Consider the following 57671-nt stretch of genomic DNA (forward strand, 5'->3'; position numbering starts at 1 on the left):
ACCTTAGCTGCACAAAAATACAATATAACAGAGATTGCAATTGCAGGCGGTGTTTCCGCTAATTCGGGTTTGCGAAAGAAAATAGTTGAGCTAGGAGATTTATACAAAAGGAGTACCTATATTCCGGATAAAGCATATTGTACAGACAATGCCGGTATGATAGCAGTTGCCGCCTACTATAAATTTTTAAAGCAACAGTTTTCTTCTCAAGCTATTGCGCCTGCCGCCAGATATTCTTTATAGAATAATACCTCTAATGAATTATAATTTTTGTTACTGAACGTGTTTCATTATTCACCACAAGTTTGCCTATATATAAGCCTTTCGATAAATCAGAAGAATTAAGTTCTACCATTCCTTTTGAGTCGTTTAAATAATATTGTTTAATCTTTTTTCCTGTCAAATCAATTATTTCAATACGGTATTGATTGTTGTGAGATACAATTGTTTGATAAGCCAGATAGCTAGAACTTGCTCCAAATACTTGTTTTAATTCGTTTGTGGGGCTAGTATTAGTAGTTATACTGTTGGATGTGTTTTCTTTTATTTCGAAATTATCTATACCTCCTTCTACTAAATGAAATGGGCTTTTATCCCAAATGCTAATTTTAAAATTCATGGTACTGGTAAGTGCAATGTGATTTTTTACCGGAAAAGAAAATAAATCCCACGTAGAATTATTTGGACTTGTATAATCAAAATAAGCAACTGTATCCGCAGTAATACCATTAGATACTACTAGTTCAAGACTATCGTTTGGTGATCCGGCTCCTCCATCGTTAAAAAACCATTTGTAAAATGATATTTCCGGATTGGAATACGATGTTAGGTCGAATGAAGGCGAGGTTAAGATAGTAACACCATTATCAACATCATCAAAACTAGGCGCTCCTCCGCCATTCCCAGTAATGTAAGCAAAATCTAGGCAGTCGTTACTCGATGCATCTGTTGCCGGATTTGCAGTTGTTGTGTTAAAAATGGTTCCGACAGGTTTTGCTCGTACCCATGTACCCGAAGTTGCTGTGCCGGATATTGTCCATCCTAAATCAACCGAAAAATCATCTGAATATCCAGGAGAAAGGCTAAAAGAGAGTGGAGTAGGGGTTAAAGAAATAATTGCGCCATTACATTCGGCTATGTATCCCCATTTTCCTACCACCAAGGTATAGGTCCCAATTTTTACTCCTGAAAAAGTTGCAGTTCCACTTGCATTGGAATTTGCAGTGTAGGTGTAAATAGTGTTTATAAGAGATGCAGAAGCACTGCTCAAAGGGTTTCCTGTGTTGTCATAAACAGTAACAGAAAAATTTGTTGTTGGTATTGGAGTGAGCGTTACATGCAAAACACTTACTATTCCATTTGATAAATTAACATTAGGAATTGTTTTGGAATAATAACCAACTTTAGAAACTAATACAGAAAATGAACCACTTTGTGGAGTCCCGGTAGCATACGTTCCGTTTAGCAAAGAGTTGTCGGATGCGCTTGTAGATAAAATATCAACTTTAGCATTAAAAATAGGGGCACCGTTCGATGAGTCAACTACTGTACCCTCTAGGTAGGATGCCCTTACATACGTGGGAGTTAACACGAAAAGCCCTTCATTTATATTGGTAACTAGAATGTTCCCAGAAGGTAAATAAGGATAAACTCCCCAAGCACCCTCAAACCCACTTCCTGAGCCGGAATAGGTGTCATAATTCCCTACCTGTACTAAATTTGTTGGCCTGTGGGCATCTACAATTGTAAAGCCATCTTTGTACCATGATGATACAGCATAATCATTATGAATATGAACATTGTGTACCACTGATCCAGACCCTGGATTCGACTGAATTCTATCAAGCTCTGTGATATTCGTTAGATTTGAAATATCGTAAGCCGCTAAATAGGAACCATTAACCTCATCTGTGGTATATATTACTTTTCTGTTGTCGCTTATCCAAGTGTTGTGTGTAAAATTTCCAGGAGTAGAAACACTTTGCAGTACTTGCGGACTTACTTTATTTGCAAAATTTATAACAGTAAACTTTCCTTGGTAAATTTCTCCGGCATATAGGGTGTCGTTATCCACATAGCCATCGTGTACATAATGGCTGTTGTATTTCCCTGCATATGTTGGATTCCATGGATTTGTTAAATCTGCAACAATTACACCTCCATTGGCTAAATTTGAATTACTGCCATATAAATAAGCAAATCCTTTGGTGGTATCAATGTGCAGTGCATGAATAGTTTTTAATAAGCCGGCAATTGCTCCATCTCCTTTCCAAAATTTAGACGGAAGTGTTGTGTCGGGCAAACCATTTAGATTAATAATTTGTAATCCGCTATCAGCCTCATTTGTAACATATGCAAATCCTTTATACGTTTTTACTTCACGCCACAAATTTGTAGGTCCGGATACCTGCTTTTTTAGTATAGGGTTTGTGGGAACAGTTACATCAACAATTGCTAGACCTTTTGAGGCACATACCAACGCGTATTCATTATTTAAGCTGTCAGCAAATCCGCCAATGTTGGCACACGTTTGCCCCGGAAAAGTTAGTTGAGATTTGAATTGAACATTTGTGTTTTGTGAAAATACAATTGTAGTACATATTGTAAGTGCTGAAAGAAGTTTTTTAATCATAATATGCTATAAAGTATGTTTTGAATAGTTGATTGGGAGGGTTATTAATATATAATTTACTAAAATTTTAGGATGTATCAAAAAAATTATACTTTTGTAGCGGAGAAATGGCAGAGTGGTCGATTGCGGCAGTCTTGAAAACTGTTGAACCGCAAGGTTCCGGGGGTTCGAATCCCTCTTTCTCCGCTAACAAAGGGATTTTTTCATGTACATGAAAAAATCCCTTTGTTGTTTATACTTCTTTTTTTGTTAAAACCTCTACTTCTAGTTGCACTGTTTAACCCGTTTTTACCTATATTTATAGGAATGTTGAAACAGGTTTTAAAGAATGTTTTTGCGATTTTTTTTGTGCTAAATTCCATTTTTTTATTTGCAACCAAAATGGATTCTGGCGTCAATTTTGTTTGTTATTTTGATACTGCGAACGCTACATCTTTATTCAATGTACCCAAGTTAGACGCATTGCCAGAAGAGTCTTTAGCGGATAGATTACAGCAGTATTTAAGGATTTTACATCCTCAAAGTAGCCTTAATTTGATGAGTAATGTCCGTAGCTTAACTTCAACACACTTATCGTATAATCAAACCATAAATGGAATCGAGATTTATAGAGCTCAAGTAAAAGTAAATATTTCAAGTTCTAATAAGATTACGTCATTATTTGATAATTCAATTAAAGAAATTCGTATTGCTCCAAACAAATTTCCGGTAAATTATACTTTTCCCGCTTCTTATCGAACTAATGGGGCTTCCAAACAAGTTTATTTTTATTCAGCAGAACGTATTTTAGAACCTTGTATGTTAATACACTGCAAAGGCTCTGGCGATGAAAATTGGGAGTTAATTATTGATTCCAATAATAAAATTTTATACCAACGAGATTTGAATGTATATTACAAACCATTGGCAGATTCTGTTGTTAAGGCAATGGTATATATGCCGGATCCGCTAACTTCCGGAAATGTTGTGTATGGAGGCTCTTATAAGGACAATAACGATGCCGATTCTCCACAACTTACCAATCAGCGAACGCAGGTTGATATAAAAGTTGATTATTCCGGAGGTTTGTTTTCGCTCGAAAATAATTATGTATCTATTCAAGATTTTAGTTCTCCGTTTTATGCTCCGGCCACTAGTTTTGGAATTCCAGATTTTGATTTTACACGCTCGCAAAGTGAATTCGAAGATGTAAATGTATATTACCATATTAACACATACCAAAACTATTTACAGCAATTGGGATTTTTTAATTTGGTTAATTATCCTATTGCAGTTGATCCACACGGGACTTTTAATGATAATTCTTTTTTTACACCTTCATCCGGCCCTCCTAGTCTAACCTTTGGAGTTGGCGGTGTAGATGATGCCGAAGATGCAGATGTAATTGTACATGAGTATGGTCATGCTGTTTCGTATAGTGCTGCACCCAATACTAATTTCGGTAATCAACGAATGGCACTGGATGAGGCAATAGGAGATTACATTGCTGCTTCTTATTCTAGAAGCATTAATGAATATAAATGGGAAGATGTATATACTTGGGATGGTCACAACGAATTTTGGAGTGGAAGAAAAACTACTTCCGAAAAACAGTATCCTAATGACTTAGATTATAATATTTATCATGATGCAGAAATTTGGTCGTCTACAATCATGCAAATTTGGGAGGATATTGGCAGGGAAACTACCGATAGAATATTGTTTGAATCGTTGTATAATTATTCTAGCGGAATGACTATGAAAGATGCTGCTATTCTTTTTGCTCAAGCAGATTCTCTTTTAAATGGAGGAGCTAATGCAGCCAGTATCTGTAAACGAATGTATGAACGAGGATTATTTGACATTTGTTATGTAGCACCTAACGATGGTAACTTTATTCATGTGCTAAATAGTATTGGTTTTTCTGACGGTACAGGACTACAAGTTTTGTTTGCAGATATAACCGATGCAAAAATTTCATTGTACAATACACTTGGAAAAAATCTTTATTCACATAATTTACAAGCCGTTGGTTCGTTTTCATTAGATGGGCGGAATTTTGCAAAAGGTATTTATTTGTTGGATATCGAAACGACATCGCAACGAAAAGTTTTTAAATTGATTAATCAGTAGGATAAGTAACATGTGTGTATATAAAAAAATAGTTGTACTAGTATTTTTATTTTTTATGCACTTGTCGGTACAGGCCAGTTACATTCTTATTCCGATGGATCAAGTGCAAAAAAATCATTTAAAAGCATACGGAATTGCATATTGGGCATTGACAAAAGAAACAGAAGTACAATGGCTGCTTAACTACCGCGGTGGAAGTTTTATGTTTAAAGACAACAAAGTTTTTCAGAGCGAGTGCATTATACGTGGTGTTTCGTTTGAAGTAATTGCCGATGCTCAATCTACTGCAATTCTTCAAGAAATATCTAATCCGGAAGTGAACATGGATGCAGTTAAACTGGAAAAGCCTCCCAAAGTGGCGGTGTATTCGCCCAAAACGAAACAGCCTTGGGATGATGCGGTAACACTGGCCCTTACATATTCCGAAATACCTTACGATGTAGTTTATGATGAAGAAATTATAGGAGATAAACTTTTATTGTACGATTGGTTGCATTTGCACCACGAAGATTTTACTGGTCAATATGGCAAATTTTATGGTGCATACAGAAATGCAGCTTGGTACCAAGAAGAAGTTCGGTATTTAGAAGCAAGTGCAAAGGCGTTAGGTTTTTCAAAAGTATCTCAGTTAAAATTGGGTGTGGCAAAAAAAATTAGAGATTTTACGGTAGGAGGGGGATTTTTGTTTGCCATGTGTTCTGCACCTGATTCGTATGATATCGCCTTAGCAGCTGAGGGTACAGATATTTGCGAATCTATGTTTGATGGAGATGGTTCAGATCCTTCCATGAATAAAAAATTAGATTTTACAAAAACATTTGCTTTTACAGATTTCTCTGTCATCCCAAATCCATACGATTATTCTAAATCAACCATTGATACACGAGTAATGCGATCGCAAAAAGGAGTAAATAAAACCAACGATTATTTTTCTTTATTTTCTTTCTCAGCTAAGTGGGACCCGGTTCCTACGATGCTTTGTCAAAATCACGAAACATTGATAAAAGCATTTTGGGGTCAAACGGTAGGCTTTGATAAAAAAACAATTAAATCGAATGTGTTGATTTTAGGGGAAAATAAAGCTGCCGGTGAAGCTCGCTATATACATGGCGAATTTGGCAAAGGCACGTACACGTTTTACAGTGGGCACGATCCCGAAGATTACGAGCATAGGGTGGAAGATCCTCCAACAGATTTGGCATTGCATCCTAATTCAGCCGGCTACAGGCTTATTTTAAATAATATATTATTTCCTGCTGCTAAAAAGAAAAAACAAAAAACGTAGTTTTTTTGTTGATTGGTTTGGGTTGAAAATAATTTTTAATCCAAAAATGCAGTCAACGGACTACTAGCATGTGCCGTAGTACTCCTGCTTCCAAGTCTAGCCTCAAATGCCATTCTTCCGGCTTCTACAGCTAATTTAAATGCAATACCCATTTCAACAGGATTGTTCGAAACGGCAATAGCCGTGTTTACTAGCACAGCATCGGCTCCCATTTCCATAGCTTGTGCTGCATGAGATGGAGCTCCAATACCCGCATCTACAATTACAGGTACATTGCTTTGCTCAATAATAATCTCTAAAAATTTTTTAGTTTCTAATCCTAAGTTGCTTCCTATAGGAGAGCCTAATGGCATTACCGCTGCAACACCAATATCTTCTAGCTTTTTACACAGCACCGGGTCGGCATGAATATATGGAAGAACTACAAACCCAAGCTTAACAAGCTCTTTGGCCGCATTAAACGTTTCAATTGGGTCGGGTAATAAATATTTAGGATCTGGATGTATTTCTAATTTTAGCCAGTTGGTTTGCAGGGCTTCTCTGGCAAGCTCTGCAGCCAGTATAGCTTCTTTTGCATTTCGTGCACCTGATGTATTCGGCAATAAATTAAATTGTGGATGATTTAGGTGTTTTAAAATATCATCGTCTGTATTTGTAACATCAACACGTTTTAAAGCTACCGTTACCAATTCAGAGCCAGAGGCTAAAAGACTTTCACTCATTAATTCGTTAGAACTAAATTTCCCTGTGCCCGTGAAGAGGCGTGAAGAGAATGTTTTATTGGCTATTATTAATTTATCCATGTTGGTTATAATTGTTGTAGGTGTATTGCAAATTTCGGTAAATATTATCTAAAAAGGGGGCGTTTTAGTAAAATATGGACATATTCGTTAAAAAATGTTAAGCTTTTGTTAATGCAAAGTAATTGAGCTTAATTTTGTCCGTTAAAAAACACATATACAACTAAAGTTTAATTACATTTGCTCTTTATTAAAAATACTTAACATGAACACAATCAGAATACTAACAGGTTTAAGCTTATTTGTTTCTACTTTATTTTCAATAGCTCAAAACAACGATCCTGTTTTGATGACCGTAGGAGATTCTAAAATTACTGTTTCGGAATTTTCTTCTATTTATCACAAAAACAGCGCCAAGGACGAGAAAGCTAGCTCACAAGAAGCTATTGAAAAGTACCTTGATTTGTTTGTAAACTTTAAGCTGAAGGTAAAAGAAGCCGAAGATTTAAAGATGGATACTGTAGTGGCTTTTAAAGAAGAGCTAAAAGGATATAGAAAACAATTGGCTCAACCTTATTTAACTGATAAAGATGTAAATGATAAAGTATTGAAAGAGGCTTATGAAAGATTGCAATCGGATGTTCGTGCTAGTCATATTCTTTTAAAGGTAGCTGATAATGCGCTTCCTAAAGATACATTGGCTGTTTACACAAAAATTATGAAGCTTAGAGAGCGAATCATAAAAGGTGAGGATTTTAATAAAGTAGCGAAAGAAGTTTCTGAAGATCCTTCTGCAAAAGATAATGGAGGCGATTTAGGATATTTTACAGCAATGCAAATGGTTTACCCTTTTGAAAGCGCTGCATATAATACAAAGGTTGGCGAAGTTTCCATGCCGGTTAAAACAAGATTTGGATATCATTTAATTAAAGTAGTTGATAAACGTAAAGCACAAGGCGAAATGTTGGCAGCTCACATAATGGTTAAAACCGGTGATAAAATGACCAAAGAAGATTCGCTGAAAGCAAAAACTAAAATAGACGAATTGTATGCAAAAATAAAAGCCGGAGAAGATTTTGCACAGTTGGCTCAAACATATTCCGATGATAAACCATCTGCCCAAAAAGGTGGAGAGTTGCCTTGGTTTGGTACAAACCGTATGCCACTTGAATTTGAACAGGCTGCATTCGCCTTAAAAAATAATAATGATGTGGCTGCTCCTATGCAAACAAAATATGGATGGCATATTATTAAGCGATTAGATAAAAAGGATTTAGGCACTTTTGAGAGTATGAAAAATGAGTTAAAGGGAAAGGTTTCAAAAGATTCACGCTCACAAATTGGTCGTACATCTCTTATTGCAAAAATTAAAAAAGACTACGGATTTAAAGACAACGTTAAGTTGAAAGAAGAGTTTTACAAAGTTGTAGATACCTCTTTTTTTGATGGTAAATGGACAGCAGATAAAGCTGCTAAACTAAATAAACCTATGTTTAGCTTTATGGATAAGCAATTCACGCAAACCGATTTTGCTAAGTTTTTGGAGTCGCGTCAAACAAAACGAGCTAAAATGGATATTAAACTTTTGGTTGATCAATCGTATGCTCAGTTTGTTGACGAGTCGGCTATTGCTTTTGAAGATGGAAGGTTGGAACAAAAATATCCGGAGTTTAAATCCTTAATGCAAGAGTACAGAGAAGGAATTTTATTGTTCGAGCTTACAGATAAAAAAGTTTGGTCGAAAGCTGTAAAAGATACTACTGGACTGAAAGAGTTTTATGAAAAGAATAAAGTGAACTATATGTGGGATGAAAGAGCAGATGCTTCTATTTACACATGTGCGGATGAGAAAGTGGCGAAAGCAGTTAGAAAACTACTTTCTAAAAATAAATCGCAGGCAGATATTACGGCAGAGATAAATAAAACATCTCAGTTAAACCTTCAGGTTGAGAATAAAATTTACACAAAAGGAGAAAATAAAATGATTGACGAAAATTGGACTCCTGGAATTTCTGCAGATAAAAAGATAGATGGAAATAAAATTTCGTTTGTGGTAGTAAATAAATTATTGAAGCCAGAGCCAAAGGCATTTAACGAAGCTAAAGGCATTATTACCGCAGATTACCAAAATTATTTAGAAAAAGAATGGATTGCTTCATTAAAGCAAAAGTATAAAGTAGATATCAATAAAGCCGTTTTATCTACCGTTAAATAAATTCATAAATCAACTCTAATGCATCAACAAGTTTTTAAAAGCCAACACGTAAAAGGCTTTCTAAACTTGTTGATGCTTTTTTTTGTTCTAGCCGCAGCTTCTTGTTCTTTAGAGAACTCTAGGAAATCGACTAATTCAGGCAAGGTTGTAGCAAAAGCGTACGATGATTTTTTGTACGAGTCGGAGGTTCTTCCTTTAGTTACGAGTGCTTCATCACGAAAAGATACAGTTGATTTTATAAACTCGTACGCTGATAGATGGGTAAAACAACAAATTTTACTCAGAAAAGCCGAACAAAATTTATCCGAAGAAGATAAAGATGTTTCTGCTCAATTAGAGGATTATAGGCAGTCGTTGGTTATTTACAAATATGAGAATCAATTGGTACATCAGAAATTGGATACCGTAATTTCTGCCGGTGAGATAGAGGAATACTACAATCAAAACTCACAAAACTTCGAACTTAAAAACAATATTATAAAAGTTGTGTATGTTAAGGTAAGTAAGAAGGCCCCTGATTTAACGAAACTTAAAAATTGGTATAAGTCGGATGTAGAAAAAGATATAAAGCAGCTAGAAGATTATTGTAGAAAGTATGCCGATAATTACTACTTGGATGACAACACGTGGCTTTTGTTTGCCGATATTTTAAAGGAAGTTCCCATTGAAACGTATAATCAAGAATTGTTCTTAAAAAATAACCGGTTTGTAGAGGTGCAAGACTCATTAAATTTGTATCTTTTAAATATTAAAGGATTTAAAATTAAAAACAGCATTTCTCCGTTGGCTTTCGAAAAAGAAAATATTAAGAATATTATAATAAACAGACGCAAGATAGAGTTAATAGAGAAAATGAAAGAAGACTTATACAAGTCTATTAATGTTAGTAAAGAAATTGAAGTAACTAAATATGAATAAAAAGTATAATGTTTTCTTGGCGCTGCTTTTTTTGCAGGTGTCTTTTTTAGTTGCTCAAAAACCAATTGTTGCCGATAAAGTAATAGCGGTTGTTGGCAATAAAATCATTACAAAATTTCAACTCGAAACGGAGTACCAGCAATATTTATCACAAAACGAGATTGTGGCAGGAGAAAATGCTAAATGCCAGATTTTGGAAGATTTGCTTTACAAAAAACTATTGGTTGTACAAGCAGAAAAAGATAGCGTTGAGGTTTCTGATGCGCAGGTAGATCAAGAATTAGATCGTAGAATGAGGTATTTTGTAGCTCAGTTTGGCTCCGAAGAAAAATTTATTAGCTTTTATGGCAAAACGATAGAGCAGTTTAAAGAAGAGTTGAGAGATAATGTGTATGATTTATTGTTGGCTAAGCAAGTACAAGAAGATATCACAAGAGGTGTTACGATAACTCCGTCTGATATTAAAACCTATTACGAAAAAATACCGGTAGATAGTTTGCCATTTATCAATGCCGAAGTAGAGATTGGTGAAATTGTTATAAAACCCAAAGTGTCTTCCGAGGCTAAGAAAATTGCCAGAGAAAAAATTGAAGAGCTTCGTCAGCGAGTATTGAAGGGCGAAAAATTTACCTCTTTAGCAATTTTATATTCCGAAGATCCCGGCTCTGCAAAGAATGGCGGAGAATACAAGGATATTCCTCGCGGACAGTTTGTGCCGGAATTTGATGCAATTGCGTTTAGAATTAAAGAGGGCGAAACATCCGAAGTGTTTGAAACAGCTTACGGCTATCATTTTATGCAGTTACTAAAAAGAAAAGGAGAATTTGTTGATTTGCGACATATCTTAATTACACCCGTAATAAGCAGCAGTGATATGATAAAAGCTAAGCATTTAGCCGATAGCGTGTATCAATTGCTTAAGTCGGATTCTGTTAGGTTTGAAGAGTTGGCAGGACGCTATTCCGATGAAGAGGAAAGCAAATCAAATAGCGGAATTATTCTTAATCCACAAACTGGTTCGCCTAAATTTGAAGTTGATCAATTGGGTGTTATAGACAACACCTTGTTTTTTGCTATAGATAAGCTAGAGCCCGGAAAAGCATCGGAGCCTACCTTAAGTGCAACAAGAGACGGTAAGCAAGCATATCGAATTTTGTATTTAAAAAGTCGTACCAATCCACATAAAGCAAATTTAAAAGAAGATTACCAGCGTATTCAAGGAGCTGCAAAAGCAGAAAAAGAAACTAAGATGGTAAACGATTGGATTAGAAAAAAGGTGCAAGGTGTGTTTGTAAGAATTGATGGAGATTACAAGGATTGCAAGTTTCAGCACGAATGGAAATCCCAGGTTTCGGTGTTTTCTAAATAAGAGAGGGTTTACAGCTAAATAAAATTTTGTTTACTACATAAGATATTTTAAAAATGAAATACCAGTCAGATGTTGAAGCCGCAGACGCTTTAGTTGTAAAATATAAAGAGTTACGATTAGAAATAGCCAAAGTAATTATTGGGCAAGATGATGTTGTAAAAGATGTTATCATTTCTATTTTTAGCAAAGGTCATTGTTTATTGGTAGGTGTTCCGGGCTTAGCAAAAACGTTATTGGTAAATACAGTAGCGCAAGTATTAGGCTTGAATTATAACCGAATTCAGTTTACTCCAGATTTAATGCCATCCGATATTATTGGTAGCGAAATTTTAGATGAAAATCGTCAACTTAAATTTATCAAAGGTCCGTTGTTTGCTAACATCATTTTGGCCGATGAGATAAATCGTACTCCGCCTAAAACACAATCGGCACTGTTGGAGGCCATGCAAGAAAGAACCGTTACCACAGGCGGAAATAAATACGAGTTAGGAAATCCATTTTTTGTGTTGGCAACTCAAAATCCTATTGAGCAAGAAGGTACGTATCCATTGCCGGAAGCACAATTGGACAGGTTTATGTTTAACGTTTGGTTGGATTACCCAACGTATAAAGATGAATTGCAAGTAGTAAAAAATACAACATCCGAATACAGTGTTCAATTGAAACAAATTTTATCAGCTGAGGAAATTATTTATTTCCAAAATTTGGTTAAGCGAGTTCCTGTGCCGGATAATGTGTTAGAATTTGCAGTAAAGCTTTCAACCTCAACACGACCTAATACGCCTAATGCAAAAGAAATTGTAAATAATTATTTGGCTTGGGGCGCTGGTCCTAGAGCATCGCAATATTTAGTATTAGGAGCTAAATGCCATGCACTGCTTACCGGTAAATATTCTCCGGATATTGAAGATGTAAAAGCCGTAGCTGTTCCCATTCTGCGTCACAGAATTGTGCGTAACTACAAAGCAGAAGCTGATGGTGTTTCTACTGATACCATTATAAAGGAGTTGATGAAATAGCTTCTAATCATTGATTAGTAGCTATATTTTTGGTATATTTAATCAACAACCTAGGTATGACACTAAGAAATATATACGAAGTAAAAAACAATCAATTAATAATAAACTTGCCTGATAGTTTTAGGAACAAGAAAAAATTATTAGTAACTGTAGACGATTCTGTAGATACAAAAACTCAAAAATTAGAATTACTGAAGAAAGCCGTAAATGATTCATTGTTTTTAGACGATATAAAATCAGTAAATGACGATTTTCAATCTATAGAAGATTGTGAGTGATGAAAAAATGGACTATTTATCAAGCGAACCTAGATCCTGTTATTGGTTCAGAGCAAGGAAAATCAAGACCTGTATTAATTATAAGCGAAGAAGAAATAAATAAACTTCTCAATATTGTTAATATAATTCCTATTACATCTAAAAAGGTTGGACGTCAAATATATCCCAATGAATCCTTTATTCCTTCCGACAAATTTGGTCTTCCAAATAATTCTATTGCATTATGCCATCAAATAAGAACAATTGATAAGAGGAGATTGAGCAAATTATATGGCGAAATTAACGACCCGCAATTACAAGATGAAATTATTGAAGCTCTATGTTTTCAATTAGGAATTAACCGAAACTAAATTTAATTATTTACAACTACTATGCAATTACAAAATTACGCATTAGGCAAGTGGACAACTAGTGCCGACAAAGGACAAACTTTATACAATGCGATAACCGGAGATGCTATAGCAACTGCATCAAGCAAGGGTCTTGATTTTGCTGCGATGCTAGATTATTCCAGAAAAGTTGGTGGAACAAAACTTCGCAAAATGACTTTTCAAGAGCGAGGTAGAATGTTGAAGGCGCTCGCGTTGCATTTGCTTGAAAAGAAAGATGCATTCTATAAATTATCTTGGGCAACAGGTGCTACAAAAATTGATAGTTGGGTGGATATTGAAGGAGGAATTGGAAATTTGTTTTCGTATGCTTCGTTGCGCAGACAGTTTCCAGATGAGCCTTATTTTGTGGATGGAGAGATAGCTCGACTTTCAAAAGGAAATACGTTTATCGGAAATCATATTTGTGTTCCTAAGCAAGGTACTGCAATACATATTAACGCATTTAACTTTCCTGTTTGGGGAATGCTAGAAAAGGTGGCTGTTAATTGGCTTGCGGGAGTTCCTGCAATTGTAAAGCCTGCAACCATTACTTCTTTTTTAACAGAAGCAGTTGCCAAAGAAATTATAGCAAGTGGTATATTGCCGGAAGGTGCATTGCAATTGATTTGTGGCAGTGCCAATGGAATTTTAGATCATGTTATCAATCAAGATGTGGTTACTTTTACGGGCTCGGCATCAACAGGAAAAATGCTGAAGGCGCATCCAAGGTTATTGGAAGAGGCAGTACCATTCAATATGGAAGCGGATTCTTTAAACTGCTGTATTCTTGGAATGGATGTAACTCCTGATAAACCGGAGTTTGATATTTTTATTAAAGAAGTTGTAAGAGAAATAACAACAAAAGCCGGCCAAAAGTGTACTGCAGTGCGCAGAATTATGGTTCCTGAAAATAAAGTAGAGGATGTGCGTAATGCAATTAGCAAACGTTTGGCTCAAACCATCATTGGCGACCCGAATGTGGAAGGAGTTAGGATGGGTTCTCTTGCGGGAGAAACACAACGTAAGGAAGTTTTAGAGAAAGTGGAATTGTTATCTAAAACACAAAAACTAATTATTGGTGATTTTGAAAATTATGAAGTAAAAGGTGCTGATAAAAACAAAGGAGCATTTATGCCTCCAATCATTTTCTTGAATGAAAATCCTTTTAAAAACACCGATTGCCACAATATAGAAGCATTTGGACCGGTAAGTACACTAATGCCTTACAAGAATACAGAAGAAGCTATTGAACTAGCTAAAATGGGCAAAGGCTCGTTGGTAAGCTCTATTGTAACGGCTGATGATAAAATTGCAAGAGAATACGTATTAGGTGCAGCATGTATGCATGGTAGAATATTGGTGTTGAATAATGATTGTGTAAAAGAAAGTACAGGGCACGGCTCTCCAATGCCAATGCTAGTGCATGGTGGGCCGGGTAGGGCAGGAGGAGGAGAGGAAATGGGGGGGAAGCGTGGTATTATGCACTACATGCAGCGAACCGCTATACAAGGTTCTCCTACAACATTAACGGCTGTTACCAACCAATACCAGTATGGTGGAAAATATATTCTAAAAGATGTACATCCTTTCCGCCAATACTTTGAAGATTTAGAAGTAGGCGAAACGCTTATTACTGCTACGCATACAGTAACCGAAGATGATGTAGTAAACTTTGCCAATTTAAGTGGTGATAAATTTTATGCGCATTTAGATCCTAATTCCTTAGATGGAACCATCTTTAAACGCACTGTTGCTCATGGCTATTTTATTTTATCGCGAGCAGCCGGTTTGTTTGTGGACCCTCCAAAAGGACCGGTATTATTGAATTACGGAATAGACGAATGCCGTTTTACAAAACCTATTTACCCGGGCATGACTATTGGTGTGCGCTTTACCTGTAAAGAAAAAGTAGAACAAGAGAAAAAGAATGAAGAAGATATTGCCAAAGGTATTGTAAAATGGGTGGTTGATGTGTACGATGCTAGCCCGCAGGAAGTGCGAGATAAATATGGCTTGGAAGGCGCCACTGGCGATACGGTTGCTATTGCTACTATTTTGACGATGGTGAAGAAGAGGATGGATTAGTTTGAGTTAGGGAATTCGTATTATCACCCACTGGAGTTCGTATCGTTAGGTATTAATTTTTATTAACATGAAATTTTTATTTCTTTTATTTCATATCCCATTATATTTTTTTTCGCAATCTAAAGGATATACAGGTGGTAGAATAATAATCAACCCTAAAGACAATTTTAAATATGAAATAATAGGTAAAGATACTATGTTAGTTGTTGATAAGCTTCCTGAGTTTAAAGGTGGGCAAGTTGGATTGATAAACTTTCTTAAAAGTAATGTTATATATCCGGAAGGCGCAATTAGAGATTCAATTAGCGGTATTGTAATACTCCGCTTCACAATTACAGCGAAAGGTGAGGTTTCGAAAATTAGCGTTTTGAAAAGTGTTAGAGATGATTTAGATTCAAGTGCGATTGAAACTGTTGCGAAAATGCCAAAATGGAATCCTGGTTATCAGGGCGATATTGCTGTGCCAGTAGTTTATAATCTTCCAATTAATTTTATTCGTAATCCTAAGTAGCCCCTTTCATCCTAATTTGCAACGAGGATGTTTGTATAGTGCGTTTATAAAGCAAAAAGCTTAAGTAGGCTCAAAGCTTGTAAAAAGAATACAATTCTCGTTTACATTTAGTAAATTTGTATATTAAATATAGAAGCTAGAATGACAACAGTACTTGTTAATATACCCGAAAAAGACAAACAATTTTTTTTATCTGTTTTGCAAAAATTTAAATTTAAATCTACCGTTCTAACAGATAGTCAAAAAGAGGAGATTGCAATGGCTCGATGGATTGAGGATGGATTAAACAGTAAAGATGTTTCTATTGAAAAATTAAACAAATACTTCCGAAAGAATGGAGTTGATTGTTAAGGGAAGTTTCTATAGAGATATCACCAATTAAACTAATAAAAATTTATTACAACAGGTTTACCAAGTTCTTGAGAATATCAGAGAGGCTAAATCTATATCTCAAATTTCCAATTTGATAAAATTAAAAGAGTACAAAATCTTCTATCGTATTCAGATTGAAAAAGATTATAGGATGGGTATAGTCATTAAAAAGAATACCGTTTATGTAATTCGTTTTGGGCATAGAAGTACTATTTATAAATATTTTCCATGATTATATAAGTCCCCTCCTCACCCCACCTCATCCTCGTTTGCAACGAGGATGTTTGTATAGTGTGTTTGTAACGCAAAAAGCTCAAGTAGGCTCAAAACTTTTAAAAAGAATACAACTCTAGTCTCAGTTTAGTTAATTTGGATTTCGGTCTTTTTACGAAATCATTTTATGCTTCAGGTTTGTATCCAATAAGTAAAAGCAAAAAGGCTTGTAAGTATCTACTTACAAGCCTTTTTGCTTTTGCAAATTTTATTTATTTTTTCTTTTTGTCCTTTGATTCTCCGGTTATCGTAAACTCTTTTTTAATTTTTCCTTTTTTAGACCAAACAACTTTTGCTTCCAACGCGCCTCCTGTTATAGTCCCTTCCCACTTTAACTCTTCGCCTTTTTCATTTGTTCCAAGCGCTTCAAAATCATAAATTTTAATCTCCTCTTCATTTTCATCTGTTCCGGTTGAGTCGGTAAGTACTTTATAGTCAATCGGGTCGAATTTTGTTTTTTCGTAAATAAAATCAGAATCTACAATTCCGTTTTTAAATCTAACTTTGTCTTCAACCGGCTTTGGTGCTTTGCCCTCTTTAATTTCAGAAGTTTGAGCAACAAAATTTTTTCCGTCTAAAGCAGGCTTCCCTTTTTTCTTTTGACCAAATACAGTTGTGATAACCAAAAAAGATAATGCGAATAAAAAGTGTTTTTTCATTGTAGGCGTGTATTGATTATTTAATAATTTAAGTACCTAATTAATGTACAAATTTTTTATGAAATGCTACTATTCTTTAGTAAGAAATACGAATAATTGCTACATTCCAATTTTTATTGGAAAATAAGTTTAAAATTAGCAATGACTATGAATTCGAGCATTCCATTGGCAGAAAGGTTGAGGCCGCTTTCTCTTAACGATTATGTTGGTCAAGAGCATTTGGTGGGCAATGGTAGTGTTTTGCGAAATGCATTAGAAAATAAAATAATTCCATCTATTCTCCTGTGGGGACCACCGGGTGTAGGAAAAACGACCTTAGCTTTTTTAATTGCAAAAGAACTAAAAAGACCATTTTATTCGCTAAGCGCTATTAACAGTGGGGTTAAAGATGTTAGAGATGTTATAGAAAAGGCCGGTAAAGAAAATTTTTTTGGGTCGAATAACCCAATTCTTTTTATTGATGAAATTCATCGATTTAGCAAGTCTCAGCAAGATGCGTTGCTAGGGGCAGTTGAAAAAGGTACGATAACACTAATTGGTGCTACCACAGAGAATCCCTCCTTTGAGGTAATATCTGCGCTTCTTTCTAGATGTCAAGTATATGTGTTAAAATCTCTTGAAAAAGAGAAGCTTGTATCTCTTTTACAGTCGGCATTGGTGAAGGACGAATACTTGAAATCAAAATCAATAGTCATTGAAGAGTATGAAACGTTGTTGCAGCTTAGTGGTGGCGATGCTCGAAAACTATTGAATACATTGGAGTTGGTGGTAAATTCAATAACAGAAAAAGAAATTGTAGTTACCAATGACAAGGTAATGCAAGTAGTGCAGCAGAATTTGGCGCGTTATGACAAAGCAGGAGAAATGCATTATGATATCATTTCAGCTTTTATAAAGTCAATTAGAGGCAGCGATCCCAATGGTGCAGTGTATTGGCTTGCTAGGATGGTAGAAGGGGGCGAGGATCCTAAATTTATAGCACGCAGACTTATTATTTTGGCATCGGAGGATATTGGGAATGCGAATCCCACTGCATTGGTTATGGCTACAAATTGCTTTCAAGCGGTAACTGTAATTGGCTGGCCTGAATCTCGAATTATACTATCTCAAACCGCTATTTATTTGGCTTGTTCTGCCAAAAGTAATAGCTCTTACGATGCAATTAATAAAGCCCAACAATTGGTTAGAAATACCGGTACACTAAGCGTTCCGCTGCATTTAAGGAATGCTCCAACTAAGTTAATGAAAGAGTTGAATTACGGTGCAGATTATAAATATGCTCACACCTTCAACAACAATTTTATCGAACAGCAATATTTACCTGATGAAATACAAAACGAAATACTTTACAATCCGTTAAATAATGCTAAGGAAGCGGAGTTTAGACAATTCTTAAAAACAAGGTGGAAGAATAAATATTAATTTCGTTCGAGGCGTAATGAATATTTGAAGTAAGCATATACTGATCCAACTATAATTCCGGCAACACCCTGCTCTGCACATTGCCAAGAAAAATCAAACAAAATGTTTCTTAGGTTTAGTTGTGTGCTAAAAGATACACCTACAACCATGGTAATTAAAAAAATTATAATGCCTAAAGCTATACCACATACAAATCCTCGTGTTATAATACCTTCAATATAATCGGTAGCGATTTTTGACATAAAAAGTAAATTCAACACAAATGCAATAATTATATACACGAGCAATGCAGAAAGGAAAAAAATATTTTTAGGATAAGTAATATGAGAAATGTCGTTTAATAAAACTCCATGCCACACATAAAACAACCCAAACATTGTAATACAAGATAGTATCCACGAAATAGGGAAACGTAATTTTAATATTTTATCCTTTTTGCTTAGCGGGGTAGAAGCTTCAAGCATTTTAGAAATTTTATCTGCAAATATACCTTATTTTAATTTGATAAAGGGGTAATATTTCCAATTTATACGTATTCTAACTATCGATGCAGCCCCAAGATGTGTAAGTTGGAAGATTAATGGAACTAATGAGTGCTCACGCTTCAAAAAATTAAAGTAAAATCTAATTATTTTATTTCGTAAAAAAAGTTAATTTTGGAGCTTAAATTAAGAAACAATGTCAGAAATTAAAGACGAACCAATATTAGATGTTCAAGAAACCTACAGTAAAGTAGAAAAGTATATAATAGACAACCAAAAAAGTTTGTCGATTATTATAGGTGCAGTAGTTGCATTGGTTGGTGGTTATATTGGCTATAAATATTGGTATGTAGCCGGTCAAGAAGAGGAAGCAAGAAAGGAAATGTATAAAGCCGAAGCTTATTTTGAAATGGATTCTTTAGACTTGGCCATAAACGGAAATGGTACTGATAAAGGTTTTCTTCAAATTGCGGATGAGTATGGTGTAGCTCCATCGGGAAATTTAGCTCATTATTATTTAGGTATTAGCTACCTTAAAAAGGGTGAATTTGAAAATGCAATTGAGCATTTAACAGAATTTAGTGCTGACGATCAAATTATAGCGCCAATGGCAATTGGTGCTACTGGTGATGCGCATATGGAGTTGGGTAAAACAGACGAAGCAATTGCGTACTATTTAAAAGCTGCAGAAAAGAGCAAAAATAATTTTACATCTCCAATGTTTTTGAAAAAAGCCGCTATTGCATACGAAGAAAAGGGTAGTTATGCAGATGCTGTAAAGATTTATGAGCGTATAAAAGCTGATTTCACTGATTCGAATGAAGGCAAGGAGATGGATAAATACATTGCTCGTGCTCAAGCTGCTATTAACTAGTAGTACATAAGAAAATTGGCGACCTCTCTTAAAAAGCAATCAAATGTTTTAGTTAAATTGCCTGGCAATGCCAAGTATAAAATTGGTATTGTTGTTGCCGATTGGAACAATGATATAACTGATTCCCTTTTACAATCGTGTTTAAATACTTTACAAGCAAGTGGAGTAAAGTTTAAAAATTGTATTGTAAAACGAGTGCCCGGTGCTGTTGAAATTACAAGTTGTGCAGCTTGGTTTGGAAAACAAAATAAGGTTGATGCCGTTATTGTTTTTGGCTGTGTAATAAAAGGCGATACTCCTCACTTTGATTATGTTTGCGACTCCGTAACATACGGTATTACTAAGTTGTGTATTCAATATCCTATCCCTTTTTTATTTGGAGTTTTAACAACCAACAATCACCAACAAGCAAAAGATAGAGCCGGAGGTAAGTTGGGTAATAAAGGTGAAGAGTGTGCTTTGGCTGCACTCCAAATGTTAGCTGTCAAGAAATCTTTTAGTAAGTAATTAATTCCTATTTGTTTATTAATGAGAGCAGATTACTTACCACTTCTCTTTTGTTTAAAGCGTTTGATACCAGCGAAGAAATCGCAATTCCGTGAATACCAGTTTTCATCAATACCTCTATGTCATCTGCAGTTATACCGCCAATAGCCAGTATTGGAATGGTTATATTATTTTCTTTGCATTTGGTTAGAATAGCCGAATAGCCCTCTAAACCAAGAATAGGGCTTAAATTTTTCTTGGTTTCTGTAAATCGAAAAGGACCTAATCCAATATAATCAACACCATTAGTTACGTGCTCAACAATATCTTCAAATGTATTTGCAGTACCACCTATAATTATATTGTTTCCTACTAACTTTCTTGCTTCTGCTACGGAAGTGTCTGTTTTTCCTAGATGCAAGCCATCGGCATCAATCTCCTTTGCAATAGAAACATAATCGTTAATGATTAATCTTGCATTGAATTGTTTGCATATTTCTTTCAACTCAGTTGCAATTGAAAGAATCTCTGAATACGATTTTTCTTTTACCCGTAATTGTATCCAATCTACACCTGCTAAGCATGCTTCCTGAGCCATTTGTGCATGACTTTTATTGGAACTCTCTTGTGTAATATAATGAAGTCTAGATATCATATTTTATGATATCCTAACAAAGTTTTGCTTGTATTTAGGTAATGCGTAATATACCCTTTTCCCATTAGGCAGGAGCGTTGCAAATTATACCCTTTACCCAATAAAGCTGTAGTAGCAGCCGAAAGAACGCAACCCGAGCCATGTTTAGGATATTCACTTATTTGCTTGGCTTTAAATGGATAATACTTCCCATCAGTAGTATATAAATAATCTTTTCCTTTATTATCCTCGTTATGTCCGCCTTTTAAGAAAACATTGCAATAGCGAGAAAGTTCTTTAGCCCCAACTTCCGCATTATCATTGCCTGTAAGTTGTTTTAGTTCATTCCAGTTGGGGGTAATTAAATAAACTTGTTTTAAAATGTTTTCCAAAATACCCCCTCTGTCTGAAGGTACAGACATCTCCCCCTTATTAAGGGGGAGAGTTAAAGAGGGGGTGAAAAACTCGAATCCTGCGCTAGCTTTAATAATTGGATCCCAAATAATTTTAATGGTAGGATTGAGCGATTTAAGAATTGCAATAATAGAGCTTAACATTTCTAACCCACTTACAATTCCAATTTTTGCATACTCAATTGGGTAAGACGAAAATAGGATTTTGATTTGTTTCTCAATAGTAGTTAAATCAACCCATTCAACAGATTCAAATGTGTTTTCGTTTTGAATCGTATTCCCTGTTATTACAGCCAAGCCATACGTTTTATGAGCTTCAAATGTTTTAATATCGGCTAAAACACCTGCTCCTCCCGAAGGGTCAAATCCTGCTATTGATAATAGGTATGGGCGTTTAGTGGGCATATTCTACCTCCCCCTTGCCCCCTCCAGAGGGGGATAAATAGATTCTTCTCCTTTTAGCCACATTAATTTGAGTGCTACGAACATTGTATTTGAGTTCGGTTAGTAAAGTTTTGTATTCTTTGTCAGTTTTTATTTTTGTAGACATAGCTTCAAAAGCTTAAATAGTTGAAATGTAGCCATTATGTTTTTTGCAACAATTCTATTCTATTTCCAAATGGATCAATAAATGAAAATCGAATTTGTCCGGGAACCTGAATTTCTTCTTTGATTTGTACGTTGTGTCTTTCCAAATGCTCCCTAGCACTTGCTATATCCGTAATTTCAAAAGCAGGATGACGTTTTGATTTATTTATTTCATTCTCTGTTCCAATATGCAATTGTATGCCAGCTATTTCGAACCACAAACCTCCGTTTTTAATCAATGCCTGTGGTTTAGGTATCTCTTTTAATCCGATAATGTTGGAGTAAAAAGCTCTTGCGTCATTTTCTCTTCCAATTGGAATACATATTTGAATATGATCTATGCGTTTAAAAACAATCATTTTTTTATTAACTAATATTCAAATTAACACATCCTCAAATCAACATTAACTATAAATCTCCGCACCTTTTTCAGTAAACTCTTTTGACTTTTCTTCCATTCCTTTTTCGAGAGCTGCTTTTTCTTCTACACCTAATTTATCAGCATAATCGCGTACATCTTGAGTTATTTTCATAGAGCAAAAATGAGGTCCACACATGGAGCAGAAATGAGCTATTTTGGCGCCTTCGGCCGGCAATGTTTCATCATGAAATTCACGTGCAGTATCCGGGTCTAATGATAAATTAAACTGATCGTTCCAACGGAATTCAAAACGCGCTTTGCTTAATGCGTTATCCCTGTATTGCGCTCCGGGGTGGCCTTTTGCTAAATCAGCTGCGTGCGCTGCCAATTTGTACGTTATAACACCATCTTTTACATCCTTCTTGTTTGGCAAGCCTAAATGCTCTTTTGGTGTAACGTAGCAAAGCATGGCAGTGCCATACCAACCAATCATAGCAGCACCAATAGCTGATGTGATATGATCGTAGCCAGGTGCGATATCTGTTGTCAAAGGACCCAATGTGTAGAAGGGAGCTTCCCCACATTCTGCCAATTGTTTGTCCATGTTTTCTTTAATCAAATGCATTGGCACATGTCCGGGACCTTCTATCATAGTTTGTACATCATGCTTCCAAGCTATTTTGGTTAATTCACCAAGAGTAGTCAACTCACCAAACTGAGCAGCATCGTTTGCATCCGCAATACTTCCGGGTCGCAAACCATCTCCCAAAGAGAAAGCAACATCATACGCTTTCATGATTTCACAAATTTCTTCAAAATGGGTGTACAAGAAATTTTCCTTATGATGTGCTAAACACCATTTAGCCATTATAGAACCACCTCTTGAAACAATACCAGTTACACGCTTTGCTGTTAAAGGAATATAGCGCAACAAAACTCCTGCATGAATAGTGAAATAATCAACACCTTGTTCTGCTTGCTCAATAAGCGTATCGCGGAAAATCTCCCAAGTTAAATCCTCTGCCATTCCATTTACTTTTTCCAGTGCTTGATAGATAGGCACTGTACCAATTGGAACAGGTGAATTACGTAAAATCCACTCGCGAGTTTCATGTATGTTTTTACCTGTAGATAAATCCATGATAGTATCAGCGCCCCAGCGACAAGCCCAAACAGCTTTTTCCACTTCTTCTTCAATGCTTGATGTTACAGCAGAATTACCAATATTCGCATTAATTTTTACTAGAAAATTTCTGCCAATAATCATTGGTTCTGCCTCAGGATGGTTTATATTACTTGGTATGATTGCTCTTCCTGCTGCAATTTCATCACGAACAAATTCCGGGGTAATGAATTTCTTTGGAGTATTGGCTCCAAAGCTTTCGCCCGCATGTTGATGTCCCAAATCGTTAATCTCCTGAATACGCTGATTCTCACGAATAGCAATGTATTCCATCTCAGGAGTAATTATTCCTTTTTTTGCATAATGCATTTGCGACACATTCATTCCTTTTTTTGCTCTTAAAGGGGTTTGTATGTATTGAAAACGCAATGCATCTAACTCTTTATTTTCCAATCTTTCCTTACCATAAGCTGAACTAATAGCCGACAACTTTTCCACATCATTTCTGTCTAATATCCATTTTTCGCGCAATCTGGCTAATCCTTTTTTTACATCAATTTTTACAGAAGGGTCGGTATAAGGTCCGCTTGTATCGTAAACAGTAACACTTGGATTTTTCGTTATTTTATTACTTCCATTAAACTTATGAATTGTATCACTTACTTCAATCTCGCGCATAGCGACTTCTATGGGATGAATTTTCCCTTTTACAAAAACCTTCTTTGAACCAGGGAATGGAGTAGTAGAGATTATAGTATCTACAGGAGTTTTATCTTTTTTCATAGTTTATTTTAATTCGTAATTTTTAATTCTCAATTTCAAATTTCTTCTATCCACCTTGTGTGGCAGTAATAACAAGTATCTTATCGTTGTTGTTCAATAGAGTGGTATCCCATTTAAGTTTAGGAATTACCTTACTATTTAAAGCAATTGCAATACCATTTTTGGCGAGTAAATTTTTCTCAGAAAGTAAATTACTCAATGGCTTATTTTCAGTGGTTTCAATTATTTCACCATTAAAAGTGATTTGCATTTTTCAATTTTAATTTTTTTAATAAAATGCTTTAGGTGAATGGAAAGGAAAGATTGTATTCCTAACTTTTTCCTACAACAGTACAAACTGTATCAGGTTCAAAGGGTTTAATCTCAGCCTTTTCGGCACCCCTAAAGTTTATGCTAATATACAAACAAATTTGTACTTACACCTTGTTTATTTATCCAGCCGTTTATCAATACTATAGTACCTCTTATGTATTTTTGGTATCAACTGAAGTTTTATTAGTGATATTTGAAGTAATGATTAGAAATCTACTTTCCATACTGATATTTTTTATTTCGTTTGCCTTAGTTGCGTCTAAAAAAGACAGCCTAGGGCTATCTATTTCTGCCGGTTTGAATTTTTCTACCATTAACACCGATAAAGATTTTGTTTCGAAACCACGTATAGGAAACAATATAAGGTTGGGCGTTTATCTAAAGCGAAATATTTTACTTTCTGCTGAATACACTCATTTTGCGAAACATGACATTTCTATTTTCGAAAAAAAAGTACAATCTCAATCGCTAGAGATTAACGCAAATTTTAGGTCTAATTTGGTGGGCTATTCTACCGCTTTTTATTTTATAACAGGAGTTGCCATGCAAAACAGAATTTTTAATAAGGTTACTTATGATGCTTTTAATTATGGTTTGTTAGAGTCAAGCAATGTGGTGCAGAGGGATAATTGGTATGGGATAAATTTAGGTTTTGGCTTGTCGCAAAAAATAAAATTTATTGATGTATTTGCTGATTTAAAATATCGTATAAGCAAGCGTATTTCATCTGTTCCGGTCAATATTATTGATATTGGCTATCAAATTGGATTACGATACAATTTTATGCTTGGTAAGCCTACTCGAAAAGTAAGAATGAAACTTCCAGGAGATAAATACCATTGGTTTTAACTTGTAATATTTAAAACTTTATTTAAGGCCTAAAGAGGTATATGGCCTTCACTCTATTTTGATTTTAATTAACAATAAAATAAATGGAAGAAGTAAGTATAAATTAAAGTAAATTTGAGTTAATTAATTTCGCAATGAATAATCCGTTTTCTACATTCCTACATATTACATTATTTTTGTTTGTGTTGTTGAGCTGCAACAACAATAAAGGTCGAAAAAATGTGTCCGAAAGTACCTTAAAAGAGCCACTTATTGATGCCAACAAAAAAATGGTAAAGCAAGAGTCGGACGAAATTGACCAATATGTTAAATTACAAGGATGGAAAATGCGCACCAGTGGCTCAGGGTTGCGTTATATGATTTACGACACTACCAACAAACCGTTTGCCCAAAATGGCCAAATGGCAAAGGTTAAGTATAAAATATCCTTGTTAGATGGCACTGTATGCTATTCGTCCGAAAAAAATGGTTTTAAAGAGTTTTTAATTGGTCAGGATCATGTTGAAAGTGGGTTACATGAAGGTATTAGATATATGAAGGAGGGCGAAAAGGCTTTGTTTGTTATGCCGTCTCATCTGGCGCATGGTTTGTCTGGCGATAACGATAAGGTGCCACCCCGATCAAGTTTAGTATTTGATATTGAGTTAATATCTCTTAGGTAATTTCTAGCTATTTATTCTTATTTTTGCTCTTTAATTTTTTAATTGAGCGCATTCAAAAAATATTCATCTAAATTCAATAAGCACATATCTAATTCGATGTGTGTTTGTTTTTTTTTATTGACTTTTATTTCCAGCTGCAAAAAAGAAGAAAAATACAAAGGATATAAAGAAACAAATAGTGGTTTGTATTATAAGCTATTATCCTTTGGTGATAGTACTAAAACTGCAAAAAATACAGATTTCCTCGCGCTGCGAATTGTGTATAAAAACGAACGAGATTCGGTTTTTTTAGACACCAAGAATCAAAATCCTTTGGGGTATTTGCTTGTGCCTGCAAGCAAAGTAAGCTTTAAGGGCAGTTTTGAGGAGTTTTATACAAGCATGAATGAAGGAGATAGCATAACTTTTAAAGTACATAGTGATTCGTTATTTATCAAGTTTTTGCAAACCGAATACCCTGTTTTTATTAAAGAATCTAGTATTTTAAATGTGGATGTAAAACTCCAAAAAATATTATCCAAAGAAGCATATGAAAATGAATTAAAGCTGTTGGCGCAACTAATAGATGATTTAGATATAGAAGAGCAACGCAAGCTGTTGATTTATTTAAGACAAAACAATATTTTTCAATCGCCTTTAGATAATGGGTTGTATTATATATCGGCAATTGAGGGGGACGGCCCTCTAGTTGAAAATGAAAAAACGATTGTAATGCGCTACAATGGTTATTTTATGGATGGTAAAAAATTTGATACTACAATCGATTCGTCCTTATTTGAATTTGTAATGGGTAAAGAAGATCAAATTATACCCGGAATTGCCGAGGGAATTAAATTGATGAAACAAGGTGGGAAAGCAAAATTAATTATACCTTCGCATCTTGCTTACGGAAAGGATGGCTCATCTACTGGGGTTGTGCCTCCTTACACCACACTAATTTATGATATTGAAATTGTCCAAGTAAAATAACAATCAAAACAACATATTTGCCATTTATGTTATGGCAAAATCTTAAAAAAATGAATATGAAAAAACAATTTAAAACAGCAATTTTAGCATCAATAGGAGCTTTTGTGGTGTCTTGTAATTCTAACAAAGGGTCAGCAGATTTTGAAAAAACGGAATCTGGTTTGGAGTACAAATTTTATTCTCAAAATAAAGAGGGCGTAAAACCTAAAGAAGGCGATTTTATAAAGGTAATTATGCAATACAAAACATCTAAAGATTCTGTGCTTTTTAAATCGGCTCAAGTTGCCATGGATGGTAGCGGAGCAATTGAGTTTCCTGTTGCAAAAGCACCGTTTAAAGGTAGTTTTGAAGAAGGCTTGGCAATGATGAGTGTTGGAGATAGTGCAAGTTTTAAAGTAAGCGCAGATTCTTTGTATTTGCTTGCTTTTAAAGCAAAGGAGCTACCTGCATTTATTGATAAAGGAAGTTTGTTGACATTTGATGTTAAGTTAGTTAGCATTCGTAGCAAAGAAGAGGTAATGAAAGAGCAAGAAATGGCAATGCAAAAGCAAGCCGCAGAAGCAGAAAAACGTAAAACTCAAGAGCCGCTTGAAATAGAAGCCTATATAAAAACAAATAATATTACCACTAAACCTACTGCAAGTGGTTTGTATGTTATCGAAAAAACAAAAGGAACTGGAGCGCAAGTTTTGAAAGGTTCTATGGTGCAAGTACATTATACCGGTATGTTTTTAGATGGAAATACATTTGATTCTTCTATTGATAGAGGGCAGCCAATCGAATTTTCGGTTGGGCAAGGTCAAGTTATTCCGGGATGGGATGAAGGATTACAATTAATGAAAGTAGGTGGGAAAGCTACTTTTTTAATACCTTCTAATTTGGCTTATGGCGAAATGGGGTCTCAAGGAGCCATTCCCCCATATTCTCCGTTGTTGTTTGATGTTGAGGTTGTTGGGGTTAAATAATTTGTATACAAGTACATTTAAATTGTAAAAAATGCGAAAAATAGTTTTTCTTCTGCTTGCACTGGTTGTTTCTTTCACTAGTTTCTCACAAAAAAAGATAAAGAAAAAAAAGGTTAAAAAGCCTGTACTTGTTAGTACTGCAAGTGGACTGAAATATTCTATTGTTCAAAAAGGAAATGGAGCTCAACCTCAAGCCGGAGATTTAGTAAATGTGCATTATGTAGGACGACTTACCAACGATACTATTTTTGATAGCTCGGTAGAACGAGGACAACCTTTTGCGTTTAAGCTGGGAGTGGGGCAAGTTATAAAAGGATGGGATGAAATTGTGGCGTTGTTGCATGTTGGCGACAAGGCCAATGTTACAATTCCTCCCGATTTAGCTTACGGTTCTAATCCGGTAGGAACAATTCCTGCCAATTCAACCTTGCTTTTTGAGGTTGAGTTGTTAGATATGATACCCGCCCCAAAACCTGCGGCTGTTACTAAGTCAATGGATACAATAACCACTGCAAGTGGCTTAAAGTATATTATGTTAAAGAAAAACCCCAATGGAGTATTGCCTCAAAAAGGTGATAAGCTTACAGTTCATTATTCGGGTTTTTTAACGGATGGTCAGTTGTTCGATTCTTCTGTTGAAAGAGCTAAACCATTTGAGTTTAAAATAGGAGCGAGCAGAGTAATTAAAGGTTGGGAGGAAGGGTTTACCTATTTGCGTCAAGGCGAAAGGGCGAAGTTTATTATTCCACATGCACTTGCCTATGGAGAAAAAGGAATGGGGATAATTCCAGCTAAATCTGATTTAATTTTTGATGTAGAGTTGCTCTTGGTTACTCCACGTAAAGCTCCAAAACCATATGATATTGCAGGATTAGAGGTTAAAACTACCGAAAGTGGTTTAAAATACATTCGTGTAAAGGAAAATCCTAACGGTCCATTGGTAGTTCCTGGAAATGTTGTAATGGCACATTATACAGGATTTCTGGAGGATAGCACCATGTTCGACTCGACTGTTGATTTGGGCAAACCCTTTCAGTTTGTAATTGGAAAAAATCAAGTTATTAAGGGGTGGGAAGAAGCATTTTTATTGATGCGAATAGGAGAAAAATATAGAATTATTATTCCTCCTGCTTTAGCCTATGGAGAAAAGGGAAAAGCTCCGGCAATTAAACCAAATTCAACTTTAATATTTGATGTGGAAATTATGTCTGCTTTCGACCCTGTAAAACCTAAAAGTGATGATCATGGTGGGCATGACCATAGCGATCCTAATCACAAACATTAATTCTAGAGTACACGTGTTTTTAGTCTAATTTTTAGTATATTGATGTGTTAAACTAAAACTTTAATACAATCTTGTAAATAATTGATTTGTAGTTTTTTATTATTTTAAAATATGGCTATGCAGTTGTTGGGATCGATACTTAAAAGTACAATAGACCTAAATCGAAAATTGCCGAAATTTCCGAGGAAAGATGCATTTAAGGTTCAAACAAATACACTTACTAAACTACTAACAAAAGCACAAGCTACCGCTTTCGGAGAACACTATAATTTTAATGCACTATTACGTTCCAAAGATATTGTAGGCGATTTTCAAAAAAGTGTTCCTACGCACGATTATAATTCCATATTTCAAAAATGGTGGTACCGGGCTATTAATGGAGAGCCATTTGTTTGCTGGCCTGAACAAGTCAAATTTTTTGCGTTAAGTTCCGGCACGTCCGAGGCGTCTAGCAAATACATTCCTGTTACAAAGGATATGATAAAGGCTATACGTAAAACGAGTATGCGGCAAATTTTAACCATGTCGCATTATAATTTACCCAAAGAACATTTTCAACGTGGAATATTAATGTTAGGCGGAAGCACACATTTAAACTATAACGGAACGTATTTTGAAGGCGATTTAAGTGGAATATCTACCGGTAATTTACCTTTTTGGTTTCAATATTTTTATAAGCCGGGAAGGCGAATTGCAAAAGAGCGAGATTGGAACTCCAAATTAGACGAAATTACAAAAAGTGCAAAAGATTGGGATATTGGTGTAGTATCTGGTGTGCCGGCATGGATGCAAATACTTTTTGAACGAATTATAGCTCATTACAAGCTAAACAATATACATGAAATTTGGCCCAACTTGCTTATTTACGCGCACGGAGGTGTTTCATTTACTCCATATAAAAAAGGGTTTGAAAAGCTTTTGGGTAAACCAATGATATATTTGGAAACATATTTGGCTTCCGAAGGTTTTATTGCGTATCAAGAACGACCTAATTCCGAGGGAATGCGTTTGGTGCTCGATAATGGAATTTTTTATGAATTTGTGCCATTTAATGAGAACAATTTTGATGGCGATGGCAATATGATTCAAAATCCGGAGACACTTACCGTAGAAAATGTCAAAGAAAATCAAGAGTATGCAATACTACTTTCAACCTGCTCAGGTGCTTGGCGTTATTTAATTGGAGATACTATAAAATTTACTTCCTTAGAATATGGCGAAATTGTAATTACCGGTAGAACCAAGCATTTTTTGAGCTTGTGCGGAGAGCATCTTTCGCAAGATAACATGAATAGAGCCATAAAAATGGTGGAAGATGAATTAAATATTGTGATTAGAGAGTTTAGTGTTGCCGGAATTAACTACGAAAATTTATTTGCTCACAAATGGTATATTGGAACAGATGATAAAGTAGATACTTCTGTTTTAAAGGAGAAAATTGACTCTAATTTGAAAGCGTTAAACGATGATTACCGAGTGGAGCGTATTGCAGCGTTGAAAGATATATTGATAGAAGTGCTTCCATCGGCAGTTTTTTATGATTTTATGCGTTCAAAAGGCAAGGAGGGGGGGCAAAATAAATTTCCACGGGTTTTGAAAAAAAATCAGCTGACAGATTGGGAAGCTTTCTTAGCCAAATTAACTAAATAAGATGATTAGTGCAGTTTTAGAAGGCATTTTACTTGGCTTAACATTGGCAATGTTAATTGGTCCCGCTTTTTTTGCTTTGCTAGACACTAGTTTAACCAACGGATTTAAAATTGGTGTAGCGTTGGCTTTTGGTATATTTCTTAGCGATTTGTTTTGCATCATATTGGCTTATTTAGGTTTTTTACAGTTTATTGATAATCCAATCTATAAAATGGAAATAGGCATTGTTGGGGGCTTTATTCTTGTGTTGTTTGGGTTGTATAATATGTTGGGTAAAAAAACACTAAAACAATCGTCTGCCGCTTCTAGTTTTGGGAAATCGATATCGGTGGTGGTGATAAAAGGCTTTTTTTTAAACCTATTTAATCCATTTGTAATACTATTTTGGGTAGGTGTAGTTACGCTGGCCGGGTCTAGATTCGAGTCTTCAAAAATTAATGCAATTGTGTTTTTTGTAGCATCTCTCATTACCATTTTTGCAACAGATGTGGTAAAATGCTTTGTTGCTCGAAAAATTAAAAACTACCTAAACGCTACTGTACTTTTGTGGGTAAATAGAGTGTCAGGGTTAATACTTGTAATATTTGGACTCGTATTGGCAATTAGAGTAATAGCTCCTAATTTATTTCTCTAAAATTTCTTTTATGTTAGGCTTAAAGTACTTTTCGCTTTTCAGCACTTTCCCATCTTCTCTATAAATAGGCTTTCCGTTTTCATCTAGTTTGCTCATGTTGCTTCGGTGTATTTCGTTAAAAACAGCTTCAATTTTGTCTTGAAGTCCGTGTTTTAAAATAGTGCCACATAAAATATACATTAAGTCGCCTAAGGCATCGGCAATTTCTACCAAATCACCATTTTTGCAAGCTTCTAAGTATTCTTCATTTTCTTCGCGCATAAGGGTATAGCGCAGTAAATATTCGTCTTGGGTTAGTTTAGAAGTTGGAGTAAAGTTGTTTTTTATGCTAAAAGCATCATGAAACTCTTTTACTTTGTTTATACTGTTCTCCATTTTATTTCTTTTTATTCTTTTGGTTGTATTGCTCGTTCAATCCAGCCACCACTTCGTTGGTAATATCTAGGGAATCGTTTGCAAATAGCAATTCGCCAATGCCCGAATACGATAAAACATAATTGTATCCTGCATTTTTGTTATACTCGTTTAGGTAGGCAGTAACATCCTTTTTGAGTGCCATGTTTTTTTTCTGAATATCGTATTGCAATTCTTGTAATTGGGCTTCCATATTAGCAAGTTCCTCGCCTCTGCGTTTCATGTCTTCGTCAGCGGCTTTGGCTTGGTCAACTGATAAAAGCCCTTTTTGGATTTTTTCTTGATACATTAAATAATCATCTTGGTATTTTTGAGCTTTATCCTTGTAGTTTTTTTCTAACCAGCCTTGTTTAGCTTCTGCCTCTTTTTCTAAGTCTTTAACCCACTTTAATTTGCTGATAAGTGTATCTGTATTTACAAAAACTATTTTGTTTGGCTTTATCTCTTTGGGTAAAAGCGGAGTTAGTGTGCTATTAACTGTACTATCCGAGGTGGAAGTGTTTGTCGTGTTAGAAATTCCACTTTTTTTACCACTAAAGTGTAAATAATACAAAAATGCAACTGCAACAAGCAGAACTACATTTAAAATGGTTGATACATTTTTCATTGTCTAAGTAAGTTTTTGGTTTTAAAACGTGTGAATATACCGTTTTATAAAAAGCTGGCATAAATTTTCTCTTTTATTTTCTAATAAGCGAAACTTTTACCGCTATTTTGAGTATAAGGATATTAACAGTCTTAAATTAACCACAAAACCCAACCTTATGAAGAAATTACTATTTCTTTTCATTGCTTTACCTGCATTTATTTTTTCACAGTTAAACACCAATTCCTACCAATCCAAAAGGTTGTGGGTAAAACTAAAAAATCCTAGTTTATCCATCACTAGCGTTTCCGGTGTAAGTCAAGAAGCTACAATTCCTGATGTGTTTACCAATTTTGGTAAATCAGTAAGAATAAATAAGGTTAGTAAGTCATTTACCAATATTTCCAATTTTCCAGCCCTACAAAATATATACGAAGTCGATTTAGCTTCGGTAAATGATGTTGGGAGAGCAATCAAGGTGTTAAAATCTTCTCCGGAAGTGGAATATGCCGAATCAATTCCGTTGGAAAAATTGAGTTATAATCCAAACGACCCTAATTATTCAGCGCAATGGGAGCTTGCTAAAATTAATGCATCCGGAGCATGGAATCTTAATAAAGGAAGTACAAGTGTTGTTGTTGCTGTTATTGATGATGCAATACAAATTAATCATGCCGATTTAGCATCTAGTATTTGGGTAAACTCCTTAGATAATAATACAAATGGAGTGGATAATGACAATAATGGTTATATAGACGATAAGAATGGATTTGATGTTGCCGATAATGATAACGACCCAAGCCCTACTTCTGCACAATTTTTTCATGGAACTCAAGTAGCAGGTGCTGCTGCGGCAACCACAGATAATGCCAAGGGTGTTGCCTCCATAGGATTTAAAATAAAAATAATGCCAATAAAGGCCAGTAATGTAGCCAATGCAATTACGCATGGCTACGAAGGTATTTTATATGCAGCCATCAATAAAGCAAACGTTATTTGTTTGGCTTGGGGAAGTCCTGTTGCTACTGTTACCGGGCAAAGTATAATTGATTTTGCCTACTCAAAAGGATGTGTAATTGTAGCGGCTGCAGGTAATGATAATACAAACGCAATGTACTATCCAGCGGCATACAATAATGTAATAGCTGTTGCTTCTACCAATAATGGAGATGTAAAATCTTCATTTTCTAATTTTGGAAATTGGATAGATGTTTCTGCTCCTGGCGATAATATTTTTACAACTACCTATACTATGGTAGCAAATTCAGGTTATTCTACAGCATCAGGAACATCTATATCGGCAGGTATTGTGTCTGGTTTATGTGGGTTGATGTTATCTTATAAACCTGCAGTTACTCAGCAGGATATAGAAAATTGTTTAAAAAACAATGCAGATCAAAGTATTTACAGTTTAGCCGGGAATACCGCATATGCTGGTTTGTTGGGGTCGGGAAGGATAGAAAGTTCAAGTGCATTGAGTTGTTTGTTGGGTACACAGTACAATACACCAATTGCAGATTTTGAGGCCAACTATACAACCATCTATGCCGGTTCTAAAATATCGTTTACCAATAAATCCAAACATGCTCCAACTTCTTATCAATGGCGTGTAGATACAGGTGCAGCTAATTTAGTTTCTCCCCAAACAAACTTATCTAATATTACATTTAAAACTCCGGGAGTTTATACCGTTACATTATCTGCCACCAATAGTTTTGGAACAGACGTGGAGGTTAAAACAAATTACATTACCGTATTGTCTGGACCAAAAGGGTGCGATACCTTGTATTGGGAAAATAATCCTTTTTCAAATAATCCAAATCCAAATAAATGGTCGGCTTCTTTGTGGACATATCCTGATGCAGCAGCAAGCGGTGGTCATGCGTTTGGTGTAAATAGTTTATTACACAAAGAGATTGCACAATTGTACGGAGTAAGTAACGGATTGAATTATGTTCATAGAATAACGTTGTTGCTTGGTAAAACAAGTGCACCTGCATCTAGTATTGCATCTAAATACATAAAGATTAAGGTATATGGATTGGATTCCATTACAAGAAAACCGGTGGATATTAACGCTCCGGTAACGAATGTTCCTCTATCTACTTTGCTAAATGCTTCACCTTCCGGTATTAAAACTGTTATCATTAATTTACCTGCTATTAAAATTCCATCTGTAGGAATTGCAGGTGTTAAGCCTGATAGTTTCTTTGTGAGTATTGCAATGCAGGGTGGTGGATTAAACGAAGGTAATTTGCAATGGGCTGCAAGCAATGGAGATACAATGGCGTTGATTGGGTCTAGTTTTGCACCAGTTCAAAATCCAAATGAGGATTTAATTTGGTATAAAAAAGCTGATAATTCTTGGTGTCATTTAAAGGCAAGTGGCGGCTGTACTCCATGGGATTTTATTTCGAAATCTCATATTCATATGTTTCCTCATATGACAGATTTAGCACCTGAAGTTCAGTTTACCACAAGTTCAGACACTATTTGTGAGAATGATTTTATTGTGTTTGACGCTACTAACTCAAAATTCAATACTTCGCTAGGTTGGGATTTTGGAGGAGGTAAGCCGAATGTTTCTTCAAGAATTGTAGATACAATTTATTTTACGAACAGTGGTTCAACTCCCAAAACGTATAATGTAAAATTGGTAGGTGTTTCATCAGGGTGTGCAAATCTTACAGACACATTGATTAAAACAATAGTTGTTAATCCCAAACCACAAATTAATGTGTCTTTATCTCCCGGCAATTCAATTTGTATAGGTTCAGGAGATACGCTTACGGCTGTGGCTTCAGGTGCTAGTTCTTACAGTTGGTCGCCATCCTCTGGATTGAGTGCTACAATTGGAGATACAGTAAAAATTGTTCCGTTGCTGAATAATCAAACATACGAGGTTGCTGCAACAACTGCTAATGGTTGTTATGGGGCTACATCTTTTAATGTTTACTTAGATACGATGCCTGTTGCAAATGGAAATGTATCTGTAACCAATACTATTCCTAATCAGTTTATAAATTTAGATGCTACAACCAGTTCGAATGTAGCTACTTTTGTTTGGTCAATGCCTGGCGCAACACCTGCATCATCAACCTCTCCGCTAGCAACCATAAAATACACCAGCGCAGGAACGTATACTGTTAATTTGAAAGTAACAAACAGTTGTGGTTCCGATAGTTCATTCTCCCAAATAATTACAATAACACCTAATACGGGAATAGGAGAATGGTTTACCACCAAACACATTACCTCTATGTATAGTGCTGATGATAAATCAGTTTTCGTATCGGTAAATAATTTAGCAAGTATGGAAAATGCTACACTTGTTTTGACTAATCAGTTAGGTCAGCAAAATTATGTTCAAGCAATTGATATACAAAACGGTCAGAATAGCTACGCTGTGCCTGCAAGTACGTTGTCTAAAGGGATTTACTATTTAACAATTGGGAATGTAAAAGGAATGTATGTGAATAAAATTGTTGTACAGTAAATAGAGCGATATTTTAAATGAAAGCCGAGCTCCATATTATTTGGAGCTCGGCTTTTTATTATAATAACCTATACCTGTAAAACAATAAAGTTTGTAAATTGTTTATTGAGTGTTATATTTTTTTAGTTTAGAAAGTGAAACAAAAAAGTAAAAAGGTTTGCATTGTTGGTTCCGGAATTGCAGGTTTGGCCTGCGCAGCTCGGCTGGCGGCTAAAGGATACGCTGTTGCTTGTTTTGAAGCAAACTCCTATTATGGAGGCAAGCTTACTTCGTTTGAGAAAGATGGCTTTAGATTTGATGCAGGCCCTTCGCTTTTTACCATGCCCCAATTGGTTGATGATGTATTTGTTGCTGCCAATAAAAATCCCCGTACTTATTTTAATTATAAGCAAAAAGAGGTTGCTTGTAACTATTTTTTTAGCGATGGCTTGCTGCTTACCGGCTATGCCGATATCACAAAGTTTGCACACGAAATAGAAAATAAATTAGGTGTAAACAAAAATGTAATTATCAATTACTTTAATAAGTCAAAAATGAAGTACCAGCGTGTTGGTAATTTATTTATGACTCATTCGTTGCATAAGTTATCTACTTGGCTAAGTAGTAAAGTGCTAGTTGCGCTTTCACATATTTATTCCTTCGATTTGCTTAATACAATGAATGGGGTAAATGTGCGTGAGCTAAAGAATGATAAATTGATACAGTTGTTTAATAGGTACGCAACATATAATGGTTCTAATCCATATAGCGCACCGGGATTACTTACGCTTATTCCTCATTTAGAGCACGGTATTGGAACATTTATTCCGGAAGGAGGGATGCAACAAATTCCCGAATCACTTTATAAGCTTTGTATTGATTTAGGTGTAACGTTTCATTTTAATTCGCCAGTAGATAAAATAATTCTTAATGGGAGTAGGGCTTCCGGGGTTATTTCTAAGCAACAGCATTTTGATTTTGATATGGTAGTTTGCAATAGCGATATAGCTAATGCCTATAAGAAATTAATACCTGAGTTAAAAAAATCAAAAACTATTGCAACGCAAGAGCGATCTAGTAGCGCATTGATTTTTTATTGGGGAATAAATAAAAGATTTTCTCAACTCGATTTGCACAATATTTTGTTCAGCTCTAATTATAAAGAAGAGTTCGATTGTATGTTTGCTAAACAAGAAGTCTATCAAGACCCTACAGTATATATAAACATATCATCGAAAGAAATAACCGGAGATGCTCCTGTGGGTGCCGAAAATTGGTTTGTAATGATAAACATGCCGGCTAATAAAGGCTATTATACTGATGAGGTGCAGCGAAAGGCAAGAGCCTTTATTATAAAAAAGATTAACACACTACTTTCAACAGATATTGAAAAATACATCATTGTTGAAGATGTGTTAACTCCCGTGTCTATAGAAAGTAAAACAGGTAGTTTGCATGGCTCGTTGTATGGTACTGCTAGTAATACAAAAATGTCAGCATTTAGCAGACACGCTAATTTTTCTACTGAGGTAAATAATTTATTTTTTTGTGGTGGAAGTGTGCATCCTGGAGGAGGAATTCCACTTTGCTTAAATAGTGCTAAAATTGTAAGTGAACTAATAGCAGATGTTAATTAACAGAATATCTATACTTGTAATAATTATATTCCATTTGGTTGGGCTTGTTGGAATTTTGTTTTTTGATAGAGCGTATTTTATTTCTCTTACACCATTAAATTTACTTATTACGCTGTGTTTTTTTTTAGTTGCAGAATTGCGTTCTAAAGCTCGTTTAGATAGGAACAATTGGCTAATTATGTCTATTGCCATAGCAGTTTTGGGGTATTTAGTAGAATTAATTGGGGTAAAAACGGGTAGCATATTTGGTCAGTATCAGTATGGCGAAACGCTTGGGGCAAAACTTTTAGATGTTCCGCTTGTTATTGGAGTGAATTGGTGTTTGTTACTAATTGGTAGTGCGAGCGTTGCTAATAAATACAAAAATTATTGGGTCAAATTGTTTGTTGGTGCTTCATTGATGGTAGCGTTGGATTTGTTGATTGAACCAATTGCTGTCTCATTTAATTATTGGAGTTGGGCAGGAAATACAATACCAATTCAGAACTATGTTGCTTGGTGGATTGTTTCATTTATATTATTGGCTTTGGTTTTTAAAATGAATAGTTATATTACAAGTAAGGTAGGAGAGTGGATATACTTAATTCAAGTAATCTTTTTTTCTTTGTTAAATTTGATGTTGTGAAAATTAGAGTAGTATGCTGACTTATATTTTAATTACGTTGTTTACTTTTTTTATGATGGAGCTTGTAACTTGGGCAACTCATAAATATGCCATGCATGGCTTTATGTGGTTTTTTCACGAAGACCATCATCAGGTTAAACCGGGCTTCTTTGAGAAGAATGATTTCTTTTTTCTAATTTTTGCCATTCCAAGTTGGTTGTGTATTATGCTTGGCTTAATGCATCAGTATTATTTTGTGGTATCGATTGGAGTCGGAATTGCAATGTATGGGGTAGCTTATTTTTTTGTACACGATGTTTTTATTCATCAACGTTTTAAGTGGTTTAGAAACTCCGATAATGTATACTTGCGTGCATTAAGAAAGGCTCATAAAGTACACCACAAGCACTTAAACAAAGAAGATGGAGAATGTTTTGGAATGCTTTGGGTGCCAACAAAATATTACAAAGAGGCTAAACGTGCAGTTGATTCAAAATAATCTATTCGAGGATGAATAATCTCTATTTACTTCTCGATTTATTTGTTATTCTAGGCCCCCTGTCTTTAAGCTTCGATAAACGTGTTTCATTTTATGAAAAGTGGAAGTACATTTTTCCGGCAATAGCTTGCATGATGCTTATTTTTATTCCGTGGGATAGTGCATTTACCTATTACGGAATTTGGGGATTTAATGATAGATACATTCTCGGACCTACTCTTTTTTATTTGCCTATAGAGGAATGGCTTTTTTTTCCGGCAACACATTACGCTTGTTTGTTTATATATGAGTGTGTCGGAGCTTACTTTAAAAAAGATATTCTAGACAAATACTATAAAATAGTTTTGGCACTTTTTGTACTAGTTGGTATTGGGTGTGCAATATTGGTTCCCACTCAATTGTATAGCAGTTTAAAAATGGGCGGAGCTGCGCTAGTTGCCGCTGTAGTTTTGTTTTACTATAAGCCAATTTGGTTAAATAAATTTACCGCAGCGTTTTTACTATCTATTCTTCCATTTCTACTAATGAACGGATTATTAACAGGCGCTTTTATAGAGCAAGAAATAGTGTGGTATAATCCTAACCATATATTTAATATTCGAATAGGAACCATTCCGGTTGAGGATTTATTTTATAATCTTTTTATGCTGCTTACAACAGTTACTTTTTACGAATGGTTTAGAAAGCTATATTAGTTGTGCTAAAAATCAGCACAATGTAAATCGTTTTACAGAAACGTTCGGCTCGTTTTCTTTTGATAAAACAATAGTGTCAAACCACATAGACAGTGGGCGTGCATATACACTGCCAAAGTGAATCGATTTGTAAATTACAAGTGTTTCGTTGTTTTCGCTATGGGTGGCCAATGTTAAAACTTCGTATTTCCCGCCCTTGTAATGTTTGTAAACTTTCCCTATTTCAGGATATTCCTTAATTTGATTTTTTGACTCACCCGCCATCTTGTATGTACTAATGATTAGTTGATGTGATTTAATTTCTAAGTAGTTCTCCCAACGAGCTTTCGTACTTGCCTTTAAAGTTGCTTATTTCGCCCCAGCTTTCTTCATCTACTTTTATTGTTTTTTCTGTTACTTCTCCTATAAAGTTGAATTCAACTTCTTGATTCATCATAAACTCAATAAACGTATCTTCTTTTTCTTGGGCTACACTAACTACAATTCTGCTTTGCGACTCTCCAAATAAAAATGCATCTTTTCGTAACATATCGTCTGTGCTAATATCAAAACCTAACTGGTTTACAAATGCACTTTCTACAAGTGTTACAAATAATCCACCATCCGACACATCGTGAGCGGTTTCTATTAATCCTGCTCTTATCAAAGCTTTGGTTGCATGTTGAACGTTGAATTCTTCGTCCAAGTTAAAGTAGGGTGCAGGTGTGTTTTTTATGTTGTGAAAAGAGTAAACATATTCTGAACTGGAAATATCATTTCTTGATTCACCGATTAAATAAATTAAGTGTCCGGCTTTTTTAAATCCAATTGGAGTAATATTTTTTTTGTCTTTTATTAATCCCAACATTCCAATCGTTGGAGTAGGGAAAACAGGTCCTTCGTAAGAAGACTGATTGTAAAAACTAACATTGCCTCCTGTAACAGGAGTTTTAAATTTTGTGCAAGCAGCCGACATTCCTTTAATAGAGCCCACAAATTGCCAATACACTTCTGGATTATATGGATTTCCAAAGTTTAAACAGTTTGTTACTGCACTCGGCTCTCCTCCGGAACACACAATGTTTCTGGCACATTCAGAAACTGCAATGGCGCAACCTATTTCAGGGTCGGCATTTACATAACGAGAGTTGCAGTCCACTTTCAATGCAAGTGCATTGTTTGAATCTTTAATATTTACTATAGCAGCATCCGATGGATTGTTGGTGCTCATATTTATTGTACCTACCATTGAGTCGTATTGCTCATACACCCACTTTTTAGAAGCAATGTTTGGATGAGAAACTAAAAAGGTAGCCACGTCTTTTAAATTTTCAGGCTGTTTTACTTGCTCAATCGAAAACTCTTTAGCTGCTGCATAATAAGCAGGCTCTACATAATCTCTTTTATATACAGGAGCTCCTCCGCCTAATACCAATGATTCTGCAGGAACTTGTGCTACTAGCTCATTATTCATGTAGTATTCCAATATATCGCCTTCTATCACTTCTCCAATTTGAACACAGTTTAAATCCCACTTGTCAAAAACTTTTTTTACAGGTTCTTCCATTCCCTTCTTCACAACAATAAGCATTCTTTCTTGCGATTCGGACAAAAGAATTTCAAACGGCAGCATGTTTGCTTGGCGAGTAGGAACTTTATCCAACCATATTTTCATTCCGTGTTTTCCTTTTGCAGACATTTCAGAGGTGGAACACGTAATTCCCGCGGCTCCCATATCTTGCATGCCAATTACAGCACCTGTTTTTATAACTTCTAACGATGCTTCGAGCAATAATTTTTCTTGGAATGGATCGCCCACTTGTACCGCAGGCAAATCTTTAGCCGACTCTTCGGTTAAATTAGCTGATGCAAAGCTAGCTCCATGTATTCCATCTTTTCCTGTTGACGAACCTACAATGAAAACCGGGTTTCCTGCTCCGTAAGATGTAGCAGAAACAGTTTCTCCCACTTTAACCAATCCTACAGACATTGCATTTACCAATGGATTTACATTAAAGCATTCATCAAAAAACACCTCGCCACCAACTGTCGGAATTCCAAATGCATTTCCGTAATCTCCAATTCCTTTTACAACGCCTTTTATGAGCCACTTTGTTCTTTCTAATTTTATATCACCAAAACGTAATGAATTTAATTGTGCAATAGGACGAGCACCCATTGTAAAAATATCTCTGTTTATTCCACCAACACCCGTTGCTGCGCCTTGGTATGGCTCTAATGCAGAAGGGTGGTTGTGCGATTCAATTTTAAAAGCACACGCCAATCCATCACCAATATCAACCAATCCGGCATTTTCTTCTCCGGCTTTGGCAAGCATGTGCGGGCCATCTTTAGGTAATGTTTTAAGCCAAGTAATAGAGTTTTTGTAGGAGCAATGTTCACTCCACATTACAGAATAGATGCTTAACTCTGTAAAATTGGGAGTTCTGCCTAAAATCTCTTTTATTTTTTCAAACTCTTCCGGAAGTAATTTTAATTTTTGCGCTTGCTCTACTGTTGCTAAGTCATGCTCTTTTACTTGCATAAATATCTTTTTTGTGTGCAAACAAATTTAATAGGATTAATGGTGTTATAGCTATTAAGATCTATATTTTTTTATCAACGTAACTACTTCTTTTGCTTCTTTTACATCGTGCACCCGAAGAATATCCGCTCCGTTTAATAAACAAATGGTGTTCAGCACTGATGTGCCGTTTAAAGCATTTTTTGGCAGCGTACCCAACACACTATTTATCATCGACTTTCTTGATACGCCTGTTAATAAAGGATATCCAAGCATTTTATAAACATGTAGGTTTTTTAAAATTTCATAATTATGGTCTACAGTTTTCCCAAATCCGAATCCGGGATCTACAATTATTTTATTAAACCCATGTAGGCTTAATTTGTCTATTTGTTTTTGTAAGTGGTCGTACACATCCATTACTACATCTGTATATGCAGGTTTAAGTTGCATGGTGGCAGGAGTGTTTTGAATGTGCATTAATATATAAGGTACGTTTAATTCACGCACGGTGTCAAACATGTTATCGTCTAGTGTTCCTCCTGAAATGTCATTTACCATATCGGCACCTGCTGAAACTGCCCTAACGGCAACAGAATGGTTGTAAGTGTCAACAGAAATTATTGCTTTTGGGAACAAGGCTTTCGTAAGCTGTATAGCCGGAATCACTCGTTCTAATTCTTCCTCTGTAGTAATTGTTGCGGCACCGGCTTTGGTGGAGCACCCTCCAATATCAATAATATCGGCACCTTCGTGTATCAATTTGTTTATGTGTGTTACAAGCAATTCTTCCTTCAAGTATTTTCCTCCATCAAAAAAAGAATCGGGTGTAACATTTAAAATTCCCATTACCCAAGGAGCTGTTGGTTCTAAAAGGGAGAATAAATTCGAATTCATGCGTCTGTATTTTTAAATTCTAATTTTAGTTTGCTATACACCATTCAAATGCATTACATTTTGTAAACTTTGGTAAATGGCTGTATTTCATGATAACTAACAATGATGTTTAAAACTGTTTAGATTTCTTCTATTTATGTTGAAAAATCAAAGCGTAAAAGTCGGATATTCAGCATATAATTCATAATTTAACACCTAGAATTATGAATTAGTTCGGTTTACAATACTATGGAAAAAACTCGAGTGCAATACGAAGCAGCTGTAAAGTCAGCCAGAAATGTTTTTACGAATAAAATGAAAGATTATGGAACGGCATGGCGAGTGCTTAGAGTTAGTTCTATTACCGATCAAATTTTTATAAAAGCACAACGTATTAGAAGTATTGAGGAGAAAGGGATGCAAAAGGTGCAAGAAGACGTACGTTCGGAATATATTGGAATCGTTAATTATTGTGCCATTGCTCTTACGCAACTAGAGCTAAGAAGCGATACCAGAGTAGAGTTGCCGCACGATGAAGCCATTCAGTTGTATGATAAGTATATAACAATGGCAAGGAATTTGATGGAAAATAAGAATCATGATTACGATGAAGCTTGGCGTGATATGCGCATAAGTTCACTAACAGATTTGATTTTAATGAAGTTGTTGCGTATAAAACAAATTGAGGATAATAAAGGTCAAACCATTGCATCCGAAGGGATAGATGCCAATTACTTAGATATGATTAATTACGCAATTTTTGCATTGATTCGTTTAAGTGAACAATAAAAACTAAAATTTTATGATGAGGATTATAACACAATTTTCTAGAATATTTGTAGGAGTTCTATTTATCTTTTCCGGACTTATCAAAGCAAATGACCCGCTTGGGTTTTCCTATAAGCTGGACGAATATTTTGAAGTTTTTGGAACGGAATTTTTAATGCCATTATCTTTGTTTTTGGCAATATTTATGTGTGTGCTTGAAGTGGTGTTGGGTTTCTTTCTGCTATTAGGTGCACGTATAAAACTTACGCTTTGGCTTTTGCTAGCCCTAACAGTGTTTTTTGGATTTCTAACTTTTTATTCAGCCTATTACGATGTAGTTAAGTCGTGTGGATGTTTTGGCGATGCTATAAAACTTACACCTTGGCAGTCGTTTTGGAAGGATATGATTTTGTTGGCTTTTGTGTTGATTTTGTTAATCGGTCAAAAGCACATCAACTCACTTCTTGGAGAAACAGCGGAGAATATTGCAATGGCAATAATTATTGCAGGCACTGTAGCATTTCCTGTTTATACCTACAACTACTTGCCAATCAAAGATTTTAGAGCATATGCAATAGGGAAAAACATACCAGAACAAACGCTAGGTAAGCCCGATGTCCTAAAGTTTTTCTACACCTTAAAAAACAAGAAAACTGCTGAAACTAAAGAGTTTGATACATGGCCAGAAAATTGGGATGTAGAATGGGATTACGTAAGCAGCAGAAACGAAGTTGTTGAAAAAGGCGTAGAGCCTCAGATAAAAGATTTTGGTATTTCTTCTGTTGAAGACGGTGCAGATTATACACAAGATATCATAACAAATCCAAACTATAATTTTCTGCTGATAGCATATGATTTAGCTAAAACGGAAAAAGATGTTCAAGGTAGAATAAATGATTTTTATGAACTGTGCTCAAATGACAGTGTTTCTTTTGTATGTCTTACTGCCTCCGGCAAAGATTTGGTAACTCCGTTTAAAGCAGAATATAAAATTAACTATCCGTTCTATAACACAGATGGTACAGTGCTAAAAACAATGATAAGGGCCAATCCCGGGCTTATGCTTTTAAAAGGCGGTGTAGTGATAGATATGTGGCATTATAATTCATTCCCTGCTTACAACGATGTTAAGCAAAAATATTTTGGTAAGTAGTGATTAGTTATATTTTCAAGAAAATTATTTACGGATTTTTGGTCATGCTGGGCGTGGTTACTGCCGTTTTTTTCTTGTTTAATGTATTGCCCGGAGATCCTGCTCGATTAATGTTGGGACAGCGTGCCGATCAAGCTTCCATCGATGCAATAAATAAAGATTTAGGAAGAGACAAACCATTGTTCAGTCAGTTTGTATTGTATTTAAATGATTTATCTCCAATCTCATTTCACAATAAAGTGGATAAAGACAATTATTTATTTTTAAATCCTGAAAAATACTCAGCTAAGGAATTGCTTGATATTGGTAGCCAAGGCGTTCTTGTGCTTAAATATCCTTATTTAAGAAGGTCTTACCAAACCAAGAAAAAAGTTTCCGAAATATTACAAGAAACACTTCCTGAAACAGCAGTATTGGCATTTTCAGCCATGGTACTTGCATCTTTTTTAGGAATTATTTTGGGCGTTGTTGCAGCCTTAAAAAAAAATACATTATTCGATAAACTATCTCTTTTGCTTGCAGTACTTGGCATGGCAGGTCCTTCTTTTTTTGTAGGACTAATTTTTGCCTGGATTTTCGGGTATTTGCTAAGCGATTATACCGGATTAAATACAGTTGGCAGCCTATATACATCGGACGATTACGGAAATGGAGAATACTTAGATTTGAAAAATTTAATTCTTCCTGCTGTAACACTTGGAATAAGACCGTTGGCAATCATTGTACAATTAACTCGAAGTTCTCTGTTAGATGTATTGTCGCAAGACTATATACGTACAGCTCATGCAAAAGGGCTATCAAAGGCTGTGGTGGTTTTTAAACATGCCTTAAAAAATGCACTAAATCCTGTTGTTACTGCAATTTCCGGGTGGTTTGCAAGTTTGTTGGCAGGTGCCATTTTTGTAGAATATATATTTGGGTGGAAAGGTGTTGGCAAGGAAGTTGTTGATGCATTAGATAAATATGATTTGCCGGTAGTAATGGGAACAGTATTGGTTGCTGCATTTTTATTTGTGCTAATTAATATACTGGTTGATATAATTTATGGATTACTCGACCCGCGAATACGATTGAGGTAAATAGTAAGAGTTTGAAAGTTGTAAGGTTTGAAAGTTAGAAAGAGGAGTTTAACTGATAAATAAGTTGTATTTCGATGGTCATAGGCTCGCTCAGTTAATGATTGACTATGATTTAGGTGTAAGCACGCAGCAAGTGTATGAATTAAAAAAAATTGATAATGATTATTTTGGAGAGGAATAGTATAATTTGCTTTGATTTTTCAACGTTCTAACCTTCCAACTTTAAACAAACTATTCATGAGAAAAAAAATTGTTGCCGGTAATTGGAAAATGAATAAAAGCCTTTCAGAAGCAATTGCTCTTTTGGAAGCGCTAGATGATTCCTATGAAACATATGCAACTGAAGCTGTTGAGGTTGTTGTTGCTCCGCCTTTCCCGTATTTATTTTCGATTAAGGAATCGGTTAGGAATAAAAATATTGCAATAAAAGTTGCTGCACAAAATTGCCATCACGAGGAGAAAGGAGCTTATACCGGAGAAGTTTCTGCATCCATGTTAAGTTCGATTGGAATAGATTATATTATTATTGGACATTCTGAAAGACGACAATATTTTAATGAAAATTCTGCACAGCTAAAAAATAAAATTCAACAAGCATTTTCAAATAACTTAACTCCAATTTATTGTGTGGGCGAAAGTTTGGCTGAACGTGAAGCTAACAGGCATTTTGAAATTGTTGAGCAGCAGCTTACAGAAGTTTTAGCAGGAATTTCACCGCAAGCTAAATTTGTGGTTGCTTACGAGCCGGTTTGGGCTATTGGCACAGGAAAAACAGCGTCTGTAAATCAAGCGCAAGAAATGCATGCATTTATTCGTGCGGTATTGCAAACGATACTGTCGCCCGATACAGCAGCCGCTACATCTGTGTTGTATGGTGGTAGTTGTAATGCGCAAAATGCAAAAGATTTATTTGCTTGCACAGATATAGACGGAGGACTTATTGGAGGCGCTTCGTTAGACGCCACTCAATTTATTACAATCATTAAATCATTTTAAAATGGATTATATAGAGTTTGATTTTACTGTAAGTCCATTAGAGCCGCATGCTGAAATTCTTACCACAAATTTGGCTGAATTAGGCTTTGATAGTTTTGTAGACACAGAAAAAGGCTTTCTTGCGTATATACCGCAAAACGTTTTTACAAAAGATGTAATAAAAAGTATTGGCGAATTTTATAATTCGGAAGTTTCTGTAACCTATACCTATAGAGCTATTCAACAACAAAACTGGAATAAAATTTGGGAAGACAACTTTAAACCAATTGTTGTTGCAGATAAATGTGCTGTTCGCGCTACTTTTCACGAGCCAATGAAATTTCCTTACGAAATTATTATTGACCCCAAAATGGCTTTTGGTACAGGACATCACGAAACTACATCCATGGTAATGGAAACAATGCTCGGCTTTGATTTTAATAACAAACTCGTTGCCGATATTGGTGCCGGAACAGGAATACTGAGTATTTTAGCTTCAAAACTTGGCGCTACAAGCATTGCAGCGGTAGATATTGACGAGTGGCCTTATGAAAGTATTTTAGAAAATTCTTTCCTCAATCAAATAGAAAACATTACTGCTTATAAAGGAACGGTAGACTTATTTAAAAATTTGCAGTTCGATATTGTATTGGCAAATATCAATAAAAATGTAATTCTACAAGATGTGCAAAAGTACTACGAAATACTTAATAAAGGCGGACTGCTTATACTGAGCGGATTTTACGAAGCTGATTGTCCGGATATTTTAGCGCAAACAACAAAATTAAATTTAAAAGAAATAAAACGTTTGGTTAAGAATAACTGGACGTGCTTAACATTGCAATTTTAAGAAAAATGAATTTGAAAAAAATTACTGTTTATATCTTGCTGAGTCTATTCTCGGGTGTTTTGATTGGGCAAACCCAAATTAAAAGTTTTACAGAAGAGCCTGTGAAATTTATGGACGAGCTAAAAGATTTTTTTCAGCAAAATAGTTCTGATAAGGGTGCTGCAGATGATTTTGCTGATGATTTTGAAAAATTTTGGAAGCTTAATAAACTTAATCCGGATCAAACAAAAGCTGTTTATACAACTTGTAATTTAATGCTAAAAAAGCGCTTGCGTGCCATGGTAGAGTTTAAATCCTACTTAACATGTATTATGAATTTTGCAAACACAAATCAGTCGTTAGGAAATTTTAAAACATGGAGTTTTTGTGTGGAGAAAATTTTAAATGGAAAAGCTATAAAAAACTTTACCGACTACCTAACAATGAGCGAGTCGTTGTTTTATTCAAATTCATTTTATAAATCGCCTACGTACGAATGGGCGTCTAATAACTCTAATTACGTATTTGAATACGATAGTGTGCCCAAAGTTGTATTTCCTAGTTTAAATTTAAGTTGTTACAATTCTAAGTCAGATAGCACTGTTATTCAAAGTACGCAAGGAGTTTATTTTCCTTTCTCTCAAAAATTTATTGGTAAGGGAGGGCGGTTCGATTGGACTCGTGTTGGTTCCGACCCAAATGTTGTGTATGCTGAAATAAAAAAATATGAAATAATTTGCAAGGCAGGTGGCTTTACAATCGACTCTGTTACGTTTTATCATAAGCAATATTTTACAAAACCACTAAAAGGTGTTATCACAGAAAAAATGATTTCTGAAGATAAAAGTATTGCTTCTTATCCGCGTTTCGAGTCGTACGACAAACGCCTTCAAATTCCCAATGTAGCATTAAATGTAGATTATGATGGAGGTTTTGCTATGCGTGGTTCAAAGTTTATGGGTGCGGGTAGTAATGCCGAGGATGCATATTTAAAATTCAAAAGAAACGATAAATATTTTATAGTAGCTGGCTCTAAGCAGTTTGCCATTACTAAAGAAAAATTGTATTCGGACAACTCGAACGTACTTATCTTTTTGGAGAATGATACCATATCTCATCCTGGTTTAAGTTTAACATATTTGATACCCAAAAATCAACTATCGTTGATTCGAGTAGAAGATGGTTTAGGCAAGACTCCATTCTTCAATACGTTTCATGCGGTAGATATGTATTTTGAAGAGTTGTCATGGAAAACGGATGAGCCCACCATTAATTTAAAATCCTTAACAGGTAGTAGTACTATAGAAGCAGATTTCGAATCAAATAATTACTATAAGCAAAATCGCTATGACCGCCTGATGGGAATGGATGGATCGCATCCATTGCCAAGAATAAGAGACTATATTGTTAAAGCCAATGGAGGAAATAGAGAAGTAAATGTAATTGAGTTGGCAAAATACATGAAGATTACTGCTGATAATTTGCGCCCAATGCTTGTAACGTTTGCAAGTAAAGGGTTTTTAACGTATTTCACTGCCGAAGATAGAATAATTGTAAAACAACGCTTGTTTAATTATATCTCAAACAGAGCCGGGAAGACAGATTACGATGTTATTTCTTTTCACTCGGAAATAAAAGGAGTGCCAAATGCAAGCATTAATTTATTGAATTATGATATTACGTTGCGAGGTATTTCTTCTATACTACTTTCCGACTCTCAGCAAGTATTTATTTATCCCAAAGACAAGCAAATTATACTTAAAAAGAATAGAGATTTTCTGTTTGCAGGTATCATTAATGCGGGTAAATTCGAGTTTTGGGGCAAAGAATTTTCTTTTGAATACGATAAGTTTAAAATTAATTTAACTCAGGTGGATTCGCTTAGAATTAAAGTGGAATCTTTCGAACCTAATGAAAGAGGCGAGTATCCATTGGTGAGAGTTAAAAGTATTGTCGAAAATATTACGGGTGATTTGCTAATTGATCATCCTAAAAATAAATCTGGAATCAAAGAATTTGTGCAATATCCTATTTTCAATAGTTTCAAGGAGTCATATGTTTTTTATGATAAAAAATCTAAACCGGGTAAGTTGTACAATAGGAGTAATTTCTATTTTAAATTGGAGCCTTTTACAATTGATAGTTTAGATAATTTTTCTAACAAGGCACTCTCCTTTAAAGGAACATTTGCATCAGCAGGAATTTTTCCAAGTTTCGAGGAAAAACTTTCACTTCAATCTGATTACTCTTTGGGTTTTGTTAGAAATACACCACCCGATGGATTTGCATTGTACGAAGGGAAAGGTAAGTTCATGAACAAAATTAATTTAAGTAATAATGGCTTAAAAGGAGATGGAGATATAAAGTATGTTACGTCTACAACAAAATCAAACGATATCATTTTTTTCCCGGATTCTATGAATGCCCACGGTCAAAATTTTAATGTGGAAGAGCAAAAAGGAGGTAAAGTTGAATTTCCGCAAGTTAAAGGAGAAAATGTGTATGTGCATTGGATGCCTAAGAAAGATTATATGCACATTTCCAATAAAGAAAAACCGTTCACAACATATAATGGACAAGCCGATTTTTATGGTAGATACACACTTACTCCGGATTTATTGTCAGGAAATGGAAAATCTACCTTCTCCGGAGCTGAACTGGAATCTAATAACATTGCATTCAAAAATATGACTTTTGATGCAGATACATCTGATTTCCGTCTTAAAGCAACACAGCAAACTACGGATAATGCATTGGCTTTCTCTACCAAAAATGTAAATGCACATATCGATTTTACTACTCGTTCGGGCGAGTTTAAGTCAAATGGAAAAGGTTCTGTTGTAAATTTCCCTCAAAACCAATATATGTGTTTCATGGATCAGTTTAAATGGTTTATGGATAAAAGCGATATAGAACTTGGTTCCAGTAAAAAAGTGGATGATAGAACAGATGTGGAGTTAACCGGTTCGGAGTTTATTTCTACGCACCCAAAACAAGATTCTTTAAAGTTTGTAGCCCCATATGCAAAATACGATACCAAAAACTATATTATTACTGCTAAAGAAGTGAAGCATATTAATGTAGCCGATGCTAGAGTATTTCCAGATAGTGGGGTGGTTGTGATAGAAAAAAATGCCGTAATGAAAACGTTGAAAAACGCAAGAATCATGGCTAATACTGTTACCAAGCATCATAATTTGTACGATTGTACTGTGAATATTTATGCTAAGAAGAGTTATTCTGGATCAGGCTATTATGATTATGTAGATGAGTTGAAGAAAAAACAATCTATTTATTTTAGTAATATTTCTGTAGATACAACCTATCAAACCTTTGCATCTACAGAAATTGGTGAGGATAAGGGATTTACGCTTAGTCCGCATTTTGATTACAAAGGAAAAGCATCCTTGTATGCTTCCAAACCAGCACTTTTATTTGCAGGAGCAGCACGAATTCATCAACCATGTGAGTCTGTAAAATCCAGTTGGTTGAAATTTTCAGATGAAATTAATCCGAATCAAATTTATATACCTGTATCTGCTACTCCAGAAGATTATGAGGGTAATAGTATCCATTCATCACTAATGTTGGCAAACGATTCAGCCCATGTGTATTCTGCATTCTTGTCTAAGGCAAGAACAAAAAGCGACCCGGAGGTATTTCCCTCTGAAGGTTTCTTAACATTTGATAAAACAACTCAGGAGTATCGAATATCTAATAAAGAAAAGCTTACCGAAATAAACATGCCTGGAAATTACTTAAGCATCAATACAAAATCGTGTATTGTAAAAGCAGAAGGTAAATTAAACTGGGGCACAGATTACGGTCAAATTAAAGTAAACACGGTAGGTGTAGCCAAACAGTATTTAATTCCTGACTCGGTTGTGTTTGAAGTAATGATGGGACTGAATTTCTTTTTTGACGATAATGCGTTGGGTAAGATGGCCGATGAAATTGGTATTTATTTTACGAATCTTCCGCTTACTGACTTCTCCAGGCCATTGTATGAAAAGGGATTGCGTGAGTTGGTAGGAAAAGCCGAGGCAGATAAATTAATATCTCAGGTAAATCTTTACGGTTCATTCAAAAAATTCCCTGATGAATTAAAATATTCAATTTTGTTTAATGATTTAAAATTCAAATGGAATCCAACTACAAAATCATATTTATCGGTAGGTAAAATTGGAGTTGGAAGTATTCTTAAAACTCAGGTAAACAAATATGTTGATGGTTTTATAGAGATTGAAAGAAAGAAAAGTGGCGATAACTTAAATATTTATTTGGAGTTAGATGGAACTAATTGGTATTATTTTAACTATTCAAGAGGTTTAATGCAAGCTATTTCATCGAACGAAAGTTTCAATAACATTATAAAGGAACTTAAATCGGATAAGCGTCAGATGAAAACGGAAAAAGGGCAAGCTGCCTATCAATTTAATTTATCTAACCTAAATAAGAAAACGCAGTTTATTAAGAGGGTAAATCAAGTTAATGCGGAGGAAGAGGAATACAAAGAACCTAAATAGTTTTTAGTAGGGTTATTATATAATGCAAAAAGCAGGACTAATTGTCCTGCTTTTTAGTTATAATTCGGCTGTGATTAGGATAAATCCCCCCAGAATACCCCAACCACAACCGAGCTTATGAGATTACAGTTAATATATTGTAAAACACTGTTACTAACACTAAAAATACACTTACATCTTTTGATGTTTTGTTGTCTATCTTCTTTGCAATTGTTTTCATGGTGCCCTCCTTTTTTAGAATTTGTTTCTTTTAACAATATTACCATCAATTTGTGGTGATTACAATCAGCGTTTTACGAACGGTAGGTTTTGTTTAATAAACGGTAAAAATGGTCTGTTTCAGAAAATTTTCATCGATATAGGGCTCGTCAGAATTGTATGCTCCTTGTAAAATTAGAGCTTTAAGATCCCCCGTTTTATCAGCCATTTAAAAACAGAAACGCTCAGCTATTGCCGAGCGTTTCTGTCATTCTGAACCTTAAAAACAAAACTACATCCCCCAAAGAGTTAAGTCTTTAAATTTCACGAATTGAAGTATAAAATTGCGTTTATTACATGATAAAAAATAAAGCCAGCTGTTCCAAGAATTAATAGTGCATTAATAATATCAGCTGCATTAATTCTACTTGTTTCTTTCTTGTTTATTGTTGCCGTTTTCATGATGTTCTCCTTTCTTTTTAGTTTGTTTTGCGTTCTTTTAATAAAGATACATTCGCTTTTTTCGCAAAGCTATTGCGGTTGTACAAACGGTAAGTTTTGTTAAATGAATGGTCTAATTCATTCTGTTGTAGTATTTTTAATTGAATTGTTCGATTGTGATTAGGTTAGAAAGGTCTTGGATTTATTTAATTATGTATGTTGGTTGGATGTTTTACTTGTAACTTTTGAGAAGTGGTATTCGTCCAATGTTAAAAAGAAGTAGTGCTGAGATTGTCAAACTTTTTTTAGTTACACTACTCTTTTTTTAAAATTAGTGGTATATTTAAGACTTAAAATTTAATAATTACAAAAAATGATTAAAAAAGTACTATTTGCGGCTTGTTTAGCCTCAGTTTTTTCGATAAATGCACAAGTAACTGTTACTTTCCCTAATGGAGGAGAAACATTACCATCAGGAATACCTGCATTCATTACTTGGGACGATTCTCAAACATCTGCCCCAACATCAGATATTTATTTGTCTCTTAATGGTGGTGCTAACTGGACTTTAGTTTCAGCTGGTGAGTCTAATTTAGGTATAGGTTTTTCTCTTTATTCTTGGTCGGTGCCAAGTACTACTTCTACCTCAGCTCTTATTAAGGTTGATGATGGAGTAGGTGCAGATCAAAGCGATGCTGTATTTACTATTGGAGGAGGGCTTCCTAATTCCGTGCAATCAATTAATGGTGTTGCTTCTGTTAAAGCATTTTTTGCTAATAACGAATTAAATATTTCTAATATAGAAAAGGCATCCTTTAACAACTTAAAAGTTTATGATGTTACAGGCAATTTGGTGTTTAAGTCAGATGCATACTCAAATGCTTATTCTGTTAACGATTTTAAATCGGGTATTTATCTTATTCAAATAGCAGACAAGAATAACAATATTGTTACAAAGAAAATAGTTAAATAACAATCTAATTAATTAATAAAAAAAGTTGTTTGTAGTATTACAAGCAACTTTTTTTATTTTTATACCTACATGTCAACAGTTAAAGAGAATTCAATGGATAAAGAGTGGGATTTGGTTATAAAACCAAAATCTTCTTTGTTTGATATTGATGTTAAAGAGGTTTTAAAATACAAGGATTTGTTGATGATGTTTGTAAAGAGAGATTTTATTTCTGTTTACAAACAAACAATTCTGGGCCCTATTTGGTTTTTTATTCAACCCATATTTACAACCATTACTTTTACTATAGTATTTGGCACTATTGCTAAGATATCAACGGAATCTATTCCTGCGCCTTTGTTTTATTTAGCCGGAATTACCTTGTGGAATTATTTTTCAGAATGTCTTAATAAAACATCCGATGTATTTACTACCAATGCCTCTATTTTTGGCAAGGTATATTTTCCAAGATTAGTTGTTCCAATTTCAATTATTGTATCTAATCTGCTAAAATTAGCAGTTCAGTTTGCCCTGTTTTTAGGACTTTGGTTTTATTATTTAGCATCAGATGTTTATGCCATTCATCCGCAGTATGGCTACATGATTTTACTTCCGTTTCTTATTCTTATTATGGCACTAATTGGTTTAGGATCGGGTATTATTCTTTCTGCATTAACAACAAAATACCGCGATTTAAAATTTCTGATTTCGTTTGGAGTTCAATTGCTAATGTACGCAACTCCTATTGTTTATCCGCTTTCGAGTGCCACTGGAAAAATTAAAATGATTTTATTGCTGAATCCAATTACAAGTGTAATAGAACTATTCAAATTTATGTTTTTGGGTGTAGGAAGCTTTAACCCAATGTATTTAATTTATGCTACCGTGTTTTCTATTTTAGTGTTTGTTTTAGGCGTTTTAATCTTTAACAAAGTAGAGAAAAACTTTATGGATGTAGTTTAAAATGACAAAACCCTCAAGCAATATATTTAAAGCTGAAACTTTCGTCAGTCAAGCAAATAAAGAGAGTTTGCTTAAACAAAAAGCAGTGGTTGTTTGGTTGTTTGGTCTTTCTGGTGCAGGGAAAAGTACTATTGCAGTGGAGTTGGAAAATAAATTATACAAAGAAGGATTCTTAACTAAACTACTGGATGGAGATAATTTAAGGCTAGGATTGAATAAGGGGTTGGGTTTTACAGATGATGATAGAGCTGAGAATTTAAGGCGTTCGGCTGAAGTCGCAAAACTTTTTTACGAATGTGGAATAGTTACCATCTGTTCATTCATTACTCCTCTTGCTTCTCATAGAGAAATTGTAAAAAATATCGTAGGAGATGGTTTGTCCTTTGTTTATATCAACTGCGAAAAGGAAATATGCGAAAAAAGAGATGTAAAAGGATTGTACGCCAAAGCTCGCAATGCCGAAATTGTTGGCTTTACAGGAGTAGGTTCTAGTTTTGAAGTTCCTTCAGCTTCGGATTTAGTAATAGATACATCCAATAAATCAATAGCACAATCGGTTGAAGAATTGTACCAATACATAGTCGCTAAAATTAAAATTTAACTGGTATGTCTTACAATCTACCTTATTTAAAACAGCTAGAGGCAGAGTCGATTTTTATTATTAGAGAAGCTTTTGCTCAATTTGAAAATCCAGCCATCCTCTTTTCAGGCGGTAAAGATTCCATTGTATTAGTTCATTTATGTCGTAAGGCATTTTATCCATCAAGAATTCCTTTCCCTTTAGTGCATATTGATACAGGCCATAATTTTTTAGAAGCAATCGATTTTAGAGATTATTTGGTGGATAAATTGGGTGTAAAGTTAGTTGTGGGTTATGTGGAGGATTCAATTAAAGAAGGCAAGGTTACAGATGAAAAAGGAATAAACAGCAGCCGTAATGTGTTGCAAACTGTTACATTACTTGATACAATTGAAAAATATAAATTTGATGCTGCGCTTGGCGGAGCAAGGCGTGACGAAGAGAAAGCGAGGGCAAAAGAAAGATTTTTTTCACATCGTGATGAATTTGGACAATGGGATCCTAAAAATCAACGCCCGGAGTTGTGGCAATTATTCAATGGAAAGAAGCATCAAGGGGAACATTTTAGGGTGTTTCCTCTTAGTAATTGGACAGAATTGGATGTTTGGAACTATATAAAGCAAGAAAATTTAGAACTCCCTTCTATTTACTTTTCCCATATTCGCTCTTGTTTTAAACGAGATAACGTAATTTTAGCGTATTCCGATTTTATGGTGTTAAAAGACACAGAAACCCCAGTAGATATGACAGTTCGATTTAGAACAGTTGGTGATATGACTTGTACCGGAGCCGTACTTTCTAAAGCTTCTACAATAGACGAAATAATTCATGAAATAGAGCAGAGTAGTACCACAGAACGAGGCACACGCTTTGACGATCAACGCTCCGAAGCAGCGATGGAGGACAGAAAAAAAAGTGGATATTTTTAAACTATGAGCTCTACAAACAACATAGATTTATTGCGCTTTGCAACAGCAGGTAGTGTGGATGATGGCAAGAGTACGCTTATTGGAAGACTTTTGCACGATTCAAAGTCTATATTACAAGATCAATTAGAAAACATTAAAGCTTTAAGTGAAAAGCGTGGAGATAATTTTTTGAATCTAGCACTTTTAACAGATGGTTTACGAGCAGAGCGAGAGCAAGGTATTACCATAGATGTAGCATATAGATATTTTTCAACTCCTAAACGTAAGTTTATTTTAGCAGATTCACCTGGGCATGCGCAATACACTAGAAACATGATTACTGCCGTATCGGGCGTAAGTTTGGTTATTGTAATGATTGATGCCCGAAATGGGGTAGTTGAGCAAACCAGAAGGCATTCGTTTATTGCCGAACTTTTAGGCGTTAAGCATTTAATTGTTTCTGTAAATAAAATGGATTTGGTTGATTATAATCAAACAGTTTTTACTACCATAAAAGACAAGTACACTGATTTTATTTCGAAAACATCTATTCCTGATGTTCAGTTTGTGCCTATTAGTGCGCTGAAAGGAGATAATGTAGTGGACAAATCAACACAAATGCATTGGTACGATGGACCTACATTAATGTATTTGCTCGAAAATGTGCAGGTAAATAGCGATTACAACAGAGTAGATTGTCGTTTTCCTGTTCAAACCGTAATTCGGCCACAAAGTGCCGATTATCATGATTACAGAGGCTATGCCGGAAGAGTGGCAAGTGGTGTTTTCAAGAAAAACGATGAAGTGATTGTTCTTCCGTCAAAGAATAAAACAAGAATTAAGAAGATTGATACGTTTGATGGCGAGCTAAATGAGGCTTTTGCACCCATGTCGGTAACATTATTGCTTGAAGACAATATTGACATAAGTCGTGGAGATATGATTGTAAAACCTAATAATCTGCCTATGGAAACACAGGAGTTAGATGTAATGGTTTGTTGGTTGAGCGATAAAAAACTTGTTGTTGGGGGTAAGTATATCTTAAAACATACCACAAAAGAGGTTAAATGTGTGGTAAAAGAGGTTTATTACAAAATAAACATCCAAACATTGCATAGATACGATGTTGATACAGAAATTGGCTTGAATGATATTGGTAAGATTAAGCTAAAAATAGCAGCCCCTTTGCTGTATGATTCCTACCAACAAAATAAGGCTACCGGAAGTCTGATTTTAATAGATGAATCAACACTAAATACAGTTGCTGCATGCACAATAAGATAGGTTTTTTATTATATCTAAAATAGTTATCTTTCAGCTTGTTTTGTTACCTAAGTTGATTCATGTCCAATAAAGTTATCAGTGTTGAAAATATAAGTAAACAATACCGCTTAGGTAGTATTGGTCGTGCTAGTCTATCCGATGAATTCAAATCATTTGTAAATAGAATTTCCGGGAAGAAAGAAAGTGTTCAAATTGACGAAAATGATAGAACAATAAAAGGCACATCCAATCTGGTTTGGGCTTTGAAAGACGTTTCGTTTGATGTGTCGCAGGGAGAAGTAGTTGGTATAATTGGTAAAAATGGTGCAGGCAAATCAACTCTTTTGAAAATTTTATCACGAACTACAACACCAACAACCGGAACTATTAAGTTAAAGGGTCGTGTGGCAAGCTTG

54 protein-coding genes, 1 tRNA gene and 1 riboswitch (1 of these 56 running past the window's edge) are annotated in these 57671 nt (G+C 35.0%); of the genes, 40 read left to right on the plus strand and 15 right to left on the minus strand.

Features of this window, described 5'->3' with window-relative positions; translation table 11 throughout:
* On the plus strand, positions 1-243 hold a 243-nt coding region (locus tag J0M08_07695; protein ID MBN8702932.1), incomplete at its 5' end, for a tRNA (adenosine(37)-N6)-threonylcarbamoyltransferase complex transferase subunit TsaD.
* 10 nt (positions 244-253) lie between these two features.
* On the opposite strand, the gene J0M08_07700 is transcribed toward J0M08_07695, so the two are convergent.
* Positions 254-2632 carry a choice-of-anchor B family protein gene (locus tag J0M08_07700; GenBank protein ID MBN8702933.1) on the minus strand — a complete coding sequence of 793 codons (2379 nt, stop codon included), beginning with the start codon at positions 2630-2632 and terminating at the stop codon, positions 254-256.
* Between the two features lie 101 nt (positions 2633-2733).
* On the opposite strand from J0M08_07700, the gene J0M08_07705 reads away from it, so the two are divergent.
* From J0M08_07705 to J0M08_07715, 3 genes are all read left to right on the plus strand, one after another.
* Positions 2734-2818: transfer RNA gene (locus J0M08_07705), tRNA-Ser, on the plus strand.
* A gap of 195 nt (positions 2819-3013) precedes the next feature.
* Positions 3014-4744 carry a T9SS type A sorting domain-containing protein gene (locus tag J0M08_07710; protein ID MBN8702934.1) on the plus strand — a complete coding sequence of 577 codons (1731 nt, stop codon included), beginning with the start codon at positions 3014-3016 and terminating at the stop codon, positions 4742-4744.
* Positions 4745-4799: 55 nt separating this feature from the next.
* On the plus strand, positions 4800-6029 hold the full coding sequence (locus tag J0M08_07715) for an asparagine synthetase B (GenBank protein MBN8702935.1): 1230 nt from the start codon (positions 4800-4802) through the stop codon (positions 6027-6029).
* A 35-nt stretch (positions 6030-6064) separates the two neighbouring features.
* Here J0M08_07715 and J0M08_07720 read toward each other — a convergent pair whose 3' ends face one another.
* On the minus strand, positions 6065-6832 hold the full coding sequence (locus tag J0M08_07720; protein ID MBN8702936.1) for a thiazole synthase: 768 nt from the start codon (positions 6830-6832) through the stop codon (positions 6065-6067).
* Positions 6833-7034: 202 nt separating this feature from the next.
* Here J0M08_07720 and J0M08_07725 point away from each other — a divergent pair, with 202 nt between their 5' ends.
* From J0M08_07725 to J0M08_07765, 9 genes are all read left to right on the plus strand, one after another.
* A complete protein-coding gene (locus tag J0M08_07725; protein MBN8702937.1) occupies positions 7035-8984 on the plus strand; it encodes a peptidylprolyl isomerase in 1950 nt (649 codons plus the stop codon).
* Positions 8985-9002: 18 nt separating this feature from the next.
* Positions 9003-9902 carry a hypothetical protein gene (locus J0M08_07730; protein MBN8702938.1) on the plus strand — a complete coding sequence of 300 codons (900 nt, stop codon included), beginning with the start codon at positions 9003-9005 and terminating at the stop codon, positions 9900-9902.
* The gene (locus J0M08_07735; GenBank protein MBN8702939.1) at positions 9895-11271 is read left to right on the plus strand and encodes a peptidylprolyl isomerase; all 1377 of its coding nucleotides are present in this window, start codon (positions 9895-9897) and stop codon (positions 11269-11271) included. The genes J0M08_07730 and J0M08_07735 overlap by 8 nt, the downstream gene beginning before the upstream one ends.
* A gap of 53 nt (positions 11272-11324) precedes the next feature.
* Positions 11325-12290, plus strand: coding sequence for an AAA family ATPase (locus J0M08_07740; GenBank protein MBN8702940.1), 966 nt, complete (start codon positions 11325-11327; stop codon positions 12288-12290).
* Between the two features lie 56 nt (positions 12291-12346).
* Entirely contained in the window at positions 12347-12568 is a 222-nt protein-coding gene (locus J0M08_07745; protein ID MBN8702941.1) for a hypothetical protein, read from the plus strand.
* Positions 12568-12918, plus strand: coding sequence for a type II toxin-antitoxin system PemK/MazF family toxin (locus J0M08_07750; protein ID MBN8702942.1), 351 nt, complete (start codon positions 12568-12570; stop codon positions 12916-12918). Before J0M08_07745 ends, J0M08_07750 begins: the two co-directional genes overlap by 1 nt.
* A 21-nt stretch (positions 12919-12939) precedes the next feature.
* Positions 12940-15024, plus strand: coding sequence for a phenylacetic acid degradation bifunctional protein PaaZ (paaZ, locus tag J0M08_07755; GenBank protein MBN8702943.1), 2085 nt, complete (start codon positions 12940-12942; stop codon positions 15022-15024).
* A 67-nt stretch (positions 15025-15091) separates the two neighbouring features.
* Positions 15092-15535, plus strand: a complete 444-nt coding sequence (locus J0M08_07760; protein ID MBN8702944.1) for an energy transducer TonB — start codon at positions 15092-15094, stop codon at positions 15533-15535.
* A gap of 141 nt (positions 15536-15676) precedes the next feature.
* Entirely contained in the window at positions 15677-15886 is a 210-nt protein-coding gene (locus J0M08_07765; GenBank protein ID MBN8702945.1) for a hypothetical protein, read from the plus strand.
* A 506-nt stretch (positions 15887-16392) separates the two neighbouring features.
* Here J0M08_07765 and J0M08_07770 read toward each other — a convergent pair.
* Positions 16393-16839, minus strand: a complete 447-nt coding sequence (locus J0M08_07770; GenBank protein MBN8702946.1) for a hypothetical protein — start codon at positions 16837-16839, stop codon at positions 16393-16395.
* 147 nt (positions 16840-16986) lie between these two features.
* Between J0M08_07770 and J0M08_07775 the strand changes: the two genes are divergently transcribed.
* Positions 16987-18261, plus strand: coding sequence for a replication-associated recombination protein A (locus J0M08_07775; GenBank protein ID MBN8702947.1), 1275 nt, complete (start codon positions 16987-16989; stop codon positions 18259-18261).
* Here J0M08_07775 and J0M08_07780 read toward each other — a convergent pair.
* The gene (locus tag J0M08_07780) at positions 18258-18725 is read right to left on the minus strand and encodes a hypothetical protein (GenBank protein MBN8702948.1); all 468 of its coding nucleotides are present in this window, start codon (positions 18723-18725) and stop codon (positions 18258-18260) included. The genes J0M08_07775 and J0M08_07780 overlap by 4 nt on opposite strands.
* Before the next feature lie 214 nt (positions 18726-18939).
* Here J0M08_07780 and J0M08_07785 point away from each other — a divergent pair, with 214 nt between their 5' ends.
* Complete coding sequence (locus J0M08_07785) at positions 18940-19617, plus strand: tetratricopeptide repeat protein (GenBank protein MBN8702949.1); 678 nt, start codon at positions 18940-18942, stop codon at positions 19615-19617.
* 15 nt (positions 19618-19632) lie between these two features.
* Positions 19633-20124, plus strand: a complete 492-nt coding sequence (locus J0M08_07790) for a 6,7-dimethyl-8-ribityllumazine synthase (GenBank protein MBN8702950.1) — start codon at positions 19633-19635, stop codon at positions 20122-20124.
* Positions 20125-20131: 7 nt separating this feature from the next.
* Here the strand turns inward: J0M08_07790 and J0M08_07795 are convergent, their stop codons facing one another.
* The 5 genes from J0M08_07795 to thiS all read right to left on the minus strand — a co-directional run bounded on the left by J0M08_07795 (position 20132) and on the right by thiS (position 24255).
* The gene (locus J0M08_07795; GenBank protein MBN8702951.1) at positions 20132-20758 is read right to left on the minus strand and encodes a thiamine phosphate synthase; all 627 of its coding nucleotides are present in this window, start codon (positions 20756-20758) and stop codon (positions 20132-20134) included.
* Positions 20755-21555 carry a hydroxymethylpyrimidine/phosphomethylpyrimidine kinase gene (locus J0M08_07800; protein ID MBN8702952.1) on the minus strand — a complete coding sequence of 267 codons (801 nt, stop codon included), beginning with the start codon at positions 21553-21555 and terminating at the stop codon, positions 20755-20757. Before J0M08_07800 ends, J0M08_07795 begins: the two co-directional genes overlap by 4 nt.
* A gap of 179 nt (positions 21556-21734) precedes the next feature.
* Positions 21735-22097 carry a VOC family protein gene (locus J0M08_07805; protein ID MBN8702953.1) on the minus strand — a complete coding sequence of 121 codons (363 nt, stop codon included), beginning with the start codon at positions 22095-22097 and terminating at the stop codon, positions 21735-21737.
* Positions 22098-22142: 45 nt separating this feature from the next.
* Entirely contained in the window at positions 22143-24005 is a 1863-nt protein-coding gene (gene thiC, locus J0M08_07810; protein MBN8702954.1) for a phosphomethylpyrimidine synthase ThiC, read from the minus strand.
* A 46-nt stretch (positions 24006-24051) separates the two neighbouring features.
* Positions 24052-24255, minus strand: coding sequence for a sulfur carrier protein ThiS (gene thiS, locus J0M08_07815; GenBank protein MBN8702955.1), 204 nt, complete (start codon positions 24253-24255; stop codon positions 24052-24054).
* A gap of 52 nt (positions 24256-24307) precedes the next feature.
* A riboswitch (TPP riboswitch) is annotated at positions 24308-24398 on the minus strand.
* Here thiS and J0M08_07820 point away from each other — a divergent pair.
* From J0M08_07820 to J0M08_07850, 7 genes are all read left to right on the plus strand, one after another.
* Positions 24396-25166: a hypothetical protein gene (locus tag J0M08_07820; GenBank protein ID MBN8702956.1), complete on the plus strand. Its 771-nt coding sequence runs from the start codon at positions 24396-24398 to the stop codon at positions 25164-25166. Its footprint overlaps the riboswitch before it by 3 nt.
* A 134-nt stretch (positions 25167-25300) precedes the next feature.
* The gene (locus tag J0M08_07825) at positions 25301-25828 is read left to right on the plus strand and encodes an FKBP-type peptidyl-prolyl cis-trans isomerase (GenBank protein MBN8702957.1); all 528 of its coding nucleotides are present in this window, start codon (positions 25301-25303) and stop codon (positions 25826-25828) included.
* Between the two features lie 42 nt (positions 25829-25870).
* Positions 25871-26797, plus strand: a complete 927-nt coding sequence (locus tag J0M08_07830; protein ID MBN8702958.1) for an FKBP-type peptidyl-prolyl cis-trans isomerase — start codon at positions 25871-25873, stop codon at positions 26795-26797.
* Positions 26798-26853: 56 nt separating this feature from the next.
* Entirely contained in the window at positions 26854-27762 is a 909-nt protein-coding gene (locus tag J0M08_07835; protein ID MBN8702959.1) for an FKBP-type peptidyl-prolyl cis-trans isomerase, read from the plus strand.
* A 31-nt stretch (positions 27763-27793) separates the two neighbouring features.
* The gene (locus J0M08_07840; protein ID MBN8702960.1) at positions 27794-29047 is read left to right on the plus strand and encodes an FKBP-type peptidyl-prolyl cis-trans isomerase; all 1254 of its coding nucleotides are present in this window, start codon (positions 27794-27796) and stop codon (positions 29045-29047) included.
* A 117-nt stretch (positions 29048-29164) separates the two neighbouring features.
* Positions 29165-30697, plus strand: a complete 1533-nt coding sequence (locus tag J0M08_07845; GenBank protein MBN8702961.1) for a GH3 auxin-responsive promoter family protein — start codon at positions 29165-29167, stop codon at positions 30695-30697.
* Between the two features lies 1 nt (position 30698).
* On the plus strand, positions 30699-31331 hold the full coding sequence (locus tag J0M08_07850; protein MBN8702962.1) for a LysE family transporter: 633 nt from the start codon (positions 30699-30701) through the stop codon (positions 31329-31331).
* Here J0M08_07850 and J0M08_07855 read toward each other — a convergent pair.
* Entirely contained in the window at positions 31320-31706 is a 387-nt protein-coding gene (locus tag J0M08_07855; protein MBN8702963.1) for a nucleoside triphosphate pyrophosphohydrolase family protein, read from the minus strand. The genes J0M08_07850 and J0M08_07855 overlap by 12 nt on opposite strands.
* A gap of 1 nt (position 31707) precedes the next feature.
* A complete protein-coding gene (locus tag J0M08_07860; GenBank protein ID MBN8702964.1) occupies positions 31708-32352 on the minus strand; it encodes an OmpH family outer membrane protein in 645 nt (214 codons plus the stop codon).
* 157 nt (positions 32353-32509) lie between these two features.
* Between J0M08_07860 and J0M08_07865 the strand changes: the two genes are divergently transcribed.
* The 5 genes from J0M08_07865 (at position 32510) to J0M08_07885 (ending at position 39241) form a co-directional block, all read left to right on the plus strand.
* Positions 32510-35827 carry a S8 family serine peptidase gene (locus J0M08_07865; GenBank protein ID MBN8702965.1) on the plus strand — a complete coding sequence of 1106 codons (3318 nt, stop codon included), beginning with the start codon at positions 32510-32512 and terminating at the stop codon, positions 35825-35827.
* A gap of 134 nt (positions 35828-35961) precedes the next feature.
* The gene (gene crtI, locus J0M08_07870; protein MBN8702966.1) at positions 35962-37443 is read left to right on the plus strand and encodes a phytoene desaturase; all 1482 of its coding nucleotides are present in this window, start codon (positions 35962-35964) and stop codon (positions 37441-37443) included.
* Positions 37433-38068, plus strand: a complete 636-nt coding sequence (locus tag J0M08_07875; GenBank protein MBN8702967.1) for a carotenoid biosynthesis protein — start codon at positions 37433-37435, stop codon at positions 38066-38068. The genes crtI and J0M08_07875 overlap by 11 nt, the downstream gene beginning before the upstream one ends.
* Before the next feature lie 13 nt (positions 38069-38081).
* Complete coding sequence (locus tag J0M08_07880) at positions 38082-38546, plus strand: sterol desaturase family protein (protein MBN8702968.1); 465 nt, start codon at positions 38082-38084, stop codon at positions 38544-38546.
* An 11-nt stretch (positions 38547-38557) separates the two neighbouring features.
* Positions 38558-39241, plus strand: a complete 684-nt coding sequence (locus J0M08_07885) for a lycopene cyclase domain-containing protein (protein MBN8702969.1) — start codon at positions 38558-38560, stop codon at positions 39239-39241.
* Between the two features lie 12 nt (positions 39242-39253).
* Here the strand turns inward: J0M08_07885 and J0M08_07890 are convergent, their stop codons facing one another.
* The 3 genes from J0M08_07890 to folP are packed head-to-tail and all read right to left on the minus strand — an operon-like array spanning position 39254 to position 42593.
* A complete protein-coding gene (locus J0M08_07890; GenBank protein ID MBN8702970.1) occupies positions 39254-39505 on the minus strand; it encodes a DUF1653 domain-containing protein in 252 nt (83 codons plus the stop codon).
* A gap of 31 nt (positions 39506-39536) precedes the next feature.
* Positions 39537-41765: a phosphoribosylformylglycinamidine synthase subunit PurL gene (gene purL / locus J0M08_07895; protein ID MBN8702971.1), complete on the minus strand. Its 2229-nt coding sequence runs from the start codon at positions 41763-41765 to the stop codon at positions 39537-39539.
* A gap of 54 nt (positions 41766-41819) precedes the next feature.
* Entirely contained in the window at positions 41820-42593 is a 774-nt protein-coding gene (gene folP / locus J0M08_07900) for a dihydropteroate synthase (protein MBN8702972.1), read from the minus strand.
* A gap of 276 nt (positions 42594-42869) precedes the next feature.
* Here folP and J0M08_07905 point away from each other — a divergent pair, with 276 nt between their 5' ends.
* The 6 genes from J0M08_07905 to J0M08_07930 all read left to right on the plus strand — a co-directional run bounded on the left by J0M08_07905 (position 42870) and on the right by J0M08_07930 (position 51950).
* Positions 42870-43409, plus strand: coding sequence for a DUF1599 domain-containing protein (locus J0M08_07905; GenBank protein ID MBN8702973.1), 540 nt, complete (start codon positions 42870-42872; stop codon positions 43407-43409).
* Between the two features lie 13 nt (positions 43410-43422).
* Complete coding sequence (locus J0M08_07910; protein MBN8702974.1) at positions 43423-44541, plus strand: DoxX family protein; 1119 nt, start codon at positions 43423-43425, stop codon at positions 44539-44541.
* Entirely contained in the window at positions 44541-45620 is a 1080-nt protein-coding gene (locus J0M08_07915) for an ABC transporter permease (GenBank protein MBN8702975.1), read from the plus strand. The genes J0M08_07910 and J0M08_07915 overlap by 1 nt, the downstream gene beginning before the upstream one ends.
* 237 nt (positions 45621-45857) lie before the next feature.
* Complete coding sequence (locus J0M08_07920) at positions 45858-46616, plus strand: triose-phosphate isomerase (protein ID MBN8702976.1); 759 nt, start codon at positions 45858-45860, stop codon at positions 46614-46616.
* Position 46617: 1 nt separating this feature from the next.
* Entirely contained in the window at positions 46618-47445 is an 828-nt protein-coding gene (prmA, locus tag J0M08_07925) for a 50S ribosomal protein L11 methyltransferase (protein ID MBN8702977.1), read from the plus strand.
* A gap of 5 nt (positions 47446-47450) precedes the next feature.
* The gene (locus J0M08_07930) at positions 47451-51950 is read left to right on the plus strand and encodes a hypothetical protein (protein ID MBN8702978.1); all 4500 of its coding nucleotides are present in this window, start codon (positions 47451-47453) and stop codon (positions 51948-51950) included.
* Between the two features lie 522 nt (positions 51951-52472).
* Here J0M08_07930 and J0M08_07935 read toward each other — a convergent pair.
* Positions 52473-52610 carry a hypothetical protein gene (locus tag J0M08_07935; GenBank protein ID MBN8702979.1) on the minus strand — a complete coding sequence of 46 codons (138 nt, stop codon included), beginning with the start codon at positions 52608-52610 and terminating at the stop codon, positions 52473-52475.
* Between the two features lie 352 nt (positions 52611-52962).
* On the opposite strand from J0M08_07935, the gene J0M08_07940 reads away from it, so the two are divergent.
* The 6 genes from J0M08_07940 to J0M08_07965 all read left to right on the plus strand — a co-directional run.
* Positions 52963-53562, plus strand: a complete 600-nt coding sequence (locus J0M08_07940) for a T9SS type A sorting domain-containing protein (GenBank protein ID MBN8702980.1) — start codon at positions 52963-52965, stop codon at positions 53560-53562.
* A gap of 69 nt (positions 53563-53631) precedes the next feature.
* Positions 53632-54504 carry an ABC transporter permease gene (locus J0M08_07945; GenBank protein MBN8702981.1) on the plus strand — a complete coding sequence of 291 codons (873 nt, stop codon included), beginning with the start codon at positions 53632-53634 and terminating at the stop codon, positions 54502-54504.
* 1 nt (position 54505) lies between these two features.
* A complete protein-coding gene (gene cysC / locus J0M08_07950; protein ID MBN8702982.1) occupies positions 54506-55105 on the plus strand; it encodes an adenylyl-sulfate kinase in 600 nt (199 codons plus the stop codon).
* 5 nt (positions 55106-55110) lie between these two features.
* On the plus strand, positions 55111-56013 hold the full coding sequence (gene cysD / locus J0M08_07955) for a sulfate adenylyltransferase subunit CysD (GenBank protein MBN8702983.1): 903 nt from the start codon (positions 55111-55113) through the stop codon (positions 56011-56013).
* A 3-nt stretch (positions 56014-56016) separates the two neighbouring features.
* Positions 56017-57276, plus strand: a complete 1260-nt coding sequence (locus tag J0M08_07960; protein ID MBN8702984.1) for a GTP-binding protein — start codon at positions 56017-56019, stop codon at positions 57274-57276.
* Between the two features lie 59 nt (positions 57277-57335).
* Positions 57336-57671, plus strand: partial view of an ABC transporter ATP-binding protein gene (locus tag J0M08_07965; protein ID MBN8702985.1) — the 5' portion only. It continues 945 nt past the right edge of the window; only the first 336 of its 1281 coding nucleotides appear in the window; its start codon is at positions 57336-57338; the stop codon falls past the right edge of the window.

The sequence above is a fragment of the Bacteroidota bacterium genome (assembly GCA_017303975.1).
GTDB lineage: Bacteria > Bacteroidota > Bacteroidia > JAFLBG01 > JAFLBG01 > JAFLBG01.

Excerpts from the sequence above, each read along its gene's own strand:
- J0M08_07700 (MBN8702933.1), bottom strand. The coding sequence starts at position 2,632 with ATGATTAAAAAACTTCTTTCAGCACTTACAATATGTACTACAATTGTA.
- J0M08_07710 (MBN8702934.1), top strand. The coding sequence starts at position 3,014 with ATGGATTCTGGCGTCAATTTTGTTTGTTATTTTGATACTGCGAACGCT.
- J0M08_07715 (MBN8702935.1), top strand. The coding sequence starts at position 4,800 with ATGCACTTGTCGGTACAGGCCAGTTACATTCTTATTCCGATGGATCAA.
- J0M08_07720 (MBN8702936.1), bottom strand. The coding sequence starts at position 6,832 with ATGGATAAATTAATAATAGCCAATAAAACATTCTCTTCACGCCTCTTC.
- J0M08_07725 (MBN8702937.1), top strand. The coding sequence starts at position 7,035 with ATGAACACAATCAGAATACTAACAGGTTTAAGCTTATTTGTTTCTACT.
- J0M08_07730 (MBN8702938.1), top strand. The coding sequence starts at position 9,003 with ATGCATCAACAAGTTTTTAAAAGCCAACACGTAAAAGGCTTTCTAAAC.
- J0M08_07735 (MBN8702939.1), top strand. The coding sequence starts at position 9,895 with ATGAATAAAAAGTATAATGTTTTCTTGGCGCTGCTTTTTTTGCAGGTG.
- J0M08_07740 (MBN8702940.1), top strand. The coding sequence starts at position 11,325 with ATGAAATACCAGTCAGATGTTGAAGCCGCAGACGCTTTAGTTGTAAAA.
- J0M08_07745 (MBN8702941.1), top strand. The coding sequence starts at position 12,347 with ATGACACTAAGAAATATATACGAAGTAAAAAACAATCAATTAATAATA.
- J0M08_07750 (MBN8702942.1), top strand. The coding sequence starts at position 12,568 with ATGAAAAAATGGACTATTTATCAAGCGAACCTAGATCCTGTTATTGGT.
- paaZ (MBN8702943.1), top strand. The coding sequence starts at position 12,940 with ATGCAATTACAAAATTACGCATTAGGCAAGTGGACAACTAGTGCCGAC.
- J0M08_07760 (MBN8702944.1), top strand. The coding sequence starts at position 15,092 with ATGAAATTTTTATTTCTTTTATTTCATATCCCATTATATTTTTTTTCG.
- J0M08_07765 (MBN8702945.1), top strand. The coding sequence starts at position 15,677 with ATGACAACAGTACTTGTTAATATACCCGAAAAAGACAAACAATTTTTT.
- J0M08_07770 (MBN8702946.1), bottom strand. The coding sequence starts at position 16,839 with ATGAAAAAACACTTTTTATTCGCATTATCTTTTTTGGTTATCACAACT.
- J0M08_07775 (MBN8702947.1), top strand. The coding sequence starts at position 16,987 with ATGAATTCGAGCATTCCATTGGCAGAAAGGTTGAGGCCGCTTTCTCTT.
- J0M08_07780 (MBN8702948.1), bottom strand. The coding sequence starts at position 18,725 with ATGCTTGAAGCTTCTACCCCGCTAAGCAAAAAGGATAAAATATTAAAA.
- J0M08_07785 (MBN8702949.1), top strand. The coding sequence starts at position 18,940 with ATGTCAGAAATTAAAGACGAACCAATATTAGATGTTCAAGAAACCTAC.
- J0M08_07795 (MBN8702951.1), bottom strand. The coding sequence starts at position 20,758 with ATGATATCTAGACTTCATTATATTACACAAGAGAGTTCCAATAAAAGT.
- J0M08_07800 (MBN8702952.1), bottom strand. The coding sequence starts at position 21,555 with ATGCCCACTAAACGCCCATACCTATTATCAATAGCAGGATTTGACCCT.
- J0M08_07805 (MBN8702953.1), bottom strand. The coding sequence starts at position 22,097 with ATGATTGTTTTTAAACGCATAGATCATATTCAAATATGTATTCCAATT.
- thiC (MBN8702954.1), bottom strand. The coding sequence starts at position 24,005 with ATGAAAAAAGATAAAACTCCTGTAGATACTATAATCTCTACTACTCCA.
- thiS (MBN8702955.1), bottom strand. The coding sequence starts at position 24,255 with ATGCAAATCACTTTTAATGGTGAAATAATTGAAACCACTGAAAATAAG.
- J0M08_07820 (MBN8702956.1), top strand. The coding sequence starts at position 24,396 with ATGCTAATATACAAACAAATTTGTACTTACACCTTGTTTATTTATCCA.
- J0M08_07825 (MBN8702957.1), top strand. The coding sequence starts at position 25,301 with ATGAATAATCCGTTTTCTACATTCCTACATATTACATTATTTTTGTTT.
- J0M08_07835 (MBN8702959.1), top strand. The coding sequence starts at position 26,854 with ATGAAAAAACAATTTAAAACAGCAATTTTAGCATCAATAGGAGCTTTT.
- J0M08_07840 (MBN8702960.1), top strand. The coding sequence starts at position 27,794 with ATGCGAAAAATAGTTTTTCTTCTGCTTGCACTGGTTGTTTCTTTCACT.
- J0M08_07845 (MBN8702961.1), top strand. The coding sequence starts at position 29,165 with ATGCAGTTGTTGGGATCGATACTTAAAAGTACAATAGACCTAAATCGA.
- J0M08_07850 (MBN8702962.1), top strand. The coding sequence starts at position 30,699 with ATGATTAGTGCAGTTTTAGAAGGCATTTTACTTGGCTTAACATTGGCA.
- J0M08_07855 (MBN8702963.1), bottom strand. The coding sequence starts at position 31,706 with ATGGAGAACAGTATAAACAAAGTAAAAGAGTTTCATGATGCTTTTAGC.
- J0M08_07860 (MBN8702964.1), bottom strand. The coding sequence starts at position 32,352 with ATGAAAAATGTATCAACCATTTTAAATGTAGTTCTGCTTGTTGCAGTT.
- J0M08_07865 (MBN8702965.1), top strand. The coding sequence starts at position 32,510 with ATGAAGAAATTACTATTTCTTTTCATTGCTTTACCTGCATTTATTTTT.
- J0M08_07875 (MBN8702967.1), top strand. The coding sequence starts at position 37,433 with ATGTTAATTAACAGAATATCTATACTTGTAATAATTATATTCCATTTG.
- J0M08_07880 (MBN8702968.1), top strand. The coding sequence starts at position 38,082 with ATGCTGACTTATATTTTAATTACGTTGTTTACTTTTTTTATGATGGAG.
- J0M08_07885 (MBN8702969.1), top strand. The coding sequence starts at position 38,558 with ATGAATAATCTCTATTTACTTCTCGATTTATTTGTTATTCTAGGCCCC.
- J0M08_07890 (MBN8702970.1), bottom strand. The coding sequence starts at position 39,505 with ATGGCGGGTGAGTCAAAAAATCAAATTAAGGAATATCCTGAAATAGGG.
- purL (MBN8702971.1), bottom strand. The coding sequence starts at position 41,765 with ATGCAAGTAAAAGAGCATGACTTAGCAACAGTAGAGCAAGCGCAAAAA.
- folP (MBN8702972.1), bottom strand. The coding sequence starts at position 42,593 with ATGGGAATTTTAAATGTTACACCCGATTCTTTTTTTGATGGAGGAAAA.
- J0M08_07905 (MBN8702973.1), top strand. The coding sequence starts at position 42,870 with ATGGAAAAAACTCGAGTGCAATACGAAGCAGCTGTAAAGTCAGCCAGA.
- J0M08_07910 (MBN8702974.1), top strand. The coding sequence starts at position 43,423 with ATGATGAGGATTATAACACAATTTTCTAGAATATTTGTAGGAGTTCTA.
- J0M08_07920 (MBN8702976.1), top strand. The coding sequence starts at position 45,858 with ATGAGAAAAAAAATTGTTGCCGGTAATTGGAAAATGAATAAAAGCCTT.
- prmA (MBN8702977.1), top strand. The coding sequence starts at position 46,618 with ATGGATTATATAGAGTTTGATTTTACTGTAAGTCCATTAGAGCCGCAT.
- J0M08_07930 (MBN8702978.1), top strand. The coding sequence starts at position 47,451 with ATGAATTTGAAAAAAATTACTGTTTATATCTTGCTGAGTCTATTCTCG.
- J0M08_07935 (MBN8702979.1), bottom strand. The coding sequence starts at position 52,610 with ATGAAAACGGCAACAATAAACAAGAAAGAAACAAGTAGAATTAATGCA.
- J0M08_07940 (MBN8702980.1), top strand. The coding sequence starts at position 52,963 with ATGATTAAAAAAGTACTATTTGCGGCTTGTTTAGCCTCAGTTTTTTCG.
- J0M08_07945 (MBN8702981.1), top strand. The coding sequence starts at position 53,632 with ATGTCAACAGTTAAAGAGAATTCAATGGATAAAGAGTGGGATTTGGTT.
- cysC (MBN8702982.1), top strand. The coding sequence starts at position 54,506 with ATGACAAAACCCTCAAGCAATATATTTAAAGCTGAAACTTTCGTCAGT.
- cysD (MBN8702983.1), top strand. The coding sequence starts at position 55,111 with ATGTCTTACAATCTACCTTATTTAAAACAGCTAGAGGCAGAGTCGATT.
- J0M08_07960 (MBN8702984.1), top strand. The coding sequence starts at position 56,017 with ATGAGCTCTACAAACAACATAGATTTATTGCGCTTTGCAACAGCAGGT.